The following is a 55067-nucleotide window of genomic DNA, read 5'->3' on the forward strand; positions in this document are numbered from 1 at the left end:
TTGCAACTTCAACCACTTGCGCTTTCGATCTCTCGTTAGCGGGAGGCGAATTCTACAGCGTTACTCGCTGCTGTCAACACCTCTTTTACACCGCTTTCGACCGAGAAGATCGAATCGTCAAAAGAGCCAAACCACCTCGCTCTTTCAACTTCTTCTGGGCTTCGATGACCTGAAGCAACTCGCTGTCGAAAACTGCGTAACTCATTGTTTACCAAGGAGTTTTCCGTTTCGACTGCGCCGGAAGTGGGGCGAATTATAGACCTCCACAATCTGCCGTCAACCGTTAATTACGCTTTTCTCTACGGACGCTCAAAATCGCTGCTTATATATAGACGCGCCCGCCATGAGGCGCAGTATATTGCCCAATATCACTCTCGCTTCCTACTTCGGACGATGCCACACCATGAATGACCAACCTCGCAGCCTTGCCTCGACCCTGTTTTCGGTTGGCCTGCTATTGATAGCCATGGCATCAATCCAGTCGGGGGCCTCCCTCGCTAAAAGCATGTTCCCCATTATCGGCGCGCAAGGGACTACCACCCTGCGGCTGATCTTCGCCAGCGTGATCATGATGTTGATACTGCGCCCCTGGCGAGCGAAGCTCACCGCAAAATCCCTGCGCACCGTCATCGTCTACGGAATGGCGTTGGGCGGTATGAACTTCCTCTTCTATATGTCCTTGCAAACCGTCCCCCTCGGTATCGCGGTTGCGCTGGAGTTCACCGGCCCACTGGCGGTAGCCATCTACGCCTCACGTCGCGCGATCGACTTTTTGTGGATCGCCCTGGCAGCTGTCGGCTTGCTGCTGTTAATACCGATGGGAGAAACGACCGCGGGGATCGATCTGGTAGGCGCCGGCTATGCATTGGGCGCAGGTGTCTGCTGGGCGCTTTACATTCTGTTCGGCCAAAAGGCCGGCGCCGACAATGGCGTGCAGACCGCGGCACTGGGGGTGATGATTGCGGCATTTTTTGTAGCCCCTATCGGCATCGTCCATGCTGGTACCGCGCTGCTCACTCCCTCACTGATCCCCGTGGCCATCGCTGTCGCCATTCTGTCCACCGCCGTGCCCTACACGCTGGAGATGGTCGCACTCACCCGAATCCCGACCCGGACATTCGGCACGTTGATGAGCATTGAACCTGCGATCGGCGCACTGTCAGGCCTGTTGTTTCTCCATGAGTACCTTTCACTGTCTCAATGGATGGCCATCATGTGCATCATTCTGGCTTCCATAGGCGCGACCATGACGATGGGGAGCGCGGCCAAGCCCGCTGTCGCTGCAGATTGAAACAGGATTTGACGAGGGTCTGGTATTTGCCGCGCAATTAGGCCATGTTTAGGCCCGTAACCCAGTGTCAGACATGGATTTTTCAGATAGGGATATCAGAACGCTTCAAGCAAAAGCGAATGCAGCCAGACCCGGGCGCAAAGATCCGGGGACGCTATAAGGACAGTAATGAAACGAATTTTGATACTGATCGCCGTACTTGCGGTTGCGGGCTGCGCGGCGACATCGAAAACCCAGGTAAAACACGGCAAGAGAGGGCTGCATATCAACTGTTCCGGGCTCTCGTCATCCTGGGACAAGTGCTACACCAGCGCTGCCAACTCGTGCGCTCCCAAAGGTTACAAGGTCATCGCCAAGTCAGGGGACGCTGTAGAAGAACCAGGCGATTACCCGTTCGGCCTCAACCCTGCCGGCTATACCAGCCGCAGCATGATCGTCATCTGCAAATAGATTGATGCCGCCTTGTCAGGTTCGTGGACCTGCGATCTGGCGGCCAATCTCATCGTAACTGGACTTCAGTACCGTGCGCTGAATGTCCGGCGTGGCCAGCATTCGCGCAATGACCAACGCACCGATACATTGCGACAGAATCGCCCAGGCCAGGCTGTCGCTGTCCAGAACTTGCGCCCAACTCTTCTGAAGCCGACAAATCCAGTTCTCCGCCTGCTGACGAATCATCACGTCTGAACGTGCAATCTCAGCCCCCAATGCCGGCAAAGCACAGCCGGATTCCGGATGCTCAACATGAGCCATGCTCAGGTAGTGTTTCAGGCAGCGCTGGAGCTTCTCGCGACTCCGGTCCGCCTCTAAACGCTCCAGACTTTGAGACAACTCACGCTCGACGATTGAAGCGAACAGCTCATCCTTCGATGAAAAATGACTGTAGAAAGCCCCGCCACTCAACCCGATTGCCTTCATCAAGCCGTCGACACCCACCGTTGAAAAACCAGACTTCTTGGCAGACACCGCACTGCTTTGAAGTAGTTTCTCTTTGGTTTCCAGTTTGTGATTGGCCGAGTAACGCATTGCCTTGCCCTCAGAATTGATCGCCTTGACGCTTGCCGAATCGTAGCATAACGTTCGTTTGGTTAACGATCGTTTAGCAAAGGGATCTACCCATGAATAACAAGAAGGTCGTACTGGTTGTAGGTGCTGGGGATGCCACCGGCGGTGCAATTGCAAAACGCTTTGCGCAGGAAGGATTTGTGGCGTGTGTCACCCGCCGCAGCGCTGACAAACTCCAGCCGCTGGTGGATGCCATCAAGGCCGATGGCGGTGAAGCCCACGGATTTGCCTGCGATGCGCGTAAGGAAGAGGACGTGATTGCGTTAGTTGAGCAGATCGAAAGCCAGATTGGCCCAATCGAAGCGTTTGTCTTCAACATCGGCGCCAATGTGCCTTGCAGCATTCTCGAAGAAACCGCGCGCAAATATTTCAAGATTTGGGAAATGGCCTGCTTCTCAGGATTTCTCAACGCTCGTGAAGTGGCCAAGCGCATGGCCAAGCGTCAACGCGGGACTATCCTGTTCACCGGTGCTACCGCCGGCCTGCGTGGAGCCTCAGGATTTGCGGCGTTCGCCGGCGCCAAGCACGGGATTCGTGCCCTGGCGCAAAGCATGGCGCGTGAACTGGGGCCGATGAATATTCACGTCGCCCATGTGGTAGTCGACGGTGCCATCGATACCGATTTCATCCGCGAGAGTTTCCCCGAAAAGTATGCGACCAAGGATCAGGACGGCATTCTCAATCCAGAGCACATTGCCGAGAACTATTGGTACCTCCACAGCCAGCCCCGTGACGCATGGACCTTCGAGCTGGACCTTCGCCCCTGGAGCGAACGCTGGTAAGCCCTCCCCACAATAAAAAACAGAGCGCATCGACCATGAGCAAAACCGTGGAGTTCTACTTCGACCTCGGCAGCCCCGCCACCTACCTGGCCTATACCCAACTACCGAAGATCTGCGAGCAGACCGACAGCCAGTTGATCTTCATACCCATCTTGCTGGGTGGCGTCTTCAAAGCCACAGGTAACGCCTCCCCGGCGGCTATCCCCGCCAAGGGCCGCTACATGTTTCAAGATCTGGACCGCTATGCCAAGCGCTATGGTGTGCCACTGAAGTTCAATCCCCACTTCCCTATCAACACCCTGATGCTGATGCGCGCCGTCACCGGCATGCAGTTGCGCCATCCCGAACGCTTTCAGGCGTTCATCGATTGCCTGTTCCACGCCCTCTGGGTTGAAGGCCGCAGCCTCGATGACCTTGCGACCGTCGCGTCAGTACTGACACAGAACGGTTTCGATGCAAATGAGGTGCTGGCCTTGACCGCCGACGAGGAAGTCAAAGCCACTCTCAAAGACAACACAGAGAAAGCAGTGCAACGGGGTGTATTCGGTGCCCCAAGCATGTTTGTCGATCATCAGCTGTTCTTCGGCCAGGATCGCCTGGACTTCGTCCTTGAAGCCCTGAGTTAGATCTCGACAACCAACCGCCCCTGCGCAGCTCCCGAGACGAGCAGCTCATGGGCGGCCTCGGCGGTTTGCAGCGTGAACTGCCGAGGGTCGAGCAGCGGTTTCAACTGCCCTGCCTCGATCAACCGCGCAGCCTCCCGAAGTATCTCCCCATGGTGCTCGCGCCCCTTGCCAGTCAGCAACGGCAACAAGGTAAACACTCCAGAATAAGTCGCCCCACGAAACGAGAGCGGCGCAAGACTGTGCTGCCCCCATCCGAGGCAACTCACGACATGCCCCTGGTAAACCCGAGCAGCCTTGAATGAAGCGTCCAGCGTCTCACCACCCACCGTGTCGTAGACAATGTCGAATCCCTCCCCCGCCGTGTACTCAGCCACATACTCCTCGACCGATGATTTACGATAATCAATAAACGTCGCACCGAACCCTTCGATGATCGCCTGCTTCCCGGCCGACCCGGTGGCAAACACGTCAGCACCGAAAGCCTGGGCAATTTGCACAGCCACATGCCCGACACCACCCGCACCGCCGTGAATCAGCACTTTCTGTCCCGCCCGCACCCGCGCACGATCCACCAATCCTTCCCACGCCGTGATCAGTATCAACGGCAACCCTGCCGCCTCGCGCATGCTCAGATTGCCTGGCTTGCGCGCCAGCAGTCGTGCATCGACGGCGGCGTATTCAGCCAGTGAGCCCTGCGCACCGCCAATGCCGGTGGCCATTGCATAGACCTCATCACCCGGCAGCCATCCGCTGACACCCTCCCCCAACGCCTCCACTGTTCCCGCGAGATCAATACCCAATACCGCCGGCAATGGCTGGCGCGCATGAGCAGCCTGACCCGAGCGAATCTTTCCATCCAGAGGGTTCACCCCACTGGCCTTGATCCTGACCAATACCTGACCGGTCTCAGGCACGGGCCGTTGAACGGAAGCCAAGCGTAAAGGCCCGTTGGCCGAATCAACAATCAGAGCGCGCATTTCAAGTGAGTCAGTCATTTCGCAATTTCCCGTCAGAGGTGGCTGTGGGATTAATCTTCCTCCCCCTCACTCATGCCGATAAGGCGCTATATAGCTATAGTGACCATGCCCATTTGGCATCAATGAGAAACCCCATGGACAAACTCAATGCAATGGCGATCTTCGTTCGCGTTGTCGAACGTGGCAGCTTTTCTGCCGTCGCCCGGGAATTGCAGACCAGCCAGCCGACCATCAGCAAAGTGCTGCGAGCACTGGAAACTGAACTGGGTGGAAAGCTGATTTCCCGCAGCACCCGACAACTGTCCCTGACTGACGAAGGTCAGCGGTACTACAGCGAATGTCGACAGATTCTGGCGGCCGTAGACGCCGCAGAACACAGTTTTCACTCCGGCCGCGAAGCTGTTGCCGGAAACCTGAAAATCGGATCGTCCGTGAGTTTCGGGCGCTTGCAGATTGCTCCGCGACTGCCGGCATTCCTCAAAAAATATCCTCACGTACAGATTGATCTGCAACTGAGCGATCAAAATCAGGACCTGGTCAGTGAAGGACTGGACGTCACCTTCAGGATCGGCGAGTTGAACGACAGCGGTTTGATTGCCCGCCGCATCGGCACCACCCACCGAGTGACCGTCGCAGCCCCCAACTACCTTGCGCAACACGGCCACCCGCAAACGCCCGAAGAATTGAGCGGACACAACTGCCTGCAGTTCAACCTGCTGAACAGTCAGAACCTATGGGTTTACGAGAGAGAGGCGCAACGTCACGCAGTGCGAATCAAGGGCAACGCACAAAGCAACAACTCCGAGGCCATCCGCGAGATGGTACTGGGGGGATTGGGGATTTCGCTGTCACCGGTCTGGCTGTTCAGCGAGGACTTGAAGGCGGGACGCGTGACCGCGATTTTGCTGGAATACAGCGCCCAGTCACTGCCGATTCATGCCGTGTCCCCGGCGAATCGTCGCCAATCCGCCAGGGTCAAAGCCTTTGTCGACTACATGAGCCAGGCGCTCGAAGAAGCGCCTGAACTCCAACCGATCAAATAGCCGCCGTCCGGGTGTTCAACCACTCAAGGGCTGCGCCATCGAGCAACGGGCTCAAGCGCTGGCGCACCTCGGCGTGGTAGGCGTTGAACCACTGCTTTTCGTCATCAGTCAGCAGCGACGGTTCCAGGCAGCGAGTGTCGATCGGGCACAAGGTCAGGGTTTCGAACTTCAGGAATTCACCGAATTCGCTTTTGCCCGCCTCGCGGTTCAACACCAGGTTCTCGATCCGCACACCCCAGCGGCCCGGACGGTAAGTGCCCGGTTCGATGGACGTGATCATGCCCGGCTGCATCGCGGTTTGCGGTGCCGCGGCGGCCTGATAGGCGATGACCTGCGGGCCTTCGTGCACGTTGAGGAAGTAGCCAACGCCGTGACCGGTGCCGTGACCGTAATCAACGCTTTCAGCCCAGATCGGCGCGCGGGCAATCGAATCGAGCAACGGCGAGAGAATGCCGCGAGGGAATTGCGCACGGGACAACGCAATCACGCCTTTGAGCACCCGCGTGCAATCGCGCTTCTGCTCATCGGTTGGTGTACCAACCGGCACCATCCGCGTGATGTCAGTAGTACCGCCCAGGTACTGGCCACCGGAGTCGATCAACAACAGACCGTCACCCTCGATCACCGCGTGTTCTTCTTCGGTGGCGTGGTAGTGCGGCATTGCGCCATTGGCGTTGAACGCGGCAATGGTGTTGAAGCTCAGCGATACATAGCCCGGGCGCCGGGTACGCGCCGCCGTCAGGTGCTCGTCGATGGTCAGTTCGGTAATGCGCTCACGACCCAGCGCAGTGTCCAGCCAGGTGAAGAATTCGCACAGCGCCGCGCCGTCCTGCTCCATGGCCTGACGAATGTGCTCGGCATCGGCCAGGCTTTTCTGCGACTTGGCCAACGTCGTCGGGTTCAGGCCTTCGATCAGCTTCACGCCGCTATCCAGGTTATCCAGCAAGCCGGCGGTGACGCGCGCCGGATCGACTTGCAGGCTCGCCCCGCTCGGAACGGCGCGTAAGGCGGCGGCCACTTCGCTGTAATCGCGCAGGGTCACGCCGTCCCGTTCGAGAATCGCGCGCAGCTTGGTGTCGACCTTGCTCAGCGCCACGAACAGGGTGGCCTGCTGCTGACTGATCAAGGCAAAGGAAACAAACACCGGGTTGAACGACACGTCACCGCCACGCAAGTTGAACAGCCAGGCGATGTCATCAAGGGTGGCGATGAAATGCCAGTCGGCACCGCGTTCTTTCAAAACCTCACGCAGCTTGGCCAGTTTCTCGCCACGGCTGACCGTCGCCTGAGGTGGCAGGTGTTGATAGATCGGCTCATTGGGCAGTGTCGGACGGTCGCTCCAGACTTCGTTCAACACATCGATGTCGGTGCGCAGACGGGCGCCGCGTTCTTCGAGCTTGCTACCCAACGTACGCGCCGAAGCCACGGCCATTACCGCGCCATCTACTGCAACGACGCCGCCTTCAGGGGTTTGCTCGGCCAGCCAGTCCAGCGGGCCGGGCTGACCCGGTTGCAGCTTGACCAGTTCGATGCCGCTGCCCTTGAGTTCCTTGGTCGCTTGTTCCCAGTAACGGCTGTCAGCCCAGATGCCGGCAAAGTCCGGCGTAACGATCAGCGTACCGACCGAGCCATGGAACCCCGACAACCATTGCCGCCCTTGCCAGTAACCCGGCAGGTATTCCGAAAGATGCGGATCGGCCGACGGCACCAGCAGAGCGTGAATGCCCTCCCGGCTCATCAGTTCGCGGGTTTGCGCCAGGCGCTGGGGCACCGATCCATTGATCGAAGGCTGCGTACTCATCGTGTCTCCTGCTAATCACTTCATCATTATTGTTGAGTGTCGATCAACGCCGACACTTTCAGACCTTATTGCCAAAATGCCGGGGCACTGGCGCAGGCCGCTTTAATCAGGTGTACCGCTTGGTCGATGTCCTGCTCGGTGGTGAACCGGCCGAGACTCAAGCGAATGGTGCGACTCGCCGAACGGGCGTCATGCCCCAGGGCCAGCAGCACATGGGAGGGCGCATTGCTCGCGGAATTGCAGGCCGAGGTCGCGGAAAACGCGATCGAGGTGCTCAACGCTGCGGAATTGAACTCACCTTCGTTGAAGGTCAGGCTCAAGGTATGAGGAATGCGCTGGGTCGAACTGCCATTGAGGCGAATGCCGGGAATACTCAGCAATTGCTCAAGCAAGCGTTCACGCAACCGGACGATCGTGGCTTTCTCTTCATCGAATGAAGAGGCCGCCAAGGCGAACGCCACACCCATGCCAGCAATCTGGTGAGTCGCCAGGGTGCCGGAACGCAATCCGCCCTCGTGACCACCGCCGTGGATCTGCGCCTGCAAACGCTGCTGCGCCCGCGGCCCGACGTACAGCGCGCCGATGCCTTTGGGGCCATAAATCTTGTGGGCGGAAAACGACATCAGATCCACTGGCAACCGGGCCAGGTCGATCACCACTTTGCCTGCACCTTGAGCCGCGTCGACATGGAACAACGCGTCGCGAGCACGCACGACTTCGCCAATGGCCGAGATGTCGTTGACGGTGCCCAGCTCGTTGTTGACCAGCATCAGCGACACCAGAAAGGTGTCTTCGCGCATTGCTTCGCTGACCGCTTGCGGGGTTATCAAACCCTCGGCGTCAGGCACCAAATAAGTCACCGCGACGCCGGCGTCCTGCAACTGCTTTGCCGTGTCGAGAATCGCTTTGTGTTCGATCTGGCTGGTGATGATGTGGCCGCCAGAAACGCCGCGAGCCTGGGCCACGCCCTTGAGGGCAAGGTTGTTTGATTCAGTGGCGCCGGAGGTCCAGACGATCTGGTCCGCCTGAGCGCCGACCAGATCGGCGACCTGGCGCCGCGCCTGCTCGACCGATTGCCGGGCCTGTTGACCGAACGCATGGGAGCTGGACGCCGGATTGCCGAAGTTGCCGGTAAAACCCAGACACTCGACCATGACCTTGATGACCCGCTCATCCACCGGCGTGGTGGCGGCGTAGTCGAAATACAGAGGACGTTTATTCATAGAAGACTCGCAGAGCATGTTCCGGGATCAGGAGGCTCGTCACTGAAACGTCAAAGCGCAGCCTCGTGAGCTGCGCCGATCGTTCAGAGCGTTAGAAATACCTGATCGGAGGCCGTTAAAGAAGAACAACTTCATTTAAAAGTGCGTAGGAACGCTCCTGAAGTCGAGCTTAACAGGCATCGGGCAACCGGTTGAAGCAATGCGTCACCTAAAGCTTTCTAGCAACAACGGATACAGCGAAGCCACCAGCAGCAAGGCCATGCCCCAGTTGAACAGCCGCAACCAGCGGCGATCCTTCAGCACGTTGCGCAACAGCGTGCCGCAGCCTGCCCAGACACTGACGCTCGGCAGGTTGATCAAGGCGAACACCGCCGCAATCACGATCACGTTGGTGAAATAACCCTGCATCGGCGTGTAGGTGCTGATGGCACCGATGGCCATGATCCACGCCTTGGGATTGACCCACTGAAATGCGGCGGCGCCCAAATAACTGATCGGCTTGCTCCCGCCCTTTTCACGCTCGGAAACCGGTCCCGAATGGGCAATCTTCCACGCCAGATACAACAAATACGCCGCGCCGATGTAACGCAGCACGCTGTAGAGCAAAGGATAGGTTTGAAACACCGCGCCCAAGCCAAAACCTACCGCCACCACAAGCACGAAGAAGCCGCAGGTAATGCCAAGCATGTGGGGAATGGTGCGGTTAAAGCCGAAGTTCACACCCGATGCCAGCAACATCGTGTTGTTGGGGCCGGGCGTAATCGAAGTGACAAGGGCAAACAGGGCGAAGCCCAGCAGCAAATCGAGCGAGAGCGTCATGGGTGGCAGTCCATTGGATCAGTCAGGTGTTGACCCTATCGCAGGCCTTCCGGGAAACCCATGGACAGTTGCGTGAAACTTCAAGCGGTACAGTTTTCGATCAGCTAGGACGACCGTGAAGCTGTACAGCACGTTCGGCGTTCATCTCGCCTTTTTTGTCGAAACTGAACGATTTTTGCGGTTGGCCGAGCAATTCGGCTTTTTTCGCGTGGTATTCGTCGAAAGACAAACCGCGACGATTCAACGCCTCCAGTGCCAATTCTCTGGTTTCTTCTGCGGTGTACGGCCGTAATTCCGGGGAAACATGGCTGGCACATCCGGCGAGAACGGAGACCGCAAGCAGCAAGAAAGTAGCGATTAGAGGTTTCATTGTGAGCGTCCTGACATCTGGTTCGAGGCAATGAACACAGGCTACGCCGCGCATCCGATCTGCAGAAATCAACGCTCTCGATAGTGGCTATCGACTTTGACTAATGCTGCTCAGGTAGAACGCCTTATATCTCCAAACGATCTATAAATATTAATTTAATGTCTTTTACGGAATAACACCGAGCCTTTATAACAACGGTCATCGCTTCACGCACTGTTGCCCAAGCAACTGTTTGCCAGGCAACAGTCATTCAACAAACAGCTCTGCCATTCGCACAGTGTCTACCGGCCAACGCGCTGAAAGCCCCGTAAACAGGGGCTCCGAGGGATTGGTATAGCTCTTGCTCTCTGTCAGTGACTACTCACTGCTCCCTGAGCAACTGTTTAAAAAGGAACTGATCATGTCGCGTCCATTGAAAGTCGTTGCCCTCTCCGGCGGTACCTGGCGTCCGTCCCGCACGTTGGTGCTGACCCAGGCGCTGTTGGCGCAACTGGCCGAACAATTACCGATTGAAAGCAAGCTGATTGAACTGGGTGACATCGCCCGACCGTTGGGTGCCGCGCTGTCCCGTCAGGAGTTGAGCGCCGAGATCGAAGCCGAGCTGCAAGCGATCGAGAATGCCGACCTGCTGATCGTCGCCGCGCCGGTTTATCGCGGTTCCTACCCTGGACTGCTCAAGCATCTATTCGACCTGATCGACCTCAATGCATTGATCGACACGCCGGTATTGCTGGCCGCCACCGGTGGCAGCGAACGCCATGCGCTGGTTCTCGATCACCAGTTGCGCCCGCTGTTCAGTTTCTTCCAGGCCTTGACCTTGCCGATTGGCGTCTACGCCACCGAAGCCGATTTCTCCCATTACCAAATAACCAGTGAGCCCTTGAAGGCCCGCATACGTCTTGCTGCAGAACGCGCCGCGCCGTTGTTTGGCGTGCACCCCAAAAATCTACTGAAAATCGCTTAAGGATTTCTTCATGGATGTTTTCTGGTTTCTGCCGACTCACGGCGACGGCCATTATCTGGGCACCACTCAGGGCGCTCGCCCGGTGACACTCAACTACCTGAAACAAGTGGCCCAGGCGGCCGACAGCCTCGGCTACCACGGTGTACTGATTCCCACCGGGCGCTCCTGCGAGGACTCGTGGGTGATTGCTTCGGCGCTGGTGCCGCTGACCGAACGCCTGCGTTATCTGGTAGCGATTCGGCCAGGAATTATCTCGCCGACGGTCTCGGCCCGCATGGCCGCGACACTGGATCGACTGTCCAATGGCCGCTTGCTGATCAACGTGGTCACGGGCGGTGACCCGGATGAAAACCGTGGCGACGGCATCTTCCTCGATCACAGCGAACGCTACGAAGTGACCGACGAATTCCTGCAAATCTGGCGCCGTGTGCTGCAAGGCGAATCGGTGGATTTCGAAGGTAAACACCTGCAAGTGCAGAACGCCAAGGCGCTGTATCCGCCGGTGCAAAAACCTTATCCGCCGCTGTACTTCGGCGGTTCTTCCGAAGCCGCCCATGAACTGGCCGCCGAGCAGGTTGATGTTTACCTGACCTGGGGTGAACCACCGGCCGCCGTGGCAGAAAAACTGGCCGATGTGCGTGAGCGTGCCGCGCGAAACGGTCGCACGGTGAAGTTCGGGATTCGCTTGCACGTGATCGTTCGCGAGACCGCCGAAGAGGCCTGGAAAGCCGCAGACAAACTGATCGAGCACATCAGCGACGAGACCATCGCGGCCGCGCAAAAGTCGTTCTCGCGTTTCGATTCCGAAGGTCAGCGGCGCATGGCCGCGTTGCATGACGGGCGTCGTGACAACCTGGAAATATCCCCCAACCTTTGGGCGGGTGTCGGTCTGGTGCGTGGCGGTGCCGGGACGGCGTTGGTGGGCGATCCGCAGCAAGTGGCGGCGCGAATCAAGGAGTACGCGGACCTGGGGATCGAGAGTTTTATCTTCTCCGGCTATCCGCACCTCGAAGAGGCTTATCGTTTTGCCGAGTTGGTGTTCCCGCTGTTGCCTGAGCCGTACGCCAGCCTTGCGGGGCGCGGCGTCACTAATCTGACCGGGCCGTTTGGCGAAATGATTGCCAATGATGTGCTGCCCACCAAAGCCACGGCCTGACTAGGCAATCCCCTGTGGGAGCGGGCTTGCTCGCGAAGAGGCCATAACATTCAACATCAATGTTGACGGTACGGACGCCTTCGTCGGATCGCCGCCCGGAGCAAGCCCGCTCCCACAGGGGATCTGTGTCGATTTCAATAAGGATTATCTGCGTGACGGCCAAACCACACAGCGCCCTGATATCCCCCTTGCAAACCGCCCGTCTGTTGGCGGCCGAGTTTGCCCTGACCGCTGTCGAGCGCGATGAACGTGGCGGTACGCCCAAAGCCGAACGTGATGCCTTGCGCCACAGCGGTCTGCTCGCGTTAAGCATTCCTGTGCAGTACGGCGGCCTCGGCGCCAGCTGGAGTGACACCCTGACCATCGTGCGCGAGTTCGCCAAGGTCGACAGTTCGATTGCCCATGTTTTCGGCTTCCATCACTTGATGCTCGCCACCGTGCGCCTGTTCGCCCGGCCCGAGCAGTGGCAGCCGTGGTTCGAACAGACCGCGCGCAAAAACTGGTTCTGGGGCAACGCCCTCAACCCGCTGGATACCCGTACTGTGGTGAAAAATCTCGGCGGCTGGCGTGAGTTTTCCGGCAAGAAAAGCTTCTGCTCCGGCGCCAGCGATTCGCAAATGCTGATCGCCTCGGCCGTCGACGAAAACGCTGGCGGTAAGCTGTTGATCGCCGCGATTCCCAGCGGTCGCAGCGGCATCACCTTGCATAACGACTGGAACAACATGGGCCAGCGCCAGACCGACAGCGGCAGCGCAACATTCGAACGGGTGCGGGTCGAAGAGTCGGAATTGCTGCTCGATCCGGGTCCGCTGAGTACGCCATTCGCCTGCCTGCGGCCGTTGATTGCCCAGCTGACCTTCACCCACATGTTCCTCGGCATTGCCGAAGGGGCCTTCGAAGAAGCGCGGCAATACACCCTCACCGAAAGCCGTCCGTGGCACAAATCCAATGCTCAGGATGTGCGTCAGGACCCTTATGTACTCGGCCACTACGGCGAATTCTGGGTCGCCCTCGAAAGTGTTCGACTGCTGGTGGAGCGCGCTGCCGGATTGCTCGACAAGGCGTGGGCCAAAGGCCCGAACCTCAGTGCCGAAGAACGTGGGCATCTCGCTACCGCCATCGCCACGGCCAAGGTCGCTGCCACTCGCAACGGTCTGGAACTCTGTAGCCGGTTGTTCGAAGTGACCGGCGCCCGTTCAACTCATGCCTCACTGCGACTGGATCGCCACTGGCGCAACCTGCGCACGCAAACCCTGCACGACCCGGTGGATTACAAACTCCATGAGCTGGGTGACTGGGCGCTGAACCAGTCCCTGCCGATCCCGACTTTCTATTCATAGCCTTCTCTTCATGGAGCCTGCCCATGCAACTGCTGACTTTACCGCCCTCGCCCGCTCTGGCCACCTCGATCCGCGCCACGGCGCAAGTGTTCGAAGACCCGAAATCCCAGGCCTTGCTCGCCCACATTCAACAAGTCGCACCGAGTGAAGCCAGTGTGCTGATCATCGGCGAAACCGGCACCGGCAAGGAGCTGGTGGCGCGGCATATCCACAACCTCAGCGCCCGCCGTAACCGGCCTTTCGTGGCAGTGAACTGCGGCGCGTTCTCCGAATCTTTGGTGGAAGCCGAGTTGTTCGGCCATGAAAAAGGTGCCTTCACCGGTGCGTTGAGCGCCAAGGCCGGCTGGTTCGAGGAGGCCGATGGCGGCACCTTGTTCCTCGATGAAATCGGCGATTTGCCGATGGCGATTCAGGTCAAGTTGTTGCGGGTATTGCAGGAGCGCGAAGTGGTGCGACTGGGTTCGCGCAAGAGCATTCCCATCAATGTCCGTGTGCTGGCGGCGACCAACGTGCAATTGGAGAAAGCCATCAACGCCGGGCATTTCCGCGAGGATTTGTACTACCGCCTCGACGTGGTAAGCCTGGAATTGAGCCCGCTGCGCGACCGCCCCGGCGACATCCTGCCGCTGACCCGACATTTCGTCGAAGCCTACAGCCAGCGCCTCGGCTACGGCACCATCAGCATCAGCAAAGAGGCCGAGCTGAAACTGCGCGGCTACAGCTGGCCGGGCAATATTCGCGAACTGGAAAACGTCATTCACCACACCCTGCTGATCTGCCGCAACGGCGTGATCGAACGCGACGACCTGCGCCTGTCGAACATGCGCATCGAGCGTCAGGACGATTACCACAGCACCGTCGACGATTCACCGGAAGCCCTGCTCAATCGGGCCTTTCAAAAGCTCTTCGAAGAACAGGCCGGAGCGCTGCACGAGAAAGTCGAAGACGCGTTGCTGCGAGCCGCCTATCGCTTCAGCCATTACAACCAGGTGCACACCGCCGCACTGCTGGGCTTGAGCCGCAACGTAACGCGCACGCGACTGATCAAGATCGGCGAACTGGCAGTGAACAAGCGCCGGCCCACGGAAAACCTTCAGGGCGAGCGTGTCATGCAGCTGTCGATCTAACCCACCAGATTGCAGTGCAGCGCATTGTCGTGGCTGCGTTCCAGGCTGTGCAGCACCTGGAACGAGCCGAAGGTCACGGTTTTCGCCTGATGGGCACGGATCAGTTGCCAGAAATCCTGCTCGCCGCTTTCAAAGCTTTGAAACGCGGCTTGTCCCGCCTCGCGTGTTTGCCATTGCAGGTAGTTGAGCACCCGCCGGCCATCGTCGCTGGCCTGAATGCTGGCACTCAGAAAACCGCTGTAACCCTGGGCGAGACGCTCAGTCTGCTTCGACAGAGCCGACACCAGTGCGGGCTGTTGATGGGGTTCAATCTCGAATTCGATCAATTGGGTGAAGCTGCGATTTTTCTCTGACGCTTGCATGAAAAGTCCCCACTGACGTGTAAGCCGGATCTTGCGATCCGAAGGCCTGCAGGGTAAAACCTCGAGTTAACTTGAGGTCAAGGGGCATTTTTTAAATGATCACCTCGGAAAATCTGCACAAGGAACTCACCGTCGGCCAAGTGGCGGCGCGCAGCGGTGTCGCGGTCACGGCGCTGCACTTTTACGAATCCAAGGGTTTGATCAAAAGTAATCGCAACCTGGGCAACCAGCGGCGTTATCCACGGGAGGTGTTGCGACGGGTGGCGTTGATCAAAGTGGCTCAGCGATTGGGCATTCCGTTGTCGGAGATTGGCGAGGCACTCAAGTCCCTGCCGGATAACCGCGCCCCGACGGCGGCGGACTGGAAGGTGTTGTCGGCGCAGTGGCGTCGGGATCTGGATGAGCGGATCAATCAGCTGACCTTGCTGCGGGACAAGCTCAATGGCTGCATTGGCTGTGGGTGTCTGTCGATGGAGGCGTGTCCTTTGCGCAACTTTGGTGATGTGTTGGGGGAACAGGGGCCGGGGCCGCAGCTGTTGTAATGATCGTTCCCACGCTCTGGTGGGAATGCAGCCGCGGGCCGGTGATCTTTTTTGTGAACTTGGTGAATGCCGAGGATCAAAATCAAGACATCGCCATTTTTGGCAGCACCTACACTTATTGGTCCTGCTGAAAAGCGGCGAAGTGAAATCTTCCATCTACAAAAAAATCAGGGAGAACGATCATGAGCGTCAAACCTATTCCAGAGGGTTATCACAGCATCACCCCGTATCTGGGCATTCAAAAAGCGGCCGAAGCCATCGAGTTCTACAAGAAAGCCTTTGGCGCCACCGAAGTCATGCGCCTGTCCATGCCCGATGGCGGCATCGGCCACGCCGAACTGCGTATCGGCGATTGCCCGATCATGCTTGGCACGCCATGCGATCAGGGTCCGCTGAGCAATCCGGACAAGTCGCCGTCCGTAGGTCTGCATCTGTATGTGAACGATGTGGACAAGTCTTATAAACAGGCGATTGCGGCTGGCGGCATAGTGGTGTCCGAGGTCAAGGATCAGTTTTATGGCGACCGCTCGGGGACTTTGAAGGATCCCTATGGGCATCTGTGGTTTCTGGCCACGCGCAAGGAGGATCTGACTCAGCAACAGATCGAGCAGCGGGCGAAGGAGATGTTCAGTCAGGGTTGAGTTTTGCATCGAATGGTCTGGCCCTTCGCGAGCAAGCCCGCTCCCACATTAGATTTTCAGCGAACACATTATGTGTACGACTGAGATCAAATGTGGGAGCGGGCTTGCTCGCGATAGGGCCCTCACAAACATCGCACATCCCCTTGAACACATTTCATGAACAAGCGCACCACACTTTGCGCCTTGCCGTAACCGCTCAACAATTTCAGGATGCAAGCAACTACAACAAGGAGTCACTCCCATGTTTGCCGGATTCCTGAAAGACCAGCGCCACGTCAACGGCGTGGACATTGCCTACCGCATCGGCGGCAACGGGCCGGGCCTGCTGTTGCTGCACGGTCACCCGCAAACCCACGTCATCTGGCACAAGGTTGCCGAACAACTGGCCGAACACTTCACCGTGATCGCCGCCGACCTGCGCGGTTACGGTGACAGCGGCAAGCCGCCGGCCAACGATGACCACACCCATTATTCGAAACGCGAAATGGCCAAGGACGGTGTCGAGCTGATGAAGTCCCTGGGCTTCGCTCAATTCTCGGTGCTGGCCCACGACCGTGGCGCCCGCGTGGCCCATCGTCTGGCGCTGGATCATCCCGACGCCGTGCAACGCCTGGTGTTGCTCGACATCGCGCCCACCCTGTCGATGTATGCGCAAACCAACGAAGCCTTTGCCCGCGCCTACTGGCACTGGTTCTTCCTTATCCGCCCAGCGCCGCTGCCAGAAACACTGATCGAATCCGACCCCGAATCGTACCTGCGCAGCGTGATGGGCAGTCGCAGCGCCGGACTCAAACCGTTCACCCCTGAAGCCTTTGGCGAATACCTGCGCTGCCTGAAACTGCCGGGCACCGCGCGCGGTATCTGCGAGGACTACCGCGCCAGCGCCGGCATTGATCTGGAACATGACCGCGCCGACATCGACGCCGGCCGTCACCTGCTCCTGCCGCTGCTGGTTCTGTGGGGCGCCGAAGGCACGGTCGGACGCTGCTTCGAGCCGCTCAAGGAATGGCAACACGTGGCCGCCAACGTCCGCGGCAAAGCGCTGCCCGCCGGCCATTATCTTGCCGAAGAAGCCCCCGACCTGATACTCGCCGAAGTCCTGGGTTTCCTGCGCTGACACCCGCGCTTTACTGACCTGAACTCACCTCCCACCGCGGGCCGCCACTGGCCTGCGCGGGATCGTCATGCCCAAAAAACGTATCGAGATAATAAAAATGACAATCAGAAAACTGCTGGGAACCCTCTATGTGCAGGTGCTCATCGCCATCGCCCTGGGCATTGTGATCGGTCATTACTGGCCGCAAATCGGCGTCGACCTCAAGCCGTTGGGCGATGGCTTCATCAAGCTGATCAAGATGATCATCGGCCCAATCATCTTCTGCACAGTAGTCTGCGGCATCACCAGCATGCACGATGTGAAGCAGGTCGGTCGGGTGGGCGGCAAGGCATTGCTGTATTTCGAAGTCGTCTCGAGCATTGCCCTGGCGATTGGCATGCTGGCGGCGCATCTGCTGCATCCGGGCGCGGGCTTCAACATCGACGTGAAGACGCTCGACTCCTCGGCGATTGCCGATTTTGTCGGCCAGGCCGGACACGGCGAAGGCGTCACCGGTTTCTTGCTGCACGTGATTCCGACGACTTTTTTTGATGCGTTCTCCAAGGGAGAAATCCTGCCTGTGCTGTTCGTCTCGGTACTGTTCGGCATTGCCCTGGTGATGGTCGGTGAAAAGGGCCGGCCGCTGGTGGGCGTGATCAATCAGGCCAGCGAAGTGTTCTTCCGCATTGTCGGCATCATCAGTCGCGTGGCACCGATCGGTGCGTTTGGTGCGATTGCGTTCACCATCGGCAAATACGGCCTCGGTTCGTTGCTGCCGCTGCTGAAACTGATCGGCACCTTTTACCTGACCGCGTTCATTTTCATTGCCTGTGTACTCGGCAGCATCGCCCGTTATGCCGGCTTCAGCATTTTCAAACTGCTGGCGTACATCAAGGCCGAACTGTTGATCGTGCTCGGCACCAGCTCTTCGGAATCGGCATTGCCGCAGCTGATTCAAAAGCTCGAAAGCCTTGGCGCATCCAAAGGGGTGGTGGGGATTGTCGTTCCGACCGGCTACACGTTTAACCTGGACGGCACCAACATCTACATGACCCTGGCGGTGCTGTTTCTCGCCCAGGCGACCAACATCGACTTGAGTATTGAGCAGCAACTGACGCTGTTGGCAGTGGCGATGCTCACCTCCAAAGGTGCGGGCGCTGTGGTCGGCGCGGGCTTCGTCGCGCTGGCGGCGAGCCTGGCGGTAGTGCCGACCGTGCCGGTGGCGGCGATGGTGTTGATCCTCGGCGTCGACCGTTTCATGGCCGAATGCCGATCCCTGACCAACATCATCGGCAACGCCGTCGCAGCGCTGGTCGTGGCGGCATGGGAAGGCGAACTGGATCGCAGCAAGATGGCGCCGATAGCCCTCAAGCGCGGTCGCCATGCGCGGGCAGCAGCGGCTGCGGCCAAGCTGTCCGCCGAATAATCAACCCTCGCGACGATGCTATGCTGGCGGCTCATGCCGCCAGTGCCCGTTCTGTGATGACCACCAAGAAAGACACCGTGCCCCTACCCGAAGACCTGCGTGTATTACTCACCGTCATCCGCAAGAACGGATTTGCCGCCGCAGCGGATGAACTGGGCCTGTCACCCGCCTACGTCAGCAAACGTATCCAGATTCTCGAAACCACCCTCGGCACCCGTCTGCTTCACCGCACCAGCCGCCGCACCGCCCTGACCGAAGACGGTGAGCGTGTACAGCGCTGGGCCCTGCGGATTCTCGATGACTTCCAGCAACTGCACGACGAACTCTCCGACGCCCACGACAGCCCTCGCGGGCGTCTGCATTTGTGCAGCAGTTTCGGTTTCGGGCGTAACCATGTGGCCCCGGCCCTGTCGTTACTGGCCGAGCGTTATCCGGATCTGGAGATTCGCCTGGACCTGTTCGATCGGGTGGTGGACATCGTCAGCGAAGGCTTTGATCTGGAGATCCGTGTTGGCGATGACATTCCCGGTCAACACATCGGCCGGCGCCTGGTCAGCAATCGGCGAGTGCTTTGCGCGGCGCCGACCTACCTGCAACGACACGGCACACCCCAGACGCTGGGCGAGCTGGAGCAGCATCATTGCCTGGTGATCAAGGAACGCGACAACGCGTTCGGCATCTGGAACCTGGAGCGCGACGGGGTTCAGGACAGCGTGCGTGTGAGCGGGCCGTTGTCGTCCAATAGCGGGGAGATTGTCTTGCAGTGGGCACTGGATGGGCGCGGGGTGTTGCTGCGTTCGCTGTGGGATGTGAAACCCTTGCTGGAACAGGGGCGATTGGTGCAATTACTGCCCGACTACACACAAAGCGCCAACGTCTGGGCGGTGTACCCGACGCGGTTGGCGTATTCGGGGAAGTTACGGGCGTGTGTGGAGTTTTTGCAGGAACATTTCAAGGGGTTGTCGGTTTAGCCTGGCGCAATACGAGCCCTCACCGGGATTTGTACCTGTAGAAAATCAACTGTGGGAACGAGCTTGTTCCCACAGTTGGATCTGTGTTTCAGCTTAGCCAGGGGTTGGCGGCCAGGTGTTGGCGTTCGAAGGCTTTGATCTGATCGCTACGCTGTAAGGTGCTGCCGATCGCATCGAGGCCGAGCAACAGTGAAGTCTTGCGTAAGGTATCGATCTCGAACGGGATGACCTGACCGTCCTGCAACCTGATCTGCTGTGCCTCCAGATCGACGCTGACCCCGGCACTGTCCGGCTGGCTGACGACTTGTCCGAGCCGCTGTAACACGGCCTCATCGAGGCTAATCAGCAGTACTCCATTGCGCTGGCAGTTGTCATAAAAAATTCCGGCAAAGCTGCTGCCAATCAGCGCCCGGATGCCCATCTGCTTCAAGCCCCAGACCGCATGCTCGCGGCTCGACCCGCAGCCGAAATTCGGCCCAACCACCAGGAAGCTCGCACCCTGCCACGCCGGTTGGTTCAGCACGAACCCGGGGTTGAGTGAACCGTCGGGCAAAAACCGCAGATCAAAAAACAAGCCACGGTCCAGTCCGGCGCGGTCGATGCCTTTGAGGAATTGCTTGGGCATGATCACGTCGGTGTCGATGTTGGCCGCGAGCATCGGGGCGGCCTTGCCGCTGACCTGGGTGAAGGGTTGCAAACTCATGGGCGGTCTCCAAAGTGACGGATGTCGGTCAAGCGGCCGGTGATCGCGGCGGCGGCGACCATGGCCGGGCTCATCAGGTGGGTGCGGGCACCGGCGCCCTGCCGGCCTTCGAAATTACGGTTGGTACTCGAGGCGCAACGGTCGCCCGGCGCCAGCACATCGTCGTTCATGGCCAGGCACATCGAGCAGCCGGACTGCCGCCATTCGAACCCGGCGTCGATGAAGATCGCCGCCAGCCCCTCGGCCTCGGCCTGGTCACGGACTTCGGTGGAGCCCGGAACGATCATCGCCCGCACATGCTTGGCCACGTGTTGGCCGCGTACCACGCTGGCGGCATCGCGCAGGTCTTCGATACGAGCGTTGGTGCAGGAACCAATGAACGCATGGCTGATGACGATTTCACTCAGCGCCATGCCGGCTTCAAGGCCCATGTAGTTCAGGGCGCGACGCATGTCCTGACGCAGGATCAGGTCGCTGACGTCTTGCGGATCAGGCACGCGACCGCCGATCGGCGATGCCTGATCCGGGCTGGTGCCCCAGGTGACCATCGGCTCCAACGCGCTGGCGTCCAGATAAACTTCACGGTCGAACTGCGCATCGGCGTCGCTGTGCAAGGCGCGCCACGTTTCCACGGCGCGCTCCCACAACTCGCCTTTGGGCGCGCGGGGTTTATCCTTGAGGTAGGCGAAGACTTTTTCGTCCGGCGCCATGAATGCACCTCGTGCCCCGGCCTCCACCGCCATGTTGCAAATGGTCATGCGCGCTTCGACGCTCAGGGCATCAATGGTCGAGCCGCAAAACTCGATGGCGTACCCGGTGGCCCCCGACGCGCCGATCTGGCCGATCAGCGCCATGATCACGTCCTTGGAGGTCAACCCCGGCGCCAGTTCGCCATCCACCGTTACCCGCATGCTTTTCAGGCGTTTGTAGACCAGCGTCTGTGACGCCAGCAGGTGTTCGATCTCGGAGGTACCGATGCCGAAACCGAAGGCGCCGAGGGCTCCGTATGTGGTCGTGTGGCTGTCGCCAGCGGCAATCACCATGCCTGGCAGGATGAAGCCCTGTTCCGGGGCAATCACATGTTCGATGCCCTGGCGCTTGTCGAGGATGTCGAGCAATTCGATGCCGAAATCCCTGCAGTTTTCCGCCAGGTACGACACTTGCCGCGCGCCACCGGGATCGGGCATGGCCGCCACACGCTTGGGTGCCGTGGGGTTGACGTGATCGACCACCGCCAACGCGGTTCCGGCACGCCAGATCCGGCGTTTGGCCTCGCGCAGGCCGCTGAAGGCCTGGGGGCTGGTGTATTCGTTGATGACCTGACGATCGATGTACAACAGGACATGGCCCTGGTCATCGAGGCGACACACCGTGTGGGAATCGATGTGTTTGTCATAGAGGGTTCTTGCTGGAGTCATGGAAATACTCGCTCAGGCTCGCGGGTTACAGCGTCTGGGCTCCATCTTAGGCAGTCACCCGCTCCCATCAATGGCCTGAAAGTGATCCCTTGGAACATGGTTCGTGTTGGATCAGGAAACACCGCAACCTGAAGTGAATGCATGCCCGCTTCCACAAGGGTTATGCGCTCGCAGGAACGCGAAACATTTTCTTTCATATCCCCCTTCGGGATTTTCGATGCTCATCCGTCTTATTTAGATGCAGTCGGCCCGCGTTAGGCTGACAGCGACTGACATCTCTCGCCCCCTCAATAAGGTTTTCCAGTTCTGGAAACGCATCAGGACGCCGAGGATTTAGACCCTCGATCAGCTTTCTATGAAGGTGATGTCAGCGCTTTGTGCATGGGAATGGCGTGGAGCCCGGCTACGGCGAAGGTTTCAGCGCAAGGCTGGTAACCCAGATGACGGTAAAACGCTTCACTGGTGCGGGTGCTGTTGAGTCGTGCCTGGCGCAAACCCTGATCGGTCAACCAGCCTTCGAGGTCGTGCACCAGCGCTTGTCCGGCCCCACGACGAAACCATTCCGGTTGCACGTAACAAAACGCCACTTTGCCGCTGATCGCTGCCATCGCGACGCCGACCGGTTTGTCCTGCAAAAGGGCGATGTTCAGGTACAACCGCTCGTCGGCCAGCCAGGGCTGCACGTGGTCGATGGTCTTGTTGTGGGTCCAGGTGGCGACGATGAGCGGATCGTTACGATGGTCGAGCGCGCAACCCACGCGGATGGATCGTTCGACGATCCGGCTGATGATGCCGGCGTCGGCGGGGGTTGCCTTGCAAATGTGTAGGGGAGCATCCATGGCGCTGTTACCTCAATCCATTGAGAGAAAGCTGCTGCCGGGGACGATAGCGCTGCGGGAAGCGGGTGGCTAATGGAGAGACGTTACATTTGGTGTGCTTGCGCAATCCCCCCTCACCCTAACCCTCTCCCGGAGGGAGAGGGGACTGACCGAGTTGTTCTTAGAGCTACATCGACCTGAAAGTCCGAGTCGAACTCAGTTTTTGAAAAGCATGAAAATCGGCTCCCTTTCCCCCTCTCCCCTGTGGGGAGAGGGCTGGGGTGAGGGGTGGATTTTGAAGTTCACACCGGTTGCAACGGCATAGTCAGTTCGACTCGCAATCCATCCGGCCGGCTGTCGAAATGCAACGTACAGCCGCAACGCTGGACGATTGCCTGAACAATCGCCAGCCCCAGACCGCAGCCGGTGCTCTGGCCGTTACGCCAGAAGCGTTGGGTCAAATGTTGCAGATCGTCTTCGGCAATGCCCGGCCCATGGTCGCGAACCACAAACTGTACGCGGTTGCCGGTGGTTTGCAGGCTCAACTCCACCGCGCCATCACCCGGGGTATGCCGCAGCGCGTTGTCCAGCAGGTTGCGCAGCGCGGCAATCGACAGCACCGCGGGCATTTGCACCGGGGCGTGGGAGATTTTCGGCGGCAGCTGAAATTTGATCCGCTGACGATCACCGCTGGCGGCGTCCTGAATCGCCAGTTTCGCCACCTGCTCAGCGCTGCATTGCACGCCGTCATCGAACGACAGACTGCCCTCGACCCGCGCCAGCAACAGCAATTGCTCCAGGGTCCGGTGCAGGCGATCGGCGCCTTCTTCGGCCCGGGCCAAGGATTGATCCCGGGCCGCGCCGTCGGTCATGCGCGCCACTTGCAGGTGGGTCTTGATCGCTGTTAGTGGGCTGCGCAATTCATGGGCCGCGTCACCGGTCAGACGACGTTCGCGTTCGATGGTCTTGCCGATGCGCTGGAACAGCTGATTCTGGGTGTCCAGCAACGGTTGCAGTTCGCTGGGCAGCGGCTGGATTTGCAAGGGTTCGAGAGAATCGGCGCTGCGGCGCATCAAGGCGTCGCGCATGCGATTCAGCGGCGCCAGCCCCTGGCCGATCCCCAGCCAGAGCAGGCACAGACAACCGAGCAAGGCCACGCCCACCGGCACCGAAGCGGCCAGCAGGATCGACATGTTCAGCGCCTCACGCTCGATCTGCCGGTCGGCGGTGGTGATGCGCACGTCGCCGCGGGCCAGGGTGAAACTGCGCCACGGCGCACCGTCGATCATCTGGTCGTGGAAGCCCATTTTCTCGGCTTCCAGGGTTTGTTGCGGATCGGTGTGACTGCGGGCGAGGATTTCGCCACGTAGCGAACTGACCTGACAGGCCATGCCACCAGGGATATTCAGTTGTTCAGCGCTGAAATGGGTGCCTTCGCCCTTGCTCGGCAATGGCGGCAATTGCTCCATCAGGCCGGCGACCATCCGCGCCGAAGCCACCAGCCGCTGGTCGAGGGAAAACATCATCTGATTGCGCAGGTCGCTGAGCATCCAGGCCGCCGCCAACGCCCAGATCAGGGCAAAAGCGGCGCCGAGTGTCAGGCTCAGGCGCAAACGCAGGCTCATCACTTTTTCAATTCCTCTGCGCCATCGGCCGGCCCCAGGCGATAGCCCAGGCCGCGCACCGTCTCGACAATGCCATTGCCGAGTTTGCGCCGCAGGTGATGGATATGCACATTGAGAGCGTTGCTTTCCAGCTCATCGTTAAAACCATAAACGCTGTCTTTCAGTTGCTCGGTCGACAGCACCCGGCCCCGGTTATGCAGCAAGGCCTGCAACAGCGATTGCTCACGACGGGAAAGGTCCACCGGCTGGCCGCCAAGCATGGTTTCGCGGCTGCTTGGGTCGTAAGTCAGGCGACCATGCTCGATCAGGTTGACGCTACGCCCCGCCACCCGTCGCAGCAGGGTGTGCAGGCGCGCGGCAAGTTCGCGCAGGTCGAAAGGCTTGAGCAAGTAATCGTCGGCGCCGGCCTGCAAGCCATCGACGCGGTCGGTGACTGAATCCCGGGCGGTGAGGATCAGCACCGGGATTTCCAGACCGCTGTGACGCAATTGCTGCAACAGCTTCAAACCGTCTTCATCGGGCAGACCGAGGTCGAGCACCATCACATCGAACTCCGCGACCTTGAGCATCGCCCGGGCAGACGATGCGGTGGCGACATGCTCTACCGTCAGGCCTTGAGCGGTGAGGCCGGCGACAATGCCGCTGGCGATCAACTCGTCGTCTTCGCAAACCAGTACGTGCATGGTGAGACCTGTTGAAAAAAAGGTGATTAGGCCGGGGGCCGATTAAGCGGACATTATGCCGCAAGCGCCATTGCCACAAGGCCACTGTGGTTAATCATCGGTTAATCGCCGCCTCCCATTGTGCACCTCACTTGCACAGGGATAAGGCTTACCCATGCGTCGACTGTTTTTGTTTTTTGTTCTCTTGATCTCGGGTGTGGCCCAGGCAGGGACCAATCCGTTCGAGACCAAACCTGAATTTTTGCCGGTGGAAAAAGCGTTCGTCTTCACGTCCGAGCGACTTGAGTCGGGCGAAACCCAGCTCTATTGGCAGATCGCCGACGGCTATTACCTGTATCAGAAACGCCTGAAATTCGATGGCTTGCCCGTTGAGCACCATCCCGTATTACCTCAAGGCGAAGCGCACAGCGATGAGTTCTTCGGCGAACAGCAGGTCTATCGTCAGGGCCTGGAACTGAAGGTTGCGGCCGGTGCCACCGGGCAAATCAAAGTGGGCTTCCAGGGCTGTGCCGACGCCGGTTTGTGTTATCCGCCGCACACTCAGGTCGTGGATCTGGGCGGCACATCCGCTATCACTGCGACAAACGAAGCACCGGACCAAGCCCTGGCCAGCGGCCTGCAACAACGGGCGCTGGGCTGGAGTTTGCTGGTGTTCTTCGGTCTGGGACTGTTGCTGGCCTTCACGCCTTGCTCGTTGCCGATGCTGCCGATTCTGGCCGGTTTGATCGTCGGCAGTGGCGCCACACCCAAGCGCGGTTTCGCCTTGGCCACCAGCTACGTCGCGTGCATGGCACTGGTGTATGCGGCGATGGGCGTGCTGGCCGCAATGCTCGGGGCAAATTTGCAGGCGTTGTTGCAAAACCCTTGGTTGCTGGGCAGTTTCGCGGCTGTATTTGTGTTGCTGGCGTTGCCGATGTTCGGCTTCTTCGAGTTGCAACTGCCGGTGGCCGTGCGTGATCGATTGGAAAATGTCTCGCGCAATCAACGCGGCGGCAGCCTGTTCGGTGCCGGTGTGTTGGGGGGCTTGTCCGGTTTGCTGGTGGGTCCGTGCATGACCGCCCCGCTGGCGGGCGCCTTGCTCTACATCGCGCAAAGCGGCAATGCGCTGCATGGCGGGCTGATTCTGTTCACCATGGGCATCGGTATCGGTGTACCGCTGCTGTTGTTGGTCACCGTCGGCAATCGCTTCCTGCCCAAACCCGGCGCGTGGATGAACCTGCTCAAGGGCGTATTCGGCTTCCTGTTCCTCGCCACCGCGTTGCTGATGCTGCGCCCGGTGCTGGACGAATCACTGTGGATCGGTCTGTGCGGTGCGTTGCTGCTGATTGCCGCATACAGCGCCTGGAAGCAGTCGGAAGGTTTCGGTCGCGTCGCCCATGTGTTCGGCGCCAGCTCACTCTTGCTGGGTGTGTGGGGCAGCCTGCTGATGATCGGTGCCGCCGGCGGCAGCGATGACTTGGTGAAGCCATTGCAGGTCTACAGCGCTTCGAACTCGAGCAGCGCCGCCAACCCGGTCGGCCACGACGCATTCACCACGATCAAGGATCCGGCAGCTCTGCAACGGGAGCTCGATGTGGCACAGGCTCAAGGCCAGTGGGTACTGCTGGACTACTACGCCGACTGGTGCGTGTCGTGCAAGGTCATGGAAAAACAGGTGTTCGGCAAAGCCCACGTACTGGAGGCCTTGAGCGAAGTGCGCTTGCTACGGTTGGACGTCACCGCCGACAATGCCGCCAGCCGCGAACTGCTCGGCCGTTATAAAGTGCCGGGGCCACCGAGCCTGCTGTGGATCGGCGCCGACGGCATCGAGCGTCGCAGCCAGCGCATCACCGGTGAGGTCGATGCCGGCACCTTTCTGCAACGCTGGACCACTACCCGAGACGCCCGTTAATGCTGACCTTTACCCTCGGCACTTTTGCCATCGCGCTTAATCACCTGCTGCTGATCAGTGCCCTGGCGCTGGCGACCTTCGTCGGCTGGCGGGTGGCCAAGCGCGGCGGCGAGAATCCGGAGTCGGTGCTGTTCAGCCTGTTCCTGCTGGGCATGCTGGCCGCCCGGGTCGGTTTCGTGGCCGTTTACTGGGCCCATTATCGCAATGACCCCTGGCAGATCATCGACCTGCGCGACGGCGGTTTCCTCGCCTGGCCCGGTGTGATCGTGCTGCTGCTGGCCGCGTTGTATCGAGGCTGGCGTCGCCCGGGCTTGCGCCGGCCGTTGGGCTTTGGCGTGGCCAGCGGCCTGGCGTTCTGGCTGCTGGCGACCTTCTCCCTGACCCTTTACGAACAAGGCACACGCCTGCCGGAAATAACCCTGCGCAATGCCGCCGGTGAAACCGTGCAACTGGCGGACTACAAGGGCGGCCCGTTGGTGATCAATCTCTGGGCCACCTGGTGTCCGCCGTGCCGTCGGGAAATGCCGGTGCTGGAAAACGCCCAGCAACACCGCCCGGACCTGACGTTCCTGTTCGTCAATCAGGCTGAAAGCATGCAAAGCGTCAGTACGTTTCTGGAAACCCAGGGCCTGAGCCTGTCCAACGTACTGTTTGACGGCAGTGGCCGATTGAGCCAGGCCGTCGGCTCCATGGCGTTGCCGACTACGCTGTTCTATAGCCCCGACGGTCGCCTGCTGGGCAGCCATCTGGGCGAGCTGTCGGAAGCCAGCCTGGCCCGCGCTTTGGAAAACTTCGACACCCCGAATCCTGCCGTACCGGCCACCTCTTCAAGGAAACTGCCATGCCCCGCCTCCGCCACCTGCTGACGTTGACCCTGGGCGCCGCCCTGCTGCATTTACCATCAGCGCAGGCCGCCGAAGAATTGCCCGAAGCGATCAAGAAAATCGAGGCCAAGGGCGCGAAAATCGTCGGCCAATTCGACGCACCCGACGGCTTGCGCGGCTATGCAGCGCAGTACCAGAACCGGGGCATGGCGTTGTACCTGACACCGGATGGCAAGCACGTGCTGCTCGGCAATCTGTATGACGCCGACGGCAACGACCTGAGCAGCGCGCCGTTGCAGAAGCTGGTTTACGCGCCGCTGGCCAAGGAAATCTGGGGCAAGATGGAAGCCAGCAACTGGATCGGCGACGGGAAGAAAGATGCCCCACGGGTCGTCTACCTGTTCAGCGATCCGAACTGCCCTTATTGCAACATGTTCTGGGAACAGGCGCGGCCATGGGTCGAGGCGGGCAAGGTGCAGTTGCGGCACATCATGGTCGGCATCATTCGCGAAGACAGTCCGGGGAAATCGGCTGCACTGCTGGCCGCCAAGGATCCGCAGAAAGCGTTGGAAGACCATGAGAAATCAGGCAAGGACAGCTCGCTAAAAGCCCTGAAAAACGTGCCCCCGGCGATTCAGGCGAAGCTGGCGGCCAACATGCAGTTGATGGAAGACCTGGAGCTGCAGGCTACCCCGGCGATTTTCTACATGGACGGCAAGGGCGAGCTGCAACAACAGCAAGGCGCGCCGTCGCCGGACAAACTGGTGCAAATTCTCGGGCCTAAGTAGCTCTTTCTGATAGGGCGTTGGTGGATTCACTGACGTCTTCGCGAGCAAGCCCGCTCCCACAGGGGAATGCATTCCAATGTGGGAGCGAGCCTGCTCGCGATTGCGTCTATGTGACCGACTAATTTCTCTGCGCTAGAAACTCAAGCAGCGTCTCGGTGACAAACTGCGGATTCTCCAGATTGGAGATATGCCCCGCTTCCGGCACCAGCAAAAATGGGCAACCGATCAACCCGGCCATCTCCCTTGTCTCCGATGGCGGTCGCGGTTTGTCCTGATCGCCGCACATCAGCAGCGTGGTATCAGGATTCAACTCGCCCAGTCGCGGCAACAGATCATCGCGCCCAAACGTAATTCGCCCCATCGGCACGATGCTCTCACGCAGACGCTCTGGCGGCAGCGCGGCCAGTTTGGCGCGGAAGTCCTGATACAGCGCCGACTGCGGATCGATGCCCGGGCGGAAGAAGATCGGCACGACGATATCGAGTAACTGTGGCGCGATCACGCCGGTGTCTTCGATCTGTTTGAACAGCGAGAAATAGTATTGGCGAGTCGGTTCCGGCTCGACGCCGACGTAGGTGTCCATCAGCACCAGGCCGTTGATCCGTTGCGGGGCCGACAGTGCCAGACGCACGCCCCACATGCCACCGACTGAAAGACCGACCAGCGTGACACGGTCGATGTCCAGGTGATCGAGCAACGCCAGTGCCTGGCGCGCAATGTCATCCAGCGATTGCGTACTTTGGGGTAGCGGCCCGGATTCACCGTGGCCCCAGAGGTCCAGAGCAATTACCCGGTATTGCTGCGACAGAGCGGCGATCTGCGGCACCCACATGGCCTGGTCCCACAGATAACTGCCCGCCAGCAGAACGGCAGGGCCGGTGCCTTGATCAATATAGTGAAGGGGTTGTCCGTCTATTGTTGCGAAGGGCATTAGCTGTCTCCTCACCAAAAATGGAGCAGGCAGACTGGGCTGCGGTGGCTCTACAGTCAACCTTGTGGCGTTTGTGCCAGGGTTTGATCGTCCACGCGCAGGTGGCCAATGCTCTGACCGCGAGGGCTGCCGGCCACGAACAGCGTCGTATTAGTTCAACTTCTCATTTGACAATAATTATCATTAAGAATAATTTGTCGCTCGATGTGTTGGACGGCCCAGCCCCCCGCTTGCCGTCCGCCAACCTATTGCAGCAAGGTGATTTCCAATGACGGAACAAGTATCCACAAGCAGGTGCGATTCACCGTTACTTCAGGCATTCGTCGACAATCGACTGATTCTGGTCAAGATCGCAGCCCGCATTACCGGCTGCCGGTCGCGTGCAGAAGACGTGGTGCAGGATACGTTCTTCCGGCTGCAATCAGCGCCGCAGATCACGTCCTCGTTCAAGGCTCAGCTCAGCTACCTGTTTCAGATCGTGCGCAATCTGGCGATCGATCACTACCGCAAACAGGCGCTGGAGCAGAAGTACTCGGGCCCTGAAGAGGAAGGCCTGAACGTGGTGATTCAAGGTGCTTCGCCGGAAACCTCGCACATCAACTTCTCGACGCTGCAACACATCGCCGACGCGCTGACCGAGCTGCCCAGCCGCACCCGCTACGCTTTCGAGATGTATCGCCTGCACGGCGTGCCGCAAAAGGACATCGCCAAGGAGCTTGGCGTCTCGCCGACCCTGGTGAACTTCATGATTCGCGATGCGCTGGTTCATTGCCGCAAGGTGTCGGGGAGTCGTGTGGATACTTTTGCCCGTCGTTGAAATTTGCGTCGCCCCCCTTCGCGAGCAGGCTCGCTCCCACAGTTGATCTCTGGTGTTCACAAACTGTGTGTTCACAATAGATCCCATGTGGGAGCGAGCCTGCTCGCGATGGGGCACTCAAGACCGAAGCAGATGTTGAGCCTTAAGCATCAAGCCAACACACACCGATCAAAAACCGCTCACGCCCCCACACCATCAGCGCCGCGCGTGCTTTCTCGCAGTGGAAACCCTGATTCTGCATATGCCCGATCATCTTCGCGTTGTCGGCGCGAGGCTCGGCGACCACTCGCTGAGTGCGTGGATCGTCGAGAAACAGGTAATGCGTCAACCAGCTCGCCACCTTGTGCGGGCCACGGTGATTTTCCTCACCCTCGAATCAGGGCTTACCCACCGGTACCAGGGCAATTTTGTAGGGATCGAAAATCTTCAGCATTTGGCCGTTATCCCTCAACCCCTGCAGCAATTTGGCAAACGTCTCGCCGCTGATCGGTGCCATCGGGCGGAGGATGGCGTAGTGGTGATAGACCTGATCGATGCGTTGCGACACCAGCAGCTGCTCGCCGACTTTCTCGTTACGCAGCAGATAATCGCTCAGGTAGGAGCGAGTCACCAAGGCAATATCCGCTCGTCCACGCAGCACCATCAGCAAGTTGCTGTCGTGGGAATAAGTCAGCGTGGCGTTGTAGGAGTCGGCCAGATACTTGGGATCGGCATTGAAATTGGCAAACTCGTAGTGATAGCCGCTGTACAGCGCCAAGCGCTTGCCCGCCAGGTCCTTGAAGTAATTCTCGTCGCGATCGGGTTTCTTCTGCGCGACAAAGATTTCTGCATCTTCCAGGCCCATGTCGACGTCGGTATGCGGAATATCCTTCCAGCCCCAGTCCGGGTTCTCGAAAATCGCCATATCGACCCGGCCTTCCTTGAAGTCGTTGAAACGTCGAGGAATGGAGGTGGGCACCAATACAAACTGATAATCGGTTTGCAACTGATTCAGCGCTTCCACCAGTTGCGGCAACAGACCGGTGTCGGCACCGGACTCCGGGCGCACGGTATAGGGTGGAAAATGCGCGGCACCGACCCGCACCTGTTGTGCAGCCTGAGACGGCAACACGAAGCACACCGCAAGCGTCGCCAGCAAAAGCCGCGAAGCCGTCCGAATTGGCGAAGACATCAAAACAATCCACTCCCCAAAAAAATACGCTTCAATGCATTCAAGCTAGGCGGTTTCCGCGACTTAGCCAGTTTCCTTTGACCTGAACAAACTATTGCTTCTCTTCCAGCACCAGAATCAACGCCTCATCGGCCAATTGATCGAGGCTCATGCTGCCGCCTGCGCGAAACCAGGTGGTGGTCCAGGACAATGCACCGGTCAGAAAACGGCGGGTGATGAACACATCCCCGCGGATAAAACCGGCCTCTTTGGCCTCACCCAGCACCTGAAGCCAGAGTTCTTCATAAATATCGCGCAGCGCCAGCACCTGCGCCTGCCCGTCTGCGGACAGCGAACGCCATTCATACACCAACACCGCCATGGCCTCGCCGCTGCCGCCCATGATCGACTGCAATTCACAACGAATCAGCGCCAGTACCCGCTCGCGCACACTGCCGGCTTCGGCCAGGGCTGCACGCATCAACGCCGTGTTATAGCGAATGGTTTCTTCCATCACCGCCCGCAGGATCTCGTCCTTGCTCTTGAAGTGATGAAAAATACTGCCGGACTGAATCCCCACGGCGCCAGCCAGATCGCGCACGGTGGTGCGTTCGTAACCTTTGTTGCGGAACAGGTGAGCCGCCACTTGCAGCAGTTTGCCGCGGGCGCTGTCCGGGTCGGTCAATTGGCCGCTGTCGACCAATTCGCGCATCACCCTCAGGGCTTTTTGCTCGTCCACCCGTTCTCTCCTACAGTCGATCAATCAAATACGCCGCTCGCCGCTAAACCTGCGGGGTTGCGCGGGCAATTTAAGCTGGCCGGCGCGACCAAGCAAGCGCTCGGGCAGAAGATATTTATGCCGTTTACAAACCAAGCGCTTGCTTGGTAGTCTCGATACACTTCTATCGCAGGTGACTATGGAGTTGACTGTGCCCAAAACAATCCGCATCGGTTGCGCCAGCGCCTTTTGGGGCGACACCTCGACCGCCGCCGCGCAACTGGTAGAAGGTGGGCGTCTGGACTATCTGGTCTTCGATTATCTGGCCGAGGTTACGATGTCGATCATGGCCGGTGCGCGGATGAAAGACCCCCTGGCCGGTTACGCCAGCGACTTCATCGAAGTCCTCAGCCCGCTGTTGGCTCAACTCGCCGAACAGAAAATCCGCGTCATCAGCAATGCCGGCGGGGTCAATCCGCAAGCCTGCGCCGCCGCCCTGCAAGCGGCCTGCGACAAGGCCGGAGTGATGCTGAAAATCGCCGTGCTGCTGGGCGATGACTTGCAGCCGCAACTTAAACAGCTGAGCCGCCGCGGCATCCATGAAATGTTCAGCGGTGCCCCCTTGCCGCCAATGTGCGTCTCGACCAACGCCTACCTCGGCGCACCGGGCATCGTCGAAGCCCTGCGGCTGGGCGCCGACATCGTCATCACCGGACGGGTGGTCGACAGCGCCGTGGTCAGCGCCGCGCTGGTGCATGAATTCGGCTGGTCCTGGCACGACTACGACAAACTCGCCCAGGCCGCATTGGCCGGGCACCTGATCGAATGCGGCGCCCAGTGCACCGGCGGCAACTTCACCGATTGGCGCGAGGTGCCCGACTACGAACACATCGGCTTCCCCATCGTCGAAGTCAACGCCGACAGCCAGTTCATCGTCAGCAAACCCGAAGGCTCCGGCGGACTGGTCACACCCCTGACGGTCGGCGAGCAGATGCTGTATGAAATCGGTAACCCGCAGGCGTATCTGCTGCCGGACGTGGTCTGCGATTTCACTGAAGTCAAACTCGTGCAACAAGGCAAAAACGCGGTCCAGGTGCACGGCGCAAAAGGCTTGCCACCGACCGATCAGTACAAGGTCAGCGCGACGTACCCGGACGGTTTCCGCTGCACCGCCAGTTGCCTGATCGCCGGGATCGATGCGGTCGACAAGGCGCGTCGAGTCAGCGAAGCCATCATCAACAAGACCTCGGAAATCTTCAGTCAGCGCGGTTGGCCACCCTACAGCGAAGTGAACATCGAACTGCTCGGCAGCGAGGCCACTTACGGCCCCCACGGTCAGCGTCAGGACAGCCGTGAAGTGGTGATCAAACTCGCGGTGCGCCATCCGGGGAAACAGGCGTTGATTGTGTTCTCCCGGGAGATCGCCCAGGCCGCCACCGGCATGGCGCCAGGGCTGACCGGGATTGTCGGTGGACGGCCGACGGTGTATCCGCTGATCCGGCTGTTCTCGTTCCTTATCGACAAAACCGCCTGCACGCTGGACATTGATCTCAAGGGCCAGCGCCACCCCTGCGCCTTGCCCGCCATTGATGTGCTCGACACCGCCGACCTGCCCGTGGCGTGCGCCCCACCGAAACCCTCAGGCCGGGCCGATGCCAGCGTGGCCCTGGTCAAACTCGCCGTAGCGCGCTCCGGTGACAAGGGCAACCACAGCAACATCGGCGTCATGGCCCGCGAGCCGGAGTACCTGCCGTGGATTGCCGAAGCCTTGACGCCGGCAGTGATCGTCGACTGGATGAGTCATGTCCTCGACCCGATCCACGGACGTGTCGAACGCTGGTACCTGCCGGGCACCCACAGCCTTAATTTTCTGCTGGAAAACGCCCTGGGAGGCGGTGGCGTGGCCAGCCTGCGGATCGATCCGCAAGGCAAAGCCTTCGCCCAGCAACTGCTGGAAATCCAGATACCGGTGCCTCAGCGCATCGCCGATCAGGTCAACTAGAGGACTGTCGCCATGGCTTACGATTCGATTTTCAAAGCCGGTTTGTTTGCAGGCCAAAACATCATCGTCACCGGTGGCGGCAGCGGCATCGGTCGTTGCACCGCTCACGAACTGGCGGCCCTCGGCGCCCACGTGCTGTTGCTCGGGCGCAAGGCTGACAAGCTGAAAAACGTCGCGGCCGAGATTACCGAAGATGGCGGCAAGGCTGACTGGATGGTCTGCGATATTCGTGAGGAAGAAACGGTCAAGCATGTGATCAGCGAGTTGATCCGCAAGCACGGACCGATTAACGGCCTGGTCAACAATGCTGGCGGGCAGTACCCGTCGCCGTTGGCGTCGATCAATCAAAAAGGCTTCGATACGGTGTTGCGCACCAACCTGATGGGCGGCTTCCTGATGGCCAGGGAAGTGTTCAACCAGTCCATGAGCAAACACGGCGGCGCCATCGTCAATATGCTCGCCGACATGTGGGGCGGCATGCCCGGCATGGGCCACTCGGGCGCGGCGCGTTCGGGCATGGACAACCTCACCAAGACCGCCGCGTTCGAATGGGGTTATGCCGGGGTGCGGGTCAACGCCGTGGCGCCGGGCTGGATCGCGTCCAGTGGCATGGACACCTACGAAGGCGCGTTCAAAGCGGTGATCCCGACGTTGCGCGAGCACGTGCCACTGAAACGCATCGGCACTGAATCGGAAGTCAGCGCGGCGATCGTTTTCCTGCTCAGCCCGGCCGCGGCGTTTATCAGCGGCAGCACCTTGCGCATCGACGGCGCCGCCAGCCTGGGCGGGCGCGCCTGGCCGATACACAAGGCGCAGATCAGCGAGTCGTATAACGGTTTCCACCGTGCCTACCTGCCTGACGTGCTCAAGGACAAGGAATAATTCATGCCGGTGATTCAGTCGCAAGTGGACCCGTTCAGCGAACAGTTCGCCCGCAATCGCGCGGCGATGCTGGTCGGCATCGAGCACGTCCGCCAGCTCGAACAGAACTTGCTGAACAAGGCGGCCGAAGCCAAACCCAGGTTCGACAAACGCGGCCAATTGTTGCCCCGCGAACGCCTCAATCTGCTGCTGGACCCTGGCGCACCGTTCCTCGAACTGGCGAGCCTGGCCGGCTACAAGCTGCATGACGACAAGGACGGCAGTTCGGCTGGCGGCGGGTTGATCGCCGGGATCGGCTACGTGTCCGGCGTGCGCGTGTTGGTGGTGGCAAACAACAGTGCGATCAAGGGCGGGACCATTTCCCCCAGCGGTTTGAAAAAATCCCTGCGCCTGCAACAGATCGCCATGGAGAACAAACTGCCGGTCATTACCTTGGCCGAAAGCGGTGGCGCCAACCTCAATTACGCGGCGGAGATTTTCGTCGAAGGCGCCCGCAGCTTTGCCAATCAGGCGCGGATGTCGGCCATGGGCCTGCCGCAAATCACCGTGGTCCATGGCTCGGCCACGGCGGGTGGCGCCTATCAGCCAGGGTTGTCGGATTACGTGGTGGTGGTGCGTGGCAAGGCCAAGCTGTTTCTGGCCGGCCCGCCGCTGCTCAAGGCTGCCACCGGCGAAGTCGCCACCGATGAAGCACTGGGCGGCGCCGAGATGCATGCGCAGATCGCCGGCACCGCTGAATACCTGGCAGAGAACGATGCCGACGGCGTGCGTCTGGTGCGCGAGATTGTCGGCCTGCTGCGGTGGAACGATCAGCTGCAATGGCTACCCGAACGTCATTGGGAAGAACCGCTCTACCCCATCGACGAGTTGCTCGGGCTGATTCCTGACGATGCGAAAAAACCTTACGACGTGCGCGAAATCATCGCGCGGATAGCCGACGGCTCGAACTTTCTCGAATTCAAGGGCGAGTTCGATCAGCAAACCGTCTGCGGCCATTTGCAGATTCAAGGCCGCGCCTGTGGGTTCATTGGCAACAATGGGCCGATCACACCCAAGGGTGCGAGCAAGGCCGCGCAGTTCATTCAGCTCTGCGACCAGAGCAAGACCCCGTTGCTGTTCTTCCACAACACCACCGGGTTCATGGTCGGCACCGAGTCGGAGCAGCAAGGCGTGATCAAACACGGCGCGAAAATGATTCAAGCGGTGGCCAACGCCCGGGTGCCTAAACTGACCATCGTCGTCGGTGGTTCCTACGGCGCCGGCAACTACGCGATGTGCGGCCGCGGCCTCGACCCGCGCTTCATTTTCGCCTGGCCCAACAGCCGCACGGCGGTGATGGGCGGCGCCCAGGCCGGCAAGGTGCTGAGGATCGTCACCGAGGCCAAGCAGGCCAAGGACGGTCTGGTGCCCGACCCGAAAATGCTCGACATGCTGGAACAGGTCACCGCGCAGAAACTCGACAACCAGTCCACCGCACTGTACGGCAGCGCCAGCCTGTGGGACGACGGGTTGATCGACCCTCGCGATACCCGGACCTTGCTCGGGTACTTGCTGGATATCTGTCATGAGGCTGAAGTGCGGCCGCTGCAATCCAACAGCTTTGGTGTAGCCCGCTTTTGATTAGATCGTTCCCACGCTCTGCGTGGGAATGCAGCCAGGGACGCTCCGCGTCCCAAGAGCGTCCATTGAGGCATTCCCACGCAGAGCGTGGGAACGATCGGGAAGACACGGCAACGATCCGTTATTCAGGAGAACAATAAGAATGATCTTCACCCAGGAACACGAAGCACTGCGCCGCACTGTCCGCCAATTCGTCGATCACGAGATCAATCCTCACGTCGAGGCATGGGAAAAGGCCGGGCGCTTTCCGATCCACGAGGTCTTCCGCAAGGCCGGCGACCTCGGCCTGCTGGGGATTTCCAAACCGGAAAAGTTTGGCGGCATGGGGCTCGATTACAGCTATTCGATCGTCGCGGCTGAAGAGTTCGGCACCATCCACTGCGGCGGCATTCCGATGTCCATCGGCGTGCAGACCGACATGTGCACCCCGGCCCTCGCCCGCTTCGGCTCCGATGAACTGCGTGAAGAGTTCCTGCGGCCGGCGATCACTGGCGAGCAGGTCGGCTGCATCGGTGTTTCCGAAGTCGGTGCCGGTTCCGACGTGGCTGGCTTGAAAACCACCGCCCGTAAAGACGGCGACGACTACGTGATCAACGGCAGCAAGATGTGGATTACCAACTCGCCGAGCGCGGACTTCATCTGCCTGCTGGCCAACACCTCAGACGACAAACCGCACATCAACAAGTCGCTGATCATGGTGCCGATGACCACCCCCGGCATCAGCCTCAGTTCGCACCTGGACAAGCTCGGCATGCGCAGCTCGGAAACCGCTCAGGTGTTTTTCGACAACGTGCGCGTGCCGCAACGCAACCGCATCGGCCATGAAGGCGCGGGGTTCATGATGCAGATGTTGCAGTTCCAGGAGGAACGGCTGTTCGGCGCGGCGAACATGATCAAGGGCCTGGAGTACTGCGTCGACAGCACCATCGAGTACTGCAAGGAACGTAAAACCTTCGGCAGTGCGCTGATCGACAATCAGGTCATCCATTTCCGCCTGGCCGAACTGCAAACCGAAATCGAATGCCTGCGGGCATTGGTCTATCAGGCCACCGAGCAGTACATCAAAGGCCAGGACGTTACCCGTCTGGCGTCGATGGCCAAACTCAAGGCCGGGCGTCTGGGCCGGGAAGTCAGCGACAGCTGCCTGCAATATTGGGGCGGCATGGGCTTCATGTGGGACAACCCGGTGGCCCGCGCTTACCGTGACGTGCGGCTGGTGTCGATTGGCGGCGGTGCCGACGAAATCATGCTGGGGATCATCTGCAAACTCATGGGCATCCTGCCGGGGAAAAACAAATGAGCGCCCTGCCGGTTTGCCAGACCTTGCTGCTGGAATCGCATAACGGCGTCCTGCACATCACCCTCAACCGCCCCGAAAGCCGCAATGCCATGAGCCTGTTGATGGTCGCGGAACTGCGTGCCGTGCTGTTGGCCGTGCGCGATGACCGTGAGATTCGGGCCTTGGTGATCGGTGGCGCGGGCGGGCATTTTTGCGCCGGTGGCGACATCAAGGACATGGCCAACGCACGCGCTCAAGGCCCGAGTGCCTATCGCGATTTGAATCGCGCGTTCGGTGCGCTGCTGCAAGAGGTGCAACACGCGCCGCAAGTGGTGATCACGGTGCTGCAAGGCGCGGTGCTCGGCGGTGGTTTGGGTCTGGCCTGCGTCAGCGACGTCGCCTTGGCCGATCACCAGGCGCAATTTGGTCTGCCGGAAACCAGCCTCGGTCTGCTACCCGCGCAAATCGCGCCGTTCGTGGTGCAGCGCATCGGTCTGACCCAGACTCGCCGACTGGCACTGACCGCGGCACGTTTCGATGGCACACACGCACGGCGCATGGGGTTGGTGCATTTTGTCGAGCATGACGCGCAAGCGTTGGCCGAGCGTCTCGATGAAATTCTGGCCCATGTGTTGTGCTGTGCGCCGGAGGCCAATGCGATGACCAAAAAGCTGTTGCTCGCGAGTGCCGGACAGCCATCGAATGCGTTGCTGGATGAAGCGGCCGACTGGTTCAGCGAGGCGGTGACCGGGGCTGAAGGTATTGAGGGGACCATGGCCTTCGTGCAAAAGCGTAAGCCGGGCTGGGCGCCTTAAGAGCATCGTCGGAACGCCGCCCGGAGCAAGCCCGCTCCCACAGGGAAATGCATTTCAAATGTGGGAGCGGGCTTGCTCGCGAAGAGGCCATCACATCCACCGCAAACCCCAATGGAATACCCCATGCCCGGACTCAGAAAAATCCTGATTGCCAACCGCGGTGAAATCGCCTGCCGCATCCAGCGCACCGCCCAGGCCCTGGGCTATCGCACGGTCGCGGTGTTCAGCAATGCCGACGCCGATGCCCTGCACGTGCAGCTGGCTGACGAAGCCGTGAACATCGGCCCGGCCCCGGTGCAGCAGTCCTATCTGAATATCCCGGCCATACTCGACGCCGCCCGGCGCACGGGCGCTGACGCCATCCATCCGGGCTACGGCTTCCTCTCGGAAAACGCCGGGTTCGCCCGAGCCTGCCAGGATGCCGGCATCACCTTCATCGGCCCCAGTCCCGACGCCATCGAACTGATGGGCAGCAAACGCCTGTCGAAACTCGCCATGCTCGATGCCGGTGTGCCGTGCATCAAGGGTTATCAGGGCGAAGAACAGGACGACGCCACCCTGAGCCGCGAAGCCGCACGCATCGGCTATCCGCTGATGATCAAGGCCAGTGCCGGCGGGGGCGGGCGTGGCATGCGCCTGGTGCATGAGGCCAATGATTTGCTCGAACAATTGCGCACCGCCCGCTCCGAAGCGCTGCATGGGTTTGGCAGTGACGAACTGATTCTCGAGCAAGCGCTGATCGACCCGCGTCACGTCGAAGTTCAACTGTTCGGCGACCAGCACGGTAACCTGATCTACCTTGGCGAGCGCGACTGCTCGATCCAGCGTCGCCATCAAAAAGTCATCGAAGAAGCGCCCTGCCCGGTGATGAACGCCGAGTTGCGTCAGGCCATGGGCGAAGCGGCGCTAAAGGCAGGTCGCGCAGTGAATTACGTCGGCGCTGGCACCGTCGAGTTCCTGCTGGATGCGCGCGGGCAGTTTTACTTTCTGGAGATGAACACCCGACTCCAGGTGGAGCACCCGGTGACCGAATTGATCACCGGCCTCGATCTGGTGGCCTGGCAGTTGCACGTTGCCGAAGGACTGCCGCTACCCTTGCGACAGGAGCAGGTCCAGCTTAGCGGCCATGCCATGGAAGTCCGTTTGTACGCCGAAGATCCAGCACACGGTTTTCTGCCACAGACCGGTCGCATCACCACCTGGGAGCCAGCGTTGCAGAGCGGCGTGCGGATCGATCATGGCTTGATTGAAGGCCAGACAGTCAGCCCGTTTTATGACCCGATGCTGGGCAAGATCATCGCCCACGGCGCCACCCGCGAAGAAGCCCGGCGTAAATTGCTGCGGGCGGTTCAGGACAGCGTGCTGCTCGGCGTGCAGAGCAATCAGCGCTTGCTCGCCGGCCTGCTCGAACACCCGCAGTTCATCAGTGGCGAATTCAGTAACGGGTTCATCCAGACTCACTTTGCCGAGCATCCTTGCCTGCATGCGCATGTGCCGAGCGCCGAAGAACTGGCCATCGCTGCTGCATTGTTCTATCAGGCCTCGGCGCAGGTTCATCACGCGCCACTGGCCGGTTGGCGCAACAACGCCAGTGTGCCGCTGCTCTATCGAATCGGCCTTGAGGATCAGGATTGGCCGGTGGAACTGAACGCTGTGCCGGGTGAACCGTATCGGCTTCAAGTCGCCACAACGCCTTTTGAATTGAAGATCATCCAGTGCGACGGACGCTGGGCCAGCCTGGACATCAACGGTATCCGGCGACGCCATGCCTACCGTCTTGAGGCCGGGCAACTCTGGCTGTTCACCCGCCCCGGCAGTGTGCGACTGGTGGACCGGACGCAGGCCTTGGTCAGCAGCCAGGCCAGCGTCAGCTCCGGCACCCTCAAGGCCCCGATGGATGGGGCGATCGTCGACGTGCTGGTGACTGAGGGCAGCCCGGTCAGTAAAGGCCAGTTATTGGTGGTGCTGGAGGCCATGAAAATGGAGCATCCGCTCAAGTCGGGCATCGACGGCGTGCTCAAACGCTTGCAGGTCAGGGTCGGTGATCAGGTGAAAAATCGTCAGATTTTGTTGGAGGTCGAATAAGCCGCTAGGCGGATCCGCCGGGTTTGGCTACGCTCAAGCCCTATCAGGACGCGGATACCAGGAACCCTGCGATGCCTCACTGGCTGGTCATTGATCTGGAAGCCACCACCGATGAGGGTGGTTGGCCAGTAACAGAAATGGAAATCATCGAAATCGGCGCCACCCTGGTGGACCGAAAAGGCCGAGAACTGGATAGCTTTCAGTGCTTCGTGCGCCCGACACGTCGGCCTTTGCTGAGGCCGTTTTGCCGGCAACTGACCCACATCACCCAAGCCAATATCGACGCCGCGCAGCCTCTGAGCGAGGTTTGGGCGTCGTTCGAACACTGGCTCGGCCAGCATCACTCGCGCCTCGAAGGCTGGGTCAGTTGGGGGGATTACGATCGCAAACAGTTGGTTCAGGAGTGGGAGCGCCTGCAACTCGACAGCGCCCTGAGCCGGGTGCCGCACATGAACCTCAAACAGCGCTTTGCCAAGGCTCGTCGGCTGGAGCGCCCGCTGGGACTTAACGCTGCGCTGCAACTGGTGGGCATGCAGTTCAGTGGCCAACAACATCGGGCGCTGGAAGATGCGCGCAATACCGCACGATTATTGCCGCTGGTTCTTCCGTCTTAGAGAGGTGACGCCGGCATGGGCCTTGTGCATACTGGCCGGCCCTTTTCAGCCCTTTTCGAGGAATCGCCCATGTTTAAAGTCAACGAGTACTTCGACGGCACCGTCAAGTCGATCGCCTTTGGCACCGCTGAAGGTCCTGCGACCATCGGCGTCATGGCTCCGGGCGAATACGAATTCGGCACCAGCCAGCGTGAAATCATGCACGTGGTGTCCGGCGCCCTGACCGTCAAACTGCCGGACAGCAGCGACTGGGAAACCTTCGCCGCCGGCAGCCAGTTCAACGTGCCCGCCAACAGCAAGTTCCAACTGAAAGTGGCCGTCGACACCGCTTACCTGTGCGAATACCGCGGCTAAAACCCTGGGTTTCACAGCGACAAAAAAATGCCCGCGTCCTTGGACTCGGGCATTTTTTTATTCAGCTTGTCTTATTCCAGAACTGTCACCGGCATACCGACTTCAAGTTGGCCATTGCTGTCGTTGACCAGGTTCTGTCCGAACATCGCGCCGTCGGCTTCGGCACGGTATTTCTGCAACGTCGCCAGCGGTTCGCGATCTTCGCTGCGCTCGCCGGTTTGCGGATCGATGGTGGTCAGAATGCAGCGTGAACACGACTTGACCACGCGGAACTCGACGTCGCCGATGCGAATGCGCTTCCAGCCATCTTCGGCATACGCCTCGCTGCCCTCGATCACCAGGTTGGGCCGAAAGCGCAGCATTTCCAGTGGGCGGCCGACTTTTTGCGACAAGTCCTCCAGTGAGGCCTGTCCGATCAGCAACAGCGGAAAGCCATCGGCGAAGGCCACCTGATCATCGTCCTTGCCGTAGCCGGCCTGGGTGGTCCGTGCGCGATCAAGAGGGACTTGTACCAGGCGAGTCGGTTTGCCAATGAATTCACTGACCCAGGCACCTGCCTCGTCACCGGCATCCGGCACACGCAACGTATCGCGCCAAATGGTTACGCCACGCAGTTGCGCTTCGCTGGCAGGCAAGGCGATATCGATCGGAGAGCGGCCCGGCGCACTGAGGGTCAAGCCACCGTCGGCATTCCACAACGCCGACAGCTGACTCATCTGCGCCACTGCACGTTGAGTCAAAAAGCGCCCGCTGGCCTCGTCCACCAGCATCCAGCGTCGATCACCGTCCAGGCCCAGCTTGTCGAGGCTGACCTGCTGCAGGATCTCGCCCTTGCCGGATTTCAACGGATAACGATACAGCGCGCTCAGACGCAACATGGCCAGCTCCCTGGTGGATAAAAACGCCACCCTATACGAGCTTGATCGCCGAATCAAAGGCCAAAAACTGTGGGAGCGGGCTTGCTCGCGAAGGGGCCATAACATTCAACATCTTCGTTGACTGTTACACCGCCTTCGTCGGAACGCCGCCCGGACCAAGCCCGCTCCCACATGGACCGTGTTGTGGTCAGGCAGGTACTTCATCGAGCATCAAGCGCTGGCGCACCACATCGACGAGTTTGTCCGGCTGGAATTTGGAGAGGAAGTTGTCGCAGCCGACCTTCTTCACCATCGAGTCGTTGAAGCTGCCGGACAATGAGGTATGCAGAACCACATAAAGGCCACGCAGGCGCGGGTCGTTGCGGATTTCCGTGGTCAGGCGATAGCCGTCCATTTCCGGCATTTCCGCGTCGGTGAAGACCATCAGCAGTTTGTCGGTCATGTTCACACCGGTATCGGCCCAGGCCTTGAGCATGTTCAGAGCCTTCAGGCCGTCGCTGGCGATGTGCATCTTCACGCCCAATTGACCCAGGGTGTCGCGCAATTGCGACAGGGCCACGTTCGAGTCGTCCACCAGCAGCACTTCACGGCCACGGGCACGTTCCAGAACCGGATCGTCGAGTTTGTCGCGCGATACCTTGGCGTTGTACGGGACGATTTCCGCGAGGACTTTTTCGACGTCGATGATTTCCACCAACTGATCGTCAACCTTGCTGATAGCCGTCAAATAATGCTGACGGCCGGCGCTGGCCGGCGGCGGCAGAATGGCTTCCCAGTTCATGTTGACGATACGGTCCACACCACCGACCAGGAACGCCTGCACCGAACGGTTGTACTCAGTAACGATGATCGTACTGGTCGGACTTGGCACCAGCGGACGCATACCGATGGCCTGGGACAGGTCGATCACTGGCAGGGTCTGGCCACGCAGATTCACCACGCCGCAGACAAACGGATGACGCTGGGGCATCAGGGTCAGCTTCGGCAATTGCAGCACTTCCTGCACTTTGAAGACGTTGATCGCGAACAATTGACGTCCGGCCAGCCGGAACATGAGAATTTCCAGGCGATTCTCACCCACCAGTTGCGTGCGTTGGTCTACCGTGTCGAGAATGCCGGCCATCAATGACTCCTGGGCTTGTTCTGATGAATTCACTAAAGGGGGTTATCGGCTGTTTCTGCTAGACCTTGACCCCCGTGTAAAATGCCACGACCAAACGTTGATGTCACATTAACATCATGCTTTACTGGCCAGGCAATTTCATCTGCCCCACTGCCTGCCGCGAGACCTCGTTTCGTTCGGTTGGTTCCCCCGTGTAAGGGATTCCCCTAGTAACAATCAGGCCCAACCTGATATTCGCAATATCCAATAGCCATTAATGTGACGCCATTCTCATTGCATGAACGGAGTCAGGCTTTTGTGTGCGATCGCAGGTAAGTGGCCATCCACCCTATCGAGTTCCCCAGCCTGCAGCCAGACAGGCTGGCGCGCGATCTCACGCCGGCATGGCAATACGGGGACGCTGATCGTCCCCGTCGACACACACGACATTCCCGCATTTGACATGACGTTGTGGAGATAAACATGCCGAACGATCGTAAAGAATGGGCGCACCGGCTCCCTGAGTTTCTCGTCGAAGCTGAGACACTCCTGGTTAAAACCGAGGAATGCCTGAGTCATTTGCAACTGATCAGCAATGACAAGGACGCCATCGACTGCCTGCTGAGCACCCTGCTCAAATTGGCCAACAAGGCTGATGCCCTCGCTCTGGCAGCCGTTTCGGAGTTTTCGCTGCACATTCATGGTTTGCTGAGCCATGCCCAGAATCACATGGATTTACACGACCAGGCCCTGAGTGCGCTGAAAGACTGCCTGACGTTGATCGCCTGGCAACTCGAGCTAATCGATCAGAAGACCGGCCAACTCAGCCTTGATGACAGCGAACAGACATCCCTGATCGAAGCCTTCGCCTTTCAGGTCGGACACAGTCAGTTTCAGCCCCCCGCTAATTCCAAACCGTTCACACTCGTTTCCTTTGCAGGTCGGCAAGCCTGAATTATCGGGCCCTATGCCGTGTTGTGAATTTTTATTGCCATGACTGCCCTTCCAACTTTGGCGGGCTCATGTCGCATTTGAATATTCCCTACCTGCTTACGACAACTCGAAACAAATAAACCACTCTTGCCAGCCAACTTTTTCCATTATGGAACTGCTGTCCATAAATGCTTGTTTCCTGACTCTGCGGACATATATACCAAACGCGACCAACGGTATCTTAAGTGGTACTATGCCGCCCATTAGTTGACGTCAATTAATGGCAGAGTGACTCCAGACAGAGACCCGTCATCCACGATGCCCGGTCTTCCCGCAGCGAACATCCATTGGCTCCATCCGCTATGTACGCCAGCCTCAAGTCGATCACCCTAAGGCTACCCTCCCCAAAAAACGCGCGCCTGGTCACGCTTGTGTTGTGTACCGGCTCGGCACTTGGCAGCCTGTTGATTTATTGCCTGTCCACTCGCCTGCCGCTGAGTCTGCTGGTACTCAATATCGCCGCATTGGCCTGCGTCTGGGTCCAGCATTGTCTTTCGCGCAAGTCGATAAAGTTTCAACCCCAGGAGTTGGCTGACCGGCTGTTGGAGGTTCAGGAAAACGAACGTCACAGGCTCAGTCGGGAACTGCATGACGACATCGGCCAATTGCTGACCGCGGCAAAACTTCAAAGCGATTGGCTCAAACGCCGAATGCCCGAAGAACTTCAGGGCCAGTGTTCGGTGCTCTGCGACACGCTGGAAGAAACCCTGGCCAAAGTGCGAGACGTATCGGCCATTCTCAATCCGAGGCAGCTGACCAGTCTCGGGCTGGAAGCCAGTCTGCGGGCGCATTTACTCAAGACGCTGGCCAACACGCCGGTGCACTGGAGCCTGGAATGCCATCAGCGTTTGGCCGGCATACCGGAGGAAATGACCCTCGCCGCCTTTCGAATCACCCAGGAAGCGGTGACCAATATATTGCGCCATGCCGAAGCGAAAAACCTGTTGGTCCGCCTGCAACGTTTGCCTCAGGGCCTGACACTGTTGATCAGTGACGATGGCCTGGGATTCGCGCCAGCGACCGATCCAGGTCGTGAGGGGCAACGTGGAATGGCAGGGATGTCGGAACGGATCAATCAGCTGGGAGGCACACTGAGCGTGACCAGCGAGCCGGGCAAAGGCACTCAAATCGAAGCCCTCTTTCCCTGGGCGCCTCGTGCGCTCGAACGGGCCAGTACGAATAAGGTTATGCGTTGACTTGTAACTTACTTCTGGTGGATGACCACTCGCTTATCAGGGCAGGCGTGCGCGCTCTGGTGCTGGATATTCCCGGCTACGCGGTAATCGGTGAGGCCAATGACGGCTCGCAGTTGCTCGAGATGGTCGAGCAGTTGTCCCCCGACATCATCCTGCTGGATATTTCCATGAAGGAAACCAGTGGCCTTGACGCATTGCAGCGACTCAAGCGAGTACGCCCGCAGAGCAAGGTGCTGATCCTGTCGATGCACACCGATCCCGCACTCATCATGCAAGCACTGGAAGCCGGTGCACATGGCTACCTGCTCAAGGACACCACGGCTACCGAGCTCGAACATGCCCTGGATGCCTTGCGTAACAACGAACGCTACCTGAGCCCGGCCATCGCCCACACCGTCATCAACCAGGCGCTGACTCGAACTCAGAAAAACCAGCCGGATCCTGCCGACTCGCACAACCTGACGGCGCGTCAGCTGGAAATCCTTCGGCTGATCGTTCGCGGAAAATCCACCCGGGAAATTGCCAATGGCCTGGGCCTCAGCATCAAGACCGTTGAAACCCACCGCTCGCAGATCATGAAGCGTTTGCAGATCTACGATGTGGCGGGCCTGGTGCTGTTCGCCGTGCGCGAGCAGATCATCAGCCTGGATGATTGATCAATTGCGATGACCCCAGCAGCGGCGAGTTTTCAGGTAAATGCACGCGCAGTGCCGCTGGACGTGTCGAGAAACGCAAGTTGTCACCTTCCAGAGGTTCGCCATCGAGGTTGATGTAGAGGCCTTCCGAGACCTTGATTTCGACCCATGGCAGCCGGACTCGCACAAACATGTTGTCGATGCCGAAGCCATCGGCGAGCAGGGTTTTCAAGGTGCCGACGACTTCTTGCGGCGCAGGCAGAATACTGATGTCCAGCAGACCGTCGTCGGCCAGCGCTTGCGGACACAACACATGCCCACCGCCGGCCTGTCGGCCATTGCCGATGCCCAATGCCAACAGCTCGCCACTCCACTGGAAATCAGGTCCCTGCAACTCGCCATAGGCAGCGTGCAACTCACTGAAGCGCGATAAACCGGTGAACAGGTAAGCCGCGCCCCCGAGGATTTTTTTCAAGTCCTCCGAGGTGTTTGCCGTGACCTGGCTGCCAAAACCGCCGGTGGCCATATTCAGGAACACCTGCCCGCCGACCTCCCCCAGATCAATGGCGCTCGGTGCGATGTCGAGAAGTTCCAGTGCCTGCACGGGCTCCAGAGGCACCCCGGCGGCACGCGCAAAATCATTGGCGGTCCCCAACGGCATCAGGACCAGACTGGCCTTTGTCGAATGCGCCGCCAAGGCTTCGGCAATATCGCGCAAGGTACCGTCACCGCCACCGGCGATGATCTGCGTGTAGCCTGCCGCCAATGCTTCATCTACCAGACGCTGTGCGTCGCCCGCTTCCCAGGTCACTCGAACGGCCAGCTCCCAACCCTGTTGGCGCTTGTACGCAACGGCAGAACGAACCGCCTCGTTGAGCGCTTGCTTGCCATGCAGAATCAACAGTGCCTTGCGTTCGCTCATCAGTTGTCGCTCCCATGATTGAGTTCCGTATGGGAGATGTTGACCTCATCTCGCTACATAAAAGTCGCAAGAATTTGAATTATTTGAAGTCGAGCCGTATGGCGTCCTACAAGGCGGGATTTTTTCTTACAAGACGTGAGGAATCGGCTCAATTGACCGACACATGCGATTGGTACACCTTGGCGCCTGCCGTTATCAAACATCAGCAGGAACTACACAGGGACGTGCCATGCAAAGCCAAGAGATCAGGTCACCGGTCATTCCGGTTGCACCGTTCGCAGAAAAACGCACCAATCATCAAGCTGAATTCAAAAACAGCGCAAAGCCCATTGGAGAAGCTGCTATGGAATCTCGCGTCGTTGAATTGGAGACACACCTCAAATACATCCGACGAGACATGGATGAAGTCCGTAGTGACGTCAAATCCATAAAACACAGGCTCGCCTATTCGGCTATTGGAACAGCCGTCGTCATCGGGGTTCTGGCCTGGATCGCCAATAGCCGTTTCGACCAGCTCGTGACACTCCTGGCTCACCAAGGGTAAGCCATGAACGCAAAACCCGGTTCGATCAACCGGGTTTGCGCAGTCAGCCAGCGGCAGGAGTCAGCTCAGGACTTCGCTCAGCGGGATGAAGCTCACGTAGTCACCTTCGATCAGCGTGCGATCCTCCAGCACCTCAACCAGACCATCAGCCCAGGCAGCGCTACGTAGTACACCAGAGCTTTGATTCCTGTAGATAATCGCCCGGCCATTCTCCAGACGTCCGCGCAAGTACTCGCGTCGATTGCCTGCTTTTGGCCATGTAAACCCTGCAGGCACCTGAAACTTCAGGGGCTCAACCTCTTTTACACCCTGTCGGCGCAAGAGATAGGGCCTTGCCAACAAAGCAAAGGTCACCAGCGTTGAAGCCGGATTGCCAGGCAAACCAATCACAGGTACGCCGCGAAAATGCCCGAATGTCAGCGGTTTGCCGGGTTTGATGGCGAGTTTCCACAACGTCAACTCGCCCTCTTCACGCAAGGCAATGCCCAGAAAGTCAGCCTCTCCCACCGAGACACCACCGGTGGAAAGGATCAGATCGACATCTTTCAATTCACCGAGGCGAGTGCGGGTGGTCGCTAAATCATCCGGAAGAATTCCGGCATCGATCACCTCACAGCCCAGACGCTGCAACCAACTGCACAGCAACACTCGATTGCTGTTGTAGATCTGCCCCGGCCCTAGAGCCTGGCCCGGTTCAATCAGTTCATCCCCGGTGGATAGAACGGCAACGCGAACCTTGCGAATCACGTCCAGCTCCGCGCATCCCAGCGATGCAGCCAACCCCTGTTCGATCGGCCCGAGGCGCGTGCCGGCTGGCAGAATCAATTCACCAACAGTAGCTTCCTGGCCTTGAGGACGAATGTTTTGTCCTGGGGCCATGGTTTCGGTGAAACGTACTCGCTCATCCGCCTGAACCTCGGTGTTTTCCTGCATCTCGACGCAATCTGCACCCGCGGGCACTGGCGCACCGGTGAAGATTCGTGCACAGGTGCCAGGCTTCAAGGGCTCCGGAGCCTGACCGGCAAAAATCTTCTGGCTGACCACCAGTGGCTCTCCGGCCCAGTCGGCCACGCGCAAGGCATAGCCGTCCATGGCACTGTTGGGCCACGGTGGCAGATCCAGCGTCGAGACCAGGTCATCGGCCAGCACCCGGCCCTCAACCTGCGCCAATGGCAAGCGTTCACGCTCACGAATCGGTGAGGCCTCGGCCATTGCCAGCAAGCGTGCCAGTGCCACCTCGACAGCCATCAGACTGCCAGTTTTGCCTGGCTTACCCGCGGGATTCACAGGGTGCCGCCTGTTTGAGATGAGCGACGAAGTTGCACGGGCGGTGCCGCGAATCCAGCTGCTCGGCAAGAATGCCATCCCAACCGGTGCGCACGGCATTGGTCGAACCCGGCAAACAGCAGACCAGCGTGCTATTGGCCAAGCCGGCCAGGGCACGGGACTGAACAGTAGAGGTGCCAATATCCGCCACCGATATCTGCCTGAACAGCTCACCAAAACCGTCGACCTGTTTATCCAGCAGGCAACTCACCGCTTCCGGAGTGCTGTCGCGTCCCGTGAAACCGGTACCGCCAGTGATCAGCACCACCTGCACGACATCGTCGGCAATCCAGTTGGCGACTTGCGCGCGAATTTTGTAGAGATCATCTTTGAGTAGAACCCGGGCCGCCAGGTTATGGCCGGCAGCGCTCAAACGATCGACGAAGAGCTGGCCAGAAGTATCGGTTTCCAGGGTGCGGGTATCGCTGACCGTCAGCACCGCGATGTTGAGCGGTGCGAAAGGTACATCAGCCTTGGCTTTCATAGGCTCATCCAGTTGTAGGAGAAACAGCCCGGTGTTATATCACAGCGCCTCATTTTTTCGCCGCCCCCATGGAGACCTGCCATGACCTCGAATACACATTTGCCGCCCTGCTCCATTCTGCTCCTGGCAGGTGGTCGTGGCCAACGTATGGGCGGTCAGGACAAAGGGCTGCTGGAATGGCACGGCGAGCCATTGATTGCCCACTTGCACCGCAAGACCCGTTCACTGAGCGATGACCTGATCATCTCCTGCAACAGAAACCTGGAAAAGTACGCGCCCTACGCCGACCAACTGGTCCATGACGATGAAGGCGACTTTCCTGGTCCCCTGGCCGGTATTCGCGCAGGCCTGAAGGCCGCCCGCCATGCGCATTTGCTGGTGCTGCCGTGTGACGTACCGCGCATAGACGCCGCGCTGCTCAATGGCATGCGCGACGCCGCCAGCCAGCACCCGAACCAACCGCTGATGCTGCGCCACGGCGAACACTGGGAACCTCTGCTGTGCATCATCCCCGTGGCGCTCTCGGCCGATTTCGACAGTGCCTGGAACGACGGCGAACGCAGCCCGGGTCGCCTCATGCGCAAATTGGGCGCTACTGCACTGCAATGCCCCGACAATGATCCACGCCTGGCCAACCTCAACACACCAGAACTGTTAAGTGCCAACTACACTGTGTCAGACTGACAGGAGAAGGAACTTGCGCGCGTTGTACACGTCTCAAGCTCAGCAACCAAAAGAATTCATATTCGGAGACACACTCATGACTCAACGGACCCTCGCCACTTTCATGCTCGCACTGGGCCTCGCCACCCTCGCCGGTTGCGCATCGCCTACAGTGATCACCTTGAATGACGGTCGAGAAATCCAGGCTGTCGACGCGCCAAAGTACGATAAGGATTCGGGTTTCTACGAATTCGAACAACTGGATGGCAAGCAGACCCGCATCAACAAGGATCAGGTTCGTACCGTTAAAGAGCTGTAATTTTTGCGGTGACAACCGGATATGAAAAAGCCCGCTATATGCGGGCTTTTTCGTGGCTAAAGATCAGCAGAGTCGCTGAACTTCGTGATCACCACTGCAGGGTGATGGTGCTTTCGAATGCTCTTTCCTGGCCGGTGACCGGGTCCACAAACCGTAATCCCTGAGCGAGCAGTTTCAAAGGATTGGCATAGTCATCCTCAACATCCTTGAGTACCTGCGGATAAAACGGGTCGTTGCAGATGCTGGCGCCCAAGGCTGTCATGTGCACCCGCAACTGATGCTTCTTGCCCGTCACCGGGTAAAGCGCATAACGCCAGAGGTCACCATTCTTCTCCCTGACGTCGACAGCCGTTTCGGTATTGCTGACGCCCGGACCTTCCTGCATGCGGAAGAAAGGCTCGCCATCGATGAGGCGACTCTTATGGACCAATGGAAAAGAGCGTTCAGGCAACGCTCGGGCAATGGCCTCGTAGCGCTTTTCGATCTGCCGCGCAGGAAACAACGACTGATAGGCAGAACGGCTCTGAGGGTTGGCGGAAAACAGCACCAGCCCTGCGGTGTGCCGGTCAATGCGATGCAAAGGCACCAGATGCGGGTTGTCGAGTCGACGGATCAGCCGTCGCAATAGGGTCTGTTCCACGTATTCACCCGCCGGCGTCACCGGCAGAAAATGCGGCTTGTCCGCCACGACCAGATGCTCATCCGCGTACAGAATCGACTCAACCACCGGGATCGGCTTTTCGTCCGGCACCTCACGGAAATAATGAATCCGCAAGCCTTCCTTGTAAGGCAGATCAAGGGCGATCGGCATGCCGTGACCGTCGAGGACACGACCGCGAGCGATTCTGTCCAGCCATTGTTCACGACCGATGGCGCTGAAGTGTTCGCACAGACAATCGAGTACGGTCTGCCACGGACCAGGCGGCAAGTAGAGCGTGCTGGCCTGGTTGTGGGCAGCAGAAAAAGATGAAGTGGACATACGAAAGTTCTAACCCTCAATACAGGGCGGCATTATCCAACAGCGGCCGGAACGAACCTAGAAGAGAATCCTTATGCCGGTATCTGCGTGCGCGCTGCCGCTTCGGTGAACTCCTTGAGCCAGCGCAGCACATCGACTGCCTCCCAGCGACCAGGGTCATAAAGCGCATACAACAAGCCCTGATAACCCACGACATCCAGCTGCCGGTGATAGCCCGCGCGCTGGAACAAGGCTTCGATTTCGGCGAAACAGGTGTTGAAATGCAGTTTATTGAAGGGCGTTTTTCCTTCTGTGACCAGGCCATCCAGACGCAATTCGAGGACAGCCTCGCGCACCACATCCGCCGACATCCGGTTCACGCTGTTCTTCAATTGTTCGACATTGACCACGATTCATCCCTCTCACGCCCGGACCGCCTGCTTAAATCCGAACACCAAAACGGCAAGGCAGGCTTCACGAATTACTGTATGCGCATACAGTATCCGATCAGTACCGGTAAAGCCAAGGGATCCATCGCAAAGTTCGACAGACGGGAACACCACCACCGCAACAACCGCTTAACGCAGGAACGCCACCACCTGATCGGCACTGAACGGCCAGCCCAGCTCCGCGCCCGTATCGACCCGTCGTAATACCGGAATACGCAGGCTGTAAGCTTCGAACCATGTTTCGTCGTCGGCGATATCCACCAGTTCCACCAGCAGACCGCGCTCGACAAATTCCATCAGCATGGCTTCGGCGACTTCACAGAGATGACACCCAAGGGTGCCGAACAGCTGACATTCAGGAAGCATGAGCGCTCAACCGAAAAATTTAAGTCATCATTCTAGGCCGGCCCCGAAAAGCCGTCGAGCCATTGAATGCTCTACCCTTGAGCCATAACGACAACGGATCGCGGCAATACGCTGACGCACATCAGTCGTCTTCAATATCCTTTGCGCGATGCTCTCGGATTATTTGCCTCTACGCTTGAATGGCCAGCGTCCCGTCACCGGAGTTTTTTTGTGTTCGCCAACCTGTTGATCATCCTCGCCTCCTCCCTGGTGGTGATTGCACTGTTCCAGCGCCTGCGATTACCACCGGTGCTGGGTTACCTGTGCGTGGGACTGATGATCGGGCCGAGCGCATTCAACTGGGTGAATGAAAGCGAAGAGCTGCCCGACCTTGCCGAGTTGGGCGTGGTGTTTCTGCTGTTCTCCCTTGGGCTGGAGTTTTCCCTGTCGAAAATGCTCGCGTTGCGCCGAGTGGTATTCGGGCTTGGCAGTCTGCAGGTGCTGTGCTCCGGGATGCTGTTAGGGGGGTTGCTGATGCTGCTCGGCATGCCGGTCACGCCTGCGCTGTTACTCGGCGCCGGCCTGTCGCTGTCTTCCACGGCCATTGTCAGTAAAGAGCTGAGCAGTCTCGGCGAGATTTTCAGCAGTCACGGCCAGAATGCCATCGCCGTGTTGTTGTTCCAGGACGTCGTCGCGGTATTGCTGCTGACCCTGGTGCCGGTGTTCGCTGGCAGCAGTGACCAGGCCTGGTATTGGGCGCTGCCACTGACGCTGGGTAAAACCGTCGTACTGTTCGTCGGCCTGCTGCTGGTCAGTCGCTGGTTGCTGCCGCGGCTGTTCCATGAAGTGGCAGCTGCCCGTTCCCCGGAACTGTTCGTACTACTGGCGCTAGTCATTGTTCTGCTGACGGCGTGGTTGACGCACCTGCTCGGTCTCTCCCCTGCCCTGGGTGCGTTTCTCGCCGGCATGCTACTGGGGGAAAGCCATTACCGGCACCAGATCGAGGCCGACATCCGCCCGTTCCGCGACATCCTGCTCGGGCTGTTCTTCGTCAGTATCGGCATGCTGATCGACTTGCAGTTGTTCGCCAGCCACGGCCTGCTGATTCTCGGCCTGACCCTCGGGCTGTTGCTGCTCAAGGGCTGCGTCGTTGCGCTGCTGGTCAAATGGCGTGGCAGCGATGGCGAAACCGCCTGGCGCAGCGGCCTGGCATTGGCCCAGGGCGGCGAGTTCTGCTTTGCGCTGATGGCACAGATGCAGCAGAACAAACTGATGCCCGCGGATTTTGGCGGCCTGCTGCTGGCGGCGACCTTTTGTTCGATGCTCGTCACGCCGTTGTTGCTGCGCGCCGCCCCCCACATCGCCACACGCCTGCACCGCAAACCCAACGAAGAAGCAAAACTTGAAGAAATCAACGCGCTCAATGCCGGGTTACACAACCATGTCGTTATATGTGGCTATGGTCGTGTAGGTCAGTCAATCGGACGCGCACTACGCAACGCGCAGCAACGCTACATCGCACTGGATTCTGATCCAGTGCGTGTCCACGAAGCCGCCGTGGGTGAGACCTGCGTGCATTATGGCGACTCACGTCGCGCTGAACTGCTGGTCGCAATAGGGCTGGAGCGCGCCAGGCTGTTGGTGATCGCCGTGGATCAGGCCGACATCGCGTTGCTGATCCTCAAGGAAGCGCGGCGACTCAACACGACCGTGCCGATTCTGGTGCGCACGCGCGACGACAGCCAACTGGCCGAGTTGAAAGCAGCCGGCGCCAGCGAAGTCGTGCCTGAACTGCTGGAGTCGAGCCTGATGCTCGCCTCCCACGCGCTGATCATGTTGGGATTACCCGCGCATCAGGTACAGGAGCGGGCCGACCAGATACGGCACGACCGCTATCGTCTGCTGCACGGTTTCTATCCTGGCGCTGACGACGAAGAAACCTAGTCCTGGCTAACAGCGCCAATCTTGTGCACCGACAAGTCAGCGCCGTAATACTCTTCTTCCTGACTCAGGCGCAGACCATAGAACGCCTTGATCGTGCCATACACGGCAAAGCCACCCGCCAGCGCCACAACCACCCCCAACGCAGTGCCGATCAACTGGCTGCTCAGACTCACGCCGCCCAGCCCACCCAACGCGCTTTGGCCGAAAATGCCGCAGGCGATTCCGCCCCAGACGCCACACAAACCATGCAACGGCCAAACCCCCAGCACATCGTCGATGCGCCATTTGACTTGAGCCGCAGTGAAGCACCAGACAAACAATGCGCCGGCGATGACACCCGTGATCAGCGCGCCCACCGGGTGCATCAGATCGGAACCGGCACAAATCGCCACCAGCCCGGCCAGCGGGCCGTTATGCAGAAAGCCCGGGTCATTGCGCCCGACGATCAGCGCCGCCACGGTACCGCCGACCATGGCCATCAGCGAGTTCACCGCCACCAGTCCGCTGACACCTTGCAGGGTTTGCGCGCTCATCACGTTGAAACCGAACCAGCCGACGATCAGGATCCACGACCCCAGCGCCAAAAAGGGAATGCTCGAGGGCGCGAACGCCACCAGTCGCCCTTCGCGATAACGACCATTGCGCGGCCCGAGCAACAGCACCGCCGCCA

Annotated in this window: 57 protein-coding genes and 1 pseudogene (1 of these 58 running past the window's edge); 33 read left to right on the forward strand and 25 right to left on the reverse strand. The window is 59.4% G+C overall.

Features of this window, described 5'->3' with window-relative positions; translation table 11 throughout:
- Window positions 1–403: 403 nt before the first annotated feature.
- Window positions 404–1291: a threonine/homoserine exporter RhtA gene (gene rhtA / locus DFS28_RS27660; RefSeq protein WP_111452315.1), complete on the forward strand. Its 888-nt coding sequence runs from the start codon at window positions 404–406 to the stop codon at window positions 1289–1291.
- Window positions 1292–1459: 168 nt separating this feature from the next.
- The gene (locus DFS28_RS27665; RefSeq protein WP_008156219.1) at window positions 1460–1741 is read left to right on the forward strand and encodes a hypothetical protein; all 282 of its coding nucleotides are present in this window, start codon (window positions 1460–1462) and stop codon (window positions 1739–1741) included.
- A gap of 15 nt (window positions 1742–1756) precedes the next feature.
- On the opposite strand, the gene DFS28_RS27670 is transcribed toward DFS28_RS27665, so the two are convergent.
- Complete coding sequence (locus tag DFS28_RS27670) at window positions 1757–2317, reverse strand: TetR/AcrR family transcriptional regulator (protein WP_111452316.1); 561 nt, start codon at window positions 2315–2317, stop codon at window positions 1757–1759.
- A 92-nt stretch (window positions 2318–2409) separates the two neighbouring features.
- Between DFS28_RS27670 and DFS28_RS27675 the strand changes: the two genes are divergently transcribed.
- Together DFS28_RS27675 and DFS28_RS27680 are read left to right on the forward strand one after the other, a co-directional pair.
- Window positions 2410–3138 (forward strand): SDR family oxidoreductase, encoded by a 729-nt coding sequence (locus tag DFS28_RS27675; protein WP_102616716.1) that lies wholly within the window; start codon window positions 2410–2412, stop codon window positions 3136–3138.
- A gap of 35 nt (window positions 3139–3173) precedes the next feature.
- On the forward strand, window positions 3174–3764 hold the full coding sequence (locus tag DFS28_RS27680; protein ID WP_111452317.1) for a 2-hydroxychromene-2-carboxylate isomerase: 591 nt from the start codon (window positions 3174–3176) through the stop codon (window positions 3762–3764).
- Here the strand turns inward: DFS28_RS27680 and DFS28_RS27685 are convergent.
- Entirely contained in the window at window positions 3761–4759 is a 999-nt protein-coding gene (locus DFS28_RS27685) for a zinc-dependent alcohol dehydrogenase family protein (RefSeq protein ID WP_111452318.1), read from the reverse strand. The genes DFS28_RS27680 and DFS28_RS27685 overlap by 4 nt on opposite strands.
- A 116-nt stretch (window positions 4760–4875) precedes the next feature.
- Here DFS28_RS27685 and DFS28_RS27690 point away from each other — a divergent pair, with 116 nt between their 5' ends.
- A complete protein-coding gene (locus tag DFS28_RS27690; protein WP_111452319.1) occupies window positions 4876–5784 on the forward strand; it encodes a LysR family transcriptional regulator in 909 nt (302 codons plus the stop codon).
- Here the strand turns inward: DFS28_RS27690 and DFS28_RS27695 are convergent.
- The 4 genes from DFS28_RS27695 to DFS28_RS27710 form a co-directional block, all read right to left on the reverse strand.
- The gene (locus DFS28_RS27695) at window positions 5777–7585 is read right to left on the reverse strand and encodes an aminopeptidase P family protein (protein WP_111452320.1); all 1809 of its coding nucleotides are present in this window, start codon (window positions 7583–7585) and stop codon (window positions 5777–5779) included. The two genes, DFS28_RS27690 and DFS28_RS27695, sit on opposite strands and share 8 nt — an antisense overlap.
- Window positions 7586–7650: 65 nt before the next feature.
- On the reverse strand, window positions 7651–8808 hold the full coding sequence (locus DFS28_RS27700) for a cysteine desulfurase family protein (RefSeq protein WP_111452321.1): 1158 nt from the start codon (window positions 8806–8808) through the stop codon (window positions 7651–7653).
- Window positions 8809–9012: 204 nt separating this feature from the next.
- The gene (locus DFS28_RS27705) at window positions 9013–9627 is read right to left on the reverse strand and encodes a LysE family translocator (RefSeq protein ID WP_111452322.1); all 615 of its coding nucleotides are present in this window, start codon (window positions 9625–9627) and stop codon (window positions 9013–9015) included.
- A gap of 100 nt (window positions 9628–9727) precedes the next feature.
- Window positions 9728–9997 carry a hypothetical protein gene (locus tag DFS28_RS27710; RefSeq protein ID WP_111452323.1) on the reverse strand — a complete coding sequence of 90 codons (270 nt, stop codon included), beginning with the start codon at window positions 9995–9997 and terminating at the stop codon, window positions 9728–9730.
- Between the two features lie 400 nt (window positions 9998–10397).
- Here DFS28_RS27710 and msuE point away from each other — a divergent pair, with 400 nt between their 5' ends.
- The 4 genes from msuE (at window position 10398) to DFS28_RS27735 (ending at window position 14584) form a co-directional block, all read left to right on the forward strand.
- A complete protein-coding gene (msuE, locus tag DFS28_RS27715; RefSeq protein ID WP_111452324.1) occupies window positions 10398–10961 on the forward strand; it encodes an FMN reductase in 564 nt (187 codons plus the stop codon).
- Between the two features lie 10 nt (window positions 10962–10971).
- Window positions 10972–12117 carry an FMNH2-dependent alkanesulfonate monooxygenase gene (gene ssuD, locus DFS28_RS27720; RefSeq protein WP_111452325.1) on the forward strand — a complete coding sequence of 382 codons (1146 nt, stop codon included), beginning with the start codon at window positions 10972–10974 and terminating at the stop codon, window positions 12115–12117.
- Between the two features lie 152 nt (window positions 12118–12269).
- On the forward strand, window positions 12270–13457 hold the full coding sequence (locus DFS28_RS27730) for an acyl-CoA dehydrogenase family protein (protein ID WP_111452326.1): 1188 nt from the start codon (window positions 12270–12272) through the stop codon (window positions 13455–13457).
- A 23-nt stretch (window positions 13458–13480) separates the two neighbouring features.
- Window positions 13481–14584 (forward strand): sigma-54-dependent Fis family transcriptional regulator, encoded by a 1104-nt coding sequence (locus tag DFS28_RS27735; protein ID WP_111452327.1) that lies wholly within the window; start codon window positions 13481–13483, stop codon window positions 14582–14584.
- On the opposite strand, the gene DFS28_RS27740 is transcribed toward DFS28_RS27735, so the two are convergent.
- Window positions 14581–14946, reverse strand: a complete 366-nt coding sequence (locus tag DFS28_RS27740) for an antibiotic biosynthesis monooxygenase (protein WP_111452328.1) — start codon at window positions 14944–14946, stop codon at window positions 14581–14583. The two genes, DFS28_RS27735 and DFS28_RS27740, sit on opposite strands and share 4 nt — an antisense overlap.
- 95 nt (window positions 14947–15041) lie before the next feature.
- Between DFS28_RS27740 and soxR the strand changes: the two genes are divergently transcribed.
- The 5 genes from soxR to DFS28_RS27765 all read left to right on the forward strand — a co-directional run bounded on the left by soxR (window position 15042) and on the right by DFS28_RS27765 (window position 19622).
- Window positions 15042–15488, forward strand: coding sequence for a redox-sensitive transcriptional activator SoxR (gene soxR, locus DFS28_RS27745; RefSeq protein ID WP_111452329.1), 447 nt, complete (start codon window positions 15042–15044; stop codon window positions 15486–15488).
- Between the two features lie 182 nt (window positions 15489–15670).
- A complete protein-coding gene (locus tag DFS28_RS27750; RefSeq protein WP_111452330.1) occupies window positions 15671–16129 on the forward strand; it encodes a VOC family protein in 459 nt (152 codons plus the stop codon).
- Window positions 16130–16370: 241 nt separating this feature from the next.
- On the forward strand, window positions 16371–17246 hold the full coding sequence (locus tag DFS28_RS27755) for an alpha/beta fold hydrolase (protein ID WP_111452331.1): 876 nt from the start codon (window positions 16371–16373) through the stop codon (window positions 17244–17246).
- Between the two features lie 97 nt (window positions 17247–17343).
- Window positions 17344–18651: a dicarboxylate/amino acid:cation symporter gene (locus tag DFS28_RS27760; protein WP_111452332.1), complete on the forward strand. Its 1308-nt coding sequence runs from the start codon at window positions 17344–17346 to the stop codon at window positions 18649–18651.
- A gap of 20 nt (window positions 18652–18671) precedes the next feature.
- Window positions 18672–19622 (forward strand): LysR substrate-binding domain-containing protein, encoded by a 951-nt coding sequence (locus tag DFS28_RS27765; protein WP_111452333.1) that lies wholly within the window; start codon window positions 18672–18674, stop codon window positions 19620–19622.
- Between the two features lie 88 nt (window positions 19623–19710).
- On the opposite strand, the gene leuD is transcribed toward DFS28_RS27765, so the two are convergent.
- From leuD to DFS28_RS27790, 5 genes are all read right to left on the reverse strand, one after another.
- Complete coding sequence (leuD, locus tag DFS28_RS27770) at window positions 19711–20325, reverse strand: 3-isopropylmalate dehydratase small subunit (RefSeq protein ID WP_111452334.1); 615 nt, start codon at window positions 20323–20325, stop codon at window positions 19711–19713.
- The gene (gene leuC / locus DFS28_RS27775) at window positions 20322–21743 is read right to left on the reverse strand and encodes a 3-isopropylmalate dehydratase large subunit (RefSeq protein WP_111452335.1); all 1422 of its coding nucleotides are present in this window, start codon (window positions 21741–21743) and stop codon (window positions 20322–20324) included. The genes leuD and leuC overlap by 4 nt, the downstream gene beginning before the upstream one ends.
- Window positions 21744–22096: 353 nt before the next feature.
- On the reverse strand, window positions 22097–22582 hold the full coding sequence (locus tag DFS28_RS27780) for a GNAT family N-acetyltransferase (protein ID WP_111452336.1): 486 nt from the start codon (window positions 22580–22582) through the stop codon (window positions 22097–22099).
- A 281-nt stretch (window positions 22583–22863) separates the two neighbouring features.
- Window positions 22864–24189: an ATP-binding protein gene (locus DFS28_RS27785; RefSeq protein WP_111452337.1), complete on the reverse strand. Its 1326-nt coding sequence runs from the start codon at window positions 24187–24189 to the stop codon at window positions 22864–22866.
- Window positions 24186–24869, reverse strand: a complete 684-nt coding sequence (locus DFS28_RS27790; RefSeq protein ID WP_074878741.1) for a response regulator — start codon at window positions 24867–24869, stop codon at window positions 24186–24188. Before DFS28_RS27790 ends, DFS28_RS27785 begins: the two co-directional genes overlap by 4 nt.
- Before the next feature lie 154 nt (window positions 24870–25023).
- Here DFS28_RS27790 and dsbD point away from each other — a divergent pair, with 154 nt between their 5' ends.
- From dsbD to dsbG, 3 genes are read left to right on the forward strand one after another with little or no spacing between them, the layout of a single operon-like run.
- Window positions 25024–26760, forward strand: a complete 1737-nt coding sequence (gene dsbD / locus DFS28_RS27795) for a protein-disulfide reductase DsbD (RefSeq protein WP_111452338.1) — start codon at window positions 25024–25026, stop codon at window positions 26758–26760.
- Window positions 26760–27626, forward strand: a complete 867-nt coding sequence (locus tag DFS28_RS27800) for a TlpA disulfide reductase family protein (protein ID WP_111452339.1) — start codon at window positions 26760–26762, stop codon at window positions 27624–27626. Before dsbD ends, DFS28_RS27800 begins: the two co-directional genes overlap by 1 nt.
- Window positions 27602–28372 (forward strand): thiol:disulfide interchange protein DsbG, encoded by a 771-nt coding sequence (dsbG, locus tag DFS28_RS27805; protein WP_111452340.1) that lies wholly within the window; start codon window positions 27602–27604, stop codon window positions 28370–28372. The genes DFS28_RS27800 and dsbG overlap by 25 nt, the downstream gene beginning before the upstream one ends.
- Window positions 28373–28490: 118 nt before the next feature.
- Here dsbG and DFS28_RS27810 read toward each other — a convergent pair whose 3' ends face one another.
- Complete coding sequence (locus DFS28_RS27810; RefSeq protein WP_111452341.1) at window positions 28491–29303, reverse strand: alpha/beta fold hydrolase; 813 nt, start codon at window positions 29301–29303, stop codon at window positions 28491–28493.
- Between the two features lie 268 nt (window positions 29304–29571).
- On the opposite strand from DFS28_RS27810, the gene DFS28_RS27815 reads away from it, so the two are divergent.
- Window positions 29572–30120, forward strand: coding sequence for an RNA polymerase factor sigma-70 (locus DFS28_RS27815; RefSeq protein ID WP_111452342.1), 549 nt, complete (start codon window positions 29572–29574; stop codon window positions 30118–30120).
- Window positions 30121–30269: 149 nt separating this feature from the next.
- Here the strand turns inward: DFS28_RS27815 and DFS28_RS27820 are convergent.
- From DFS28_RS27820 to DFS28_RS27830, 3 genes and pseudogenes are all read right to left on the reverse strand, one after another.
- Window positions 30270–30490, reverse strand: a pseudogene (locus DFS28_RS27820) (GNAT family N-acetyltransferase); the annotation flags it as partial.
- Between the two features lie 6 nt (window positions 30491–30496).
- Entirely contained in the window at window positions 30497–31291 is a 795-nt protein-coding gene (locus tag DFS28_RS27825; RefSeq protein WP_111452343.1) for an ABC transporter substrate-binding protein, read from the reverse strand.
- Between the two features lie 91 nt (window positions 31292–31382).
- Entirely contained in the window at window positions 31383–32009 is a 627-nt protein-coding gene (locus DFS28_RS27830) for a TetR/AcrR family transcriptional regulator (RefSeq protein ID WP_008145910.1), read from the reverse strand.
- Between the two features lie 190 nt (window positions 32010–32199).
- Here DFS28_RS27830 and DFS28_RS27835 point away from each other — a divergent pair, with 190 nt between their 5' ends.
- The 8 genes from DFS28_RS27835 to DFS28_RS27870 all read left to right on the forward strand — a co-directional run bounded on the left by DFS28_RS27835 (window position 32200) and on the right by DFS28_RS27870 (window position 41639).
- Window positions 32200–33990, forward strand: coding sequence for an acyclic terpene utilization AtuA family protein (locus tag DFS28_RS27835; protein ID WP_165934028.1), 1791 nt, complete (start codon window positions 32200–32202; stop codon window positions 33988–33990).
- Between the two features lie 12 nt (window positions 33991–34002).
- On the forward strand, window positions 34003–34872 hold the full coding sequence (locus DFS28_RS27840) for an SDR family oxidoreductase (protein WP_111452345.1): 870 nt from the start codon (window positions 34003–34005) through the stop codon (window positions 34870–34872).
- A gap of 3 nt (window positions 34873–34875) precedes the next feature.
- Window positions 34876–36492 (forward strand): geranyl-CoA carboxylase subunit beta, encoded by a 1617-nt coding sequence (atuC, locus tag DFS28_RS27845; RefSeq protein ID WP_111452346.1) that lies wholly within the window; start codon window positions 34876–34878, stop codon window positions 36490–36492.
- A 142-nt stretch (window positions 36493–36634) separates the two neighbouring features.
- Window positions 36635–37792, forward strand: a complete 1158-nt coding sequence (gene atuD / locus DFS28_RS27850) for a citronellyl-CoA dehydrogenase (RefSeq protein ID WP_111452347.1) — start codon at window positions 36635–36637, stop codon at window positions 37790–37792.
- Window positions 37789–38586 (forward strand): enoyl-CoA hydratase/isomerase family protein, encoded by a 798-nt coding sequence (locus tag DFS28_RS27855; protein ID WP_111452348.1) that lies wholly within the window; start codon window positions 37789–37791, stop codon window positions 38584–38586. Before atuD ends, DFS28_RS27855 begins: the two co-directional genes overlap by 4 nt.
- A gap of 123 nt (window positions 38587–38709) precedes the next feature.
- A complete protein-coding gene (locus DFS28_RS27860) occupies window positions 38710–40671 on the forward strand; it encodes an acetyl/propionyl/methylcrotonyl-CoA carboxylase subunit alpha (RefSeq protein WP_111452349.1) in 1962 nt (653 codons plus the stop codon).
- 71 nt (window positions 40672–40742) lie between these two features.
- Window positions 40743–41285 carry an exonuclease domain-containing protein gene (locus DFS28_RS27865; protein ID WP_111452350.1) on the forward strand — a complete coding sequence of 181 codons (543 nt, stop codon included), beginning with the start codon at window positions 40743–40745 and terminating at the stop codon, window positions 41283–41285.
- Between the two features lie 69 nt (window positions 41286–41354).
- Window positions 41355–41639: a pyrimidine/purine nucleoside phosphorylase gene (locus DFS28_RS27870; RefSeq protein WP_007940055.1), complete on the forward strand. Its 285-nt coding sequence runs from the start codon at window positions 41355–41357 to the stop codon at window positions 41637–41639.
- 71 nt (window positions 41640–41710) lie between these two features.
- Here the strand turns inward: DFS28_RS27870 and DFS28_RS27875 are convergent, their stop codons facing one another.
- Window positions 41711–42517, reverse strand: a complete 807-nt coding sequence (locus tag DFS28_RS27875; RefSeq protein ID WP_111452351.1) for an MOSC domain-containing protein — start codon at window positions 42515–42517, stop codon at window positions 41711–41713.
- A 187-nt stretch (window positions 42518–42704) separates the two neighbouring features.
- Window positions 42705–43640, reverse strand: a complete 936-nt coding sequence (locus DFS28_RS27880) for a chemotaxis protein CheV (RefSeq protein WP_008145901.1) — start codon at window positions 43638–43640, stop codon at window positions 42705–42707.
- Window positions 43641–44102: 462 nt separating this feature from the next.
- Between DFS28_RS27880 and DFS28_RS27885 the strand changes: the two genes are divergently transcribed.
- From DFS28_RS27885 to DFS28_RS27895, 3 genes are all read left to right on the forward strand, one after another.
- Complete coding sequence (locus DFS28_RS27885; RefSeq protein WP_111452352.1) at window positions 44103–44573, forward strand: hypothetical protein; 471 nt, start codon at window positions 44103–44105, stop codon at window positions 44571–44573.
- Between the two features lie 341 nt (window positions 44574–44914).
- Window positions 44915–45808 (forward strand): sensor histidine kinase, encoded by an 894-nt coding sequence (locus DFS28_RS27890; protein WP_111452353.1) that lies wholly within the window; start codon window positions 44915–44917, stop codon window positions 45806–45808.
- Window positions 45805–46464, forward strand: a complete 660-nt coding sequence (locus DFS28_RS27895; RefSeq protein ID WP_111452354.1) for a response regulator transcription factor — start codon at window positions 45805–45807, stop codon at window positions 46462–46464. The genes DFS28_RS27890 and DFS28_RS27895 overlap by 4 nt, the downstream gene beginning before the upstream one ends.
- On the opposite strand, the gene yegS is transcribed toward DFS28_RS27895, so the two are convergent.
- A complete protein-coding gene (gene yegS, locus DFS28_RS27900) occupies window positions 46448–47365 on the reverse strand; it encodes a lipid kinase YegS (protein ID WP_111452355.1) in 918 nt (305 codons plus the stop codon). The genes DFS28_RS27895 and yegS overlap by 17 nt on opposite strands.
- Window positions 47366–47594: 229 nt before the next feature.
- On the opposite strand from yegS, the gene DFS28_RS27905 reads away from it, so the two are divergent.
- Window positions 47595–47909, forward strand: a complete 315-nt coding sequence (locus DFS28_RS27905) for a hypothetical protein (protein ID WP_111452356.1) — start codon at window positions 47595–47597, stop codon at window positions 47907–47909.
- A 60-nt stretch (window positions 47910–47969) separates the two neighbouring features.
- Here DFS28_RS27905 and glp read toward each other — a convergent pair whose 3' ends face one another.
- Together glp and moaB are read right to left on the reverse strand one after the other, a co-directional pair.
- On the reverse strand, window positions 47970–49196 hold the full coding sequence (gene glp / locus DFS28_RS27910) for a gephyrin-like molybdotransferase Glp (protein ID WP_111452357.1): 1227 nt from the start codon (window positions 49194–49196) through the stop codon (window positions 47970–47972).
- Window positions 49180–49719 carry a molybdenum cofactor biosynthesis protein B gene (gene moaB, locus DFS28_RS27915; RefSeq protein WP_008145887.1) on the reverse strand — a complete coding sequence of 180 codons (540 nt, stop codon included), beginning with the start codon at window positions 49717–49719 and terminating at the stop codon, window positions 49180–49182. Before moaB ends, glp begins: the two co-directional genes overlap by 17 nt.
- Before the next feature lie 81 nt (window positions 49720–49800).
- On the opposite strand from moaB, the gene mobA reads away from it, so the two are divergent.
- Complete coding sequence (gene mobA / locus DFS28_RS27920; protein ID WP_111452358.1) at window positions 49801–50403, forward strand: molybdenum cofactor guanylyltransferase MobA; 603 nt, start codon at window positions 49801–49803, stop codon at window positions 50401–50403.
- Between the two features lie 76 nt (window positions 50404–50479).
- Entirely contained in the window at window positions 50480–50701 is a 222-nt protein-coding gene (locus DFS28_RS27925) for a YgdI/YgdR family lipoprotein (protein ID WP_008145885.1), read from the forward strand.
- Window positions 50702–50789: 88 nt separating this feature from the next.
- On the opposite strand, the gene DFS28_RS27930 is transcribed toward DFS28_RS27925, so the two are convergent.
- The 3 genes from DFS28_RS27930 to DFS28_RS27940 all read right to left on the reverse strand — a co-directional run bounded on the left by DFS28_RS27930 (window position 50790) and on the right by DFS28_RS27940 (window position 52474).
- A complete protein-coding gene (locus DFS28_RS27930; protein WP_111452359.1) occupies window positions 50790–51680 on the reverse strand; it encodes a pseudouridine synthase in 891 nt (296 codons plus the stop codon).
- Window positions 51681–51751: 71 nt separating this feature from the next.
- Complete coding sequence (locus DFS28_RS27935; protein ID WP_008145883.1) at window positions 51752–52069, reverse strand: hypothetical protein; 318 nt, start codon at window positions 52067–52069, stop codon at window positions 51752–51754.
- Window positions 52070–52237: 168 nt separating this feature from the next.
- Entirely contained in the window at window positions 52238–52474 is a 237-nt protein-coding gene (locus DFS28_RS27940; RefSeq protein WP_111452360.1) for a glutaredoxin family protein, read from the reverse strand.
- 210 nt (window positions 52475–52684) lie between these two features.
- Between DFS28_RS27940 and DFS28_RS27945 the strand changes: the two genes are divergently transcribed.
- Window positions 52685–54397 carry a monovalent cation:proton antiporter-2 (CPA2) family protein gene (locus DFS28_RS27945; RefSeq protein WP_111452361.1) on the forward strand — a complete coding sequence of 571 codons (1713 nt, stop codon included), beginning with the start codon at window positions 52685–52687 and terminating at the stop codon, window positions 54395–54397.
- Here DFS28_RS27945 and DFS28_RS27950 read toward each other — a convergent pair.
- A protein-coding gene (locus DFS28_RS27950; RefSeq protein WP_111452362.1) for an ammonium transporter crosses the window boundary here: on the reverse strand, window positions 54394–55067 show its 3' portion. The gene runs 535 nt beyond the window's last position; the window shows 674 of its 1209 coding nt (coding positions 536–1209); its start codon lies off the right edge, out of view; the stop codon is at window positions 54394–54396. The genes DFS28_RS27945 and DFS28_RS27950 overlap by 4 nt on opposite strands.

This window comes from Pseudomonas sp. 478 (genome assembly GCF_003254125.1).
GTDB lineage: Bacteria > Pseudomonadota > Gammaproteobacteria > Pseudomonadales > Pseudomonadaceae > Aquipseudomonas.

Bases quoted from the DNA above. Each gene is read 5' to 3' on its own strand.
- rhtA (WP_111452315.1), top strand. From the start codon at position 404: ATGAATGACCAACCTCGCAGCCTTGCCTCGACCCTGTTTTCGGTTGGC.
- dsbG (WP_111452340.1), top strand. From the start codon at position 27,602: ATGCCCCGCCTCCGCCACCTGCTGACGTTGACCCTGGGCGCCGCCCTG.
- DFS28_RS27905 (WP_111452356.1), top strand. From the start codon at position 47,595: ATGCAAAGCCAAGAGATCAGGTCACCGGTCATTCCGGTTGCACCGTTC.
- DFS28_RS27860 (WP_111452349.1), top strand. From the start codon at position 38,710: ATGCCCGGACTCAGAAAAATCCTGATTGCCAACCGCGGTGAAATCGCC.
- DFS28_RS27690 (WP_111452319.1), top strand. From the start codon at position 4,876: ATGGACAAACTCAATGCAATGGCGATCTTCGTTCGCGTTGTCGAACGT.
- DFS28_RS27880 (WP_008145901.1), bottom strand. From the start codon at position 43,640: ATGGCCGGCATTCTCGACACGGTAGACCAACGCACGCAACTGGTGGGT.
- DFS28_RS27700 (WP_111452321.1), bottom strand. From the start codon at position 8,808: ATGAATAAACGTCCTCTGTATTTCGACTACGCCGCCACCACGCCGGTG.
- moaB (WP_008145887.1), bottom strand. From the start codon at position 49,719: ATGAAAGCCAAGGCTGATGTACCTTTCGCACCGCTCAACATCGCGGTG.
- DFS28_RS27670 (WP_111452316.1), bottom strand. From the start codon at position 2,317: ATGCGTTACTCGGCCAATCACAAACTGGAAACCAAAGAGAAACTACTT.
- DFS28_RS27765 (WP_111452333.1), top strand. From the start codon at position 18,672: ATGCTGGCGGCTCATGCCGCCAGTGCCCGTTCTGTGATGACCACCAAG.
- DFS28_RS27735 (WP_111452327.1), top strand. From the start codon at position 13,481: ATGCAACTGCTGACTTTACCGCCCTCGCCCGCTCTGGCCACCTCGATC.
- DFS28_RS27780 (WP_111452336.1), bottom strand. From the start codon at position 22,582: ATGGATGCTCCCCTACACATTTGCAAGGCAACCCCCGCCGACGCCGGC.
- soxR (WP_111452329.1), top strand. From the start codon at position 15,042: ATGATCACCTCGGAAAATCTGCACAAGGAACTCACCGTCGGCCAAGTG.
- DFS28_RS27665 (WP_008156219.1), top strand. From the start codon at position 1,460: ATGAAACGAATTTTGATACTGATCGCCGTACTTGCGGTTGCGGGCTGC.
- DFS28_RS27925 (WP_008145885.1), top strand. From the start codon at position 50,480: ATGACTCAACGGACCCTCGCCACTTTCATGCTCGCACTGGGCCTCGCC.
- DFS28_RS27800 (WP_111452339.1), top strand. From the start codon at position 26,760: ATGCTGACCTTTACCCTCGGCACTTTTGCCATCGCGCTTAATCACCTG.
- DFS28_RS27790 (WP_074878741.1), bottom strand. From the start codon at position 24,869: ATGCACGTACTGGTTTGCGAAGACGACGAGTTGATCGCCAGCGGCATT.
- DFS28_RS27810 (WP_111452341.1), bottom strand. From the start codon at position 29,303: ATGCCCTTCGCAACAATAGACGGACAACCCCTTCACTATATTGATCAA.
- DFS28_RS27930 (WP_111452359.1), bottom strand. From the start codon at position 51,680: ATGTCCACTTCATCTTTTTCTGCTGCCCACAACCAGGCCAGCACGCTC.
- DFS28_RS27855 (WP_111452348.1), top strand. From the start codon at position 37,789: ATGAGCGCCCTGCCGGTTTGCCAGACCTTGCTGCTGGAATCGCATAAC.
- DFS28_RS27675 (WP_102616716.1), top strand. From the start codon at position 2,410: ATGAATAACAAGAAGGTCGTACTGGTTGTAGGTGCTGGGGATGCCACC.
- DFS28_RS27760 (WP_111452332.1), top strand. From the start codon at position 17,344: ATGACAATCAGAAAACTGCTGGGAACCCTCTATGTGCAGGTGCTCATC.
- DFS28_RS27755 (WP_111452331.1), top strand. From the start codon at position 16,371: ATGTTTGCCGGATTCCTGAAAGACCAGCGCCACGTCAACGGCGTGGAC.
- DFS28_RS27875 (WP_111452351.1), bottom strand. From the start codon at position 42,517: ATGTTGCGTCTGAGCGCGCTGTATCGTTATCCGTTGAAATCCGGCAAG.
- DFS28_RS27840 (WP_111452345.1), top strand. From the start codon at position 34,003: ATGGCTTACGATTCGATTTTCAAAGCCGGTTTGTTTGCAGGCCAAAAC.
- DFS28_RS27705 (WP_111452322.1), bottom strand. From the start codon at position 9,627: ATGACGCTCTCGCTCGATTTGCTGCTGGGCTTCGCCCTGTTTGCCCTT.
- DFS28_RS27710 (WP_111452323.1), bottom strand. From the start codon at position 9,997: ATGAAACCTCTAATCGCTACTTTCTTGCTGCTTGCGGTCTCCGTTCTC.
- DFS28_RS27885 (WP_111452352.1), top strand. From the start codon at position 44,103: ATGCCGAACGATCGTAAAGAATGGGCGCACCGGCTCCCTGAGTTTCTC.
- DFS28_RS27750 (WP_111452330.1), top strand. From the start codon at position 15,671: ATGAGCGTCAAACCTATTCCAGAGGGTTATCACAGCATCACCCCGTAT.
- atuD (WP_111452347.1), top strand. From the start codon at position 36,635: ATGATCTTCACCCAGGAACACGAAGCACTGCGCCGCACTGTCCGCCAA.
- DFS28_RS27680 (WP_111452317.1), top strand. From the start codon at position 3,174: ATGAGCAAAACCGTGGAGTTCTACTTCGACCTCGGCAGCCCCGCCACC.
- DFS28_RS27740 (WP_111452328.1), bottom strand. From the start codon at position 14,946: ATGCAAGCGTCAGAGAAAAATCGCAGCTTCACCCAATTGATCGAATTC.
- DFS28_RS27815 (WP_111452342.1), top strand. From the start codon at position 29,572: ATGACGGAACAAGTATCCACAAGCAGGTGCGATTCACCGTTACTTCAG.
- msuE (WP_111452324.1), top strand. From the start codon at position 10,398: ATGTCGCGTCCATTGAAAGTCGTTGCCCTCTCCGGCGGTACCTGGCGT.
- DFS28_RS27865 (WP_111452350.1), top strand. From the start codon at position 40,743: ATGCCTCACTGGCTGGTCATTGATCTGGAAGCCACCACCGATGAGGGT.
- DFS28_RS27695 (WP_111452320.1), bottom strand. From the start codon at position 7,585: ATGAGTACGCAGCCTTCGATCAATGGATCGGTGCCCCAGCGCCTGGCG.
- yegS (WP_111452355.1), bottom strand. From the start codon at position 47,365: ATGAGCGAACGCAAGGCACTGTTGATTCTGCATGGCAAGCAAGCGCTC.
- leuD (WP_111452334.1), bottom strand. From the start codon at position 20,325: ATGAGTTTGCAACCCTTCACCCAGGTCAGCGGCAAGGCCGCCCCGATG.
- DFS28_RS27825 (WP_111452343.1), bottom strand. From the start codon at position 31,291: ATGTCTTCGCCAATTCGGACGGCTTCGCGGCTTTTGCTGGCGACGCTT.
- DFS28_RS27940 (WP_111452360.1), bottom strand. From the start codon at position 52,474: ATGCTTCCTGAATGTCAGCTGTTCGGCACCCTTGGGTGTCATCTCTGT.
- atuC (WP_111452346.1), top strand. From the start codon at position 34,876: ATGCCGGTGATTCAGTCGCAAGTGGACCCGTTCAGCGAACAGTTCGCC.
- DFS28_RS27890 (WP_111452353.1), top strand. From the start codon at position 44,915: ATGTACGCCAGCCTCAAGTCGATCACCCTAAGGCTACCCTCCCCAAAA.
- dsbD (WP_111452338.1), top strand. From the start codon at position 25,024: ATGCGTCGACTGTTTTTGTTTTTTGTTCTCTTGATCTCGGGTGTGGCC.
- leuC (WP_111452335.1), bottom strand. From the start codon at position 21,743: ATGACTCCAGCAAGAACCCTCTATGACAAACACATCGATTCCCACACG.
- ssuD (WP_111452325.1), top strand. From the start codon at position 10,972: ATGGATGTTTTCTGGTTTCTGCCGACTCACGGCGACGGCCATTATCTG.
- DFS28_RS27870 (WP_007940055.1), top strand. From the start codon at position 41,355: ATGTTTAAAGTCAACGAGTACTTCGACGGCACCGTCAAGTCGATCGCC.
- mobA (WP_111452358.1), top strand. From the start codon at position 49,801: ATGACCTCGAATACACATTTGCCGCCCTGCTCCATTCTGCTCCTGGCA.
- DFS28_RS27685 (WP_111452318.1), bottom strand. From the start codon at position 4,759: ATGACTGACTCACTTGAAATGCGCGCTCTGATTGTTGATTCGGCCAAC.